This is a genomic window from Scandinavium sp. UTDF21-P1B (assembly GCF_040750395.1).
GTDB lineage: Bacteria > Pseudomonadota > Gammaproteobacteria > Enterobacterales > Enterobacteriaceae > Scandinavium.
Window position 1 is genome coordinate 115,344 of sequence record NZ_JBFLVD010000011.1, and the last position, 57,671, is coordinate 173,014.

At 54.7% G+C, this 57,671-nt stretch carries 45 protein-coding genes and 1 CRISPR repeat array (2 of these 46 cut by a window edge); of the genes, 34 read left to right on the forward strand and 11 right to left on the reverse strand.

Annotated features, from left to right (window positions below; all coding sequences use genetic code 11):
* From cas3f to AB1287_RS07140, 6 genes are all read left to right on the forward strand, one after another.
* Positions 1-700, forward strand: the 3' end of a protein-coding gene (gene cas3f / locus AB1287_RS07115) for a type I-F CRISPR-associated helicase Cas3f (RefSeq protein WP_435617360.1). It extends 2,543 nt beyond the left edge of the window; the window shows 700 of its 3,243 coding nt (coding positions 2,544-3,243); its start codon lies beyond the left edge, outside the window; it ends in the stop codon at positions 698-700.
* A gap of 181 nt (positions 701-881) precedes the next feature.
* Entirely contained in the window at positions 882-2,195 is a 1,314-nt protein-coding gene (csy1, locus tag AB1287_RS07120) for a type I-F CRISPR-associated protein Csy1 (RefSeq protein ID WP_435617361.1), read from the forward strand.
* Positions 2,192-3,130: a type I-F CRISPR-associated protein Csy2 gene (gene csy2, locus AB1287_RS07125; protein ID WP_435617362.1), complete on the forward strand. Its 939-nt coding sequence runs from the start codon at positions 2,192-2,194 to the stop codon at positions 3,128-3,130. Before csy1 ends, csy2 begins: the two co-directional genes overlap by 4 nt.
* A gap of 11 nt (positions 3,131-3,141) precedes the next feature.
* The gene (gene csy3, locus AB1287_RS07130; RefSeq protein WP_435617363.1) at positions 3,142-4,143 is read left to right on the forward strand and encodes a type I-F CRISPR-associated protein Csy3; all 1,002 of its coding nucleotides are present in this window, start codon (positions 3,142-3,144) and stop codon (positions 4,141-4,143) included.
* A 9-nt stretch (positions 4,144-4,152) separates the two neighbouring features.
* Positions 4,153-4,707, forward strand: a complete 555-nt coding sequence (gene cas6f, locus AB1287_RS07135; protein ID WP_435617364.1) for a type I-F CRISPR-associated endoribonuclease Cas6/Csy4 — start codon at positions 4,153-4,155, stop codon at positions 4,705-4,707.
* Between the two features lie 199 nt (positions 4,708-4,906).
* Positions 4,907-5,474: a CRISPR direct-repeat array (repeat unit 28 nt; unit sequence GTGCACTGCCGCACAGGCAGCTTAGAAA).
* A gap of 219 nt (positions 5,475-5,693) precedes the next feature.
* Positions 5,694-6,854, forward strand: coding sequence for a low temperature requirement protein A (locus AB1287_RS07140; protein ID WP_435617365.1), 1,161 nt, complete (start codon positions 5,694-5,696; stop codon positions 6,852-6,854).
* Between the two features lie 64 nt (positions 6,855-6,918).
* Here the strand turns inward: AB1287_RS07140 and infA are convergent, their stop codons facing one another.
* The 5 genes from infA to trxB all read right to left on the reverse strand — a co-directional run bounded on the left by infA (position 6,919) and on the right by trxB (position 12,730).
* On the reverse strand, positions 6,919-7,137 hold the full coding sequence (gene infA, locus AB1287_RS07145; protein ID WP_001040187.1) for a translation initiation factor IF-1: 219 nt from the start codon (positions 7,135-7,137) through the stop codon (positions 6,919-6,921).
* A 275-nt stretch (positions 7,138-7,412) separates the two neighbouring features.
* A complete protein-coding gene (gene aat, locus AB1287_RS07150) occupies positions 7,413-8,117 on the reverse strand; it encodes a leucyl/phenylalanyl-tRNA--protein transferase (RefSeq protein WP_312628291.1) in 705 nt (234 codons plus the stop codon).
* A 39-nt stretch (positions 8,118-8,156) separates the two neighbouring features.
* Entirely contained in the window at positions 8,157-9,878 is a 1,722-nt protein-coding gene (locus AB1287_RS07155) for a heme ABC transporter ATP-binding protein/permease CydC (RefSeq protein ID WP_435617366.1), read from the reverse strand.
* Positions 9,879-11,645 carry a heme ABC transporter permease/ATP-binding protein CydD gene (cydD, locus tag AB1287_RS07160; protein ID WP_312628293.1) on the reverse strand — a complete coding sequence of 589 codons (1,767 nt, stop codon included), beginning with the start codon at positions 11,643-11,645 and terminating at the stop codon, positions 9,879-9,881.
* 116 nt (positions 11,646-11,761) lie between these two features.
* Positions 11,762-12,730 carry a thioredoxin-disulfide reductase gene (trxB, locus tag AB1287_RS07165; RefSeq protein WP_312628295.1) on the reverse strand — a complete coding sequence of 323 codons (969 nt, stop codon included), beginning with the start codon at positions 12,728-12,730 and terminating at the stop codon, positions 11,762-11,764.
* A gap of 548 nt (positions 12,731-13,278) precedes the next feature.
* Here trxB and lrp point away from each other — a divergent pair.
* The 10 genes from lrp (at position 13,279) to AB1287_RS07215 (ending at position 27,759) form a co-directional block, all read left to right on the forward strand.
* Positions 13,279-13,773: a leucine-responsive transcriptional regulator Lrp gene (gene lrp, locus AB1287_RS07170; protein WP_002439523.1), complete on the forward strand. Its 495-nt coding sequence runs from the start codon at positions 13,279-13,281 to the stop codon at positions 13,771-13,773.
* A 120-nt stretch (positions 13,774-13,893) separates the two neighbouring features.
* On the forward strand, positions 13,894-17,739 hold the full coding sequence (locus AB1287_RS07175; RefSeq protein WP_435617367.1) for a DNA translocase FtsK 4TM domain-containing protein: 3,846 nt from the start codon (positions 13,894-13,896) through the stop codon (positions 17,737-17,739).
* 129 nt (positions 17,740-17,868) lie between these two features.
* A complete protein-coding gene (lolA, locus tag AB1287_RS07180) occupies positions 17,869-18,480 on the forward strand; it encodes an outer membrane lipoprotein chaperone LolA (protein WP_312628299.1) in 612 nt (203 codons plus the stop codon).
* A 9-nt stretch (positions 18,481-18,489) separates the two neighbouring features.
* Positions 18,490-19,833: a replication-associated recombination protein RarA gene (gene rarA / locus AB1287_RS07185; protein ID WP_435617368.1), complete on the forward strand. Its 1,344-nt coding sequence runs from the start codon at positions 18,490-18,492 to the stop codon at positions 19,831-19,833.
* Positions 19,834-19,925: 92 nt separating this feature from the next.
* Positions 19,926-21,218, forward strand: coding sequence for a serine--tRNA ligase (gene serS, locus AB1287_RS07190; RefSeq protein WP_312628301.1), 1,293 nt, complete (start codon positions 19,926-19,928; stop codon positions 21,216-21,218).
* A 199-nt stretch (positions 21,219-21,417) separates the two neighbouring features.
* Positions 21,418-23,862 (forward strand): dimethylsulfoxide reductase subunit A, encoded by a 2,445-nt coding sequence (gene dmsA, locus AB1287_RS07195; protein WP_435617369.1) that lies wholly within the window; start codon positions 21,418-21,420, stop codon positions 23,860-23,862.
* Positions 23,863-23,872: 10 nt separating this feature from the next.
* Positions 23,873-24,490: a DMSO/selenate family reductase complex B subunit gene (locus AB1287_RS07200; RefSeq protein ID WP_312628305.1), complete on the forward strand. Its 618-nt coding sequence runs from the start codon at positions 23,873-23,875 to the stop codon at positions 24,488-24,490.
* 1 nt (position 24,491) lies between these two features.
* A complete protein-coding gene (locus tag AB1287_RS07205; RefSeq protein WP_435617370.1) occupies positions 24,492-25,355 on the forward strand; it encodes a dimethyl sulfoxide reductase anchor subunit family protein in 864 nt (287 codons plus the stop codon).
* Between the two features lie 275 nt (positions 25,356-25,630).
* Complete coding sequence (locus AB1287_RS07210) at positions 25,631-26,779, forward strand: MFS transporter (RefSeq protein ID WP_312628309.1); 1,149 nt, start codon at positions 25,631-25,633, stop codon at positions 26,777-26,779.
* 83 nt (positions 26,780-26,862) lie between these two features.
* Positions 26,863-27,759, forward strand: coding sequence for a LysR family transcriptional regulator (locus AB1287_RS07215; protein ID WP_435617371.1), 897 nt, complete (start codon positions 26,863-26,865; stop codon positions 27,757-27,759).
* Between the two features lie 99 nt (positions 27,760-27,858).
* Here the strand turns inward: AB1287_RS07215 and pflA are convergent, their stop codons facing one another.
* From pflA to ycaO, 4 genes are all read right to left on the reverse strand, one after another.
* On the reverse strand, positions 27,859-28,599 hold the full coding sequence (gene pflA, locus AB1287_RS07220; RefSeq protein ID WP_312628312.1) for a pyruvate formate lyase 1-activating protein: 741 nt from the start codon (positions 28,597-28,599) through the stop codon (positions 27,859-27,861).
* 218 nt (positions 28,600-28,817) lie between these two features.
* Positions 28,818-31,100 carry a formate C-acetyltransferase gene (pflB, locus tag AB1287_RS07225; RefSeq protein WP_435617372.1) on the reverse strand — a complete coding sequence of 761 codons (2,283 nt, stop codon included), beginning with the start codon at positions 31,098-31,100 and terminating at the stop codon, positions 28,818-28,820.
* Between the two features lie 51 nt (positions 31,101-31,151).
* Entirely contained in the window at positions 31,152-32,009 is an 858-nt protein-coding gene (gene focA / locus AB1287_RS07230) for a formate transporter FocA (protein ID WP_312628314.1), read from the reverse strand.
* Positions 32,010-32,408: 399 nt separating this feature from the next.
* Positions 32,409-34,175, reverse strand: coding sequence for a 30S ribosomal protein S12 methylthiotransferase accessory factor YcaO (gene ycaO / locus AB1287_RS07235; RefSeq protein ID WP_435617373.1), 1,767 nt, complete (start codon positions 34,173-34,175; stop codon positions 32,409-32,411).
* 137 nt (positions 34,176-34,312) lie between these two features.
* Here ycaO and AB1287_RS07240 point away from each other — a divergent pair, with 137 nt between their 5' ends.
* The 6 genes from AB1287_RS07240 to ihfB all read left to right on the forward strand — a co-directional run bounded on the left by AB1287_RS07240 (position 34,313) and on the right by ihfB (position 40,710).
* Positions 34,313-35,005 carry a DUF421 domain-containing protein gene (locus AB1287_RS07240; RefSeq protein ID WP_312628318.1) on the forward strand — a complete coding sequence of 231 codons (693 nt, stop codon included), beginning with the start codon at positions 34,313-34,315 and terminating at the stop codon, positions 35,003-35,005.
* Between the two features lie 178 nt (positions 35,006-35,183).
* The gene (gene serC, locus AB1287_RS07245; protein WP_435617374.1) at positions 35,184-36,272 is read left to right on the forward strand and encodes a 3-phosphoserine/phosphohydroxythreonine transaminase; all 1,089 of its coding nucleotides are present in this window, start codon (positions 35,184-35,186) and stop codon (positions 36,270-36,272) included.
* A gap of 68 nt (positions 36,273-36,340) precedes the next feature.
* Positions 36,341-37,624 (forward strand): 3-phosphoshikimate 1-carboxyvinyltransferase, encoded by a 1,284-nt coding sequence (aroA, locus tag AB1287_RS07250; protein ID WP_435617375.1) that lies wholly within the window; start codon positions 36,341-36,343, stop codon positions 37,622-37,624.
* Between the two features lie 186 nt (positions 37,625-37,810).
* Positions 37,811-38,494 carry a (d)CMP kinase gene (cmk, locus tag AB1287_RS07255; protein ID WP_312628322.1) on the forward strand — a complete coding sequence of 228 codons (684 nt, stop codon included), beginning with the start codon at positions 37,811-37,813 and terminating at the stop codon, positions 38,492-38,494.
* 125 nt (positions 38,495-38,619) lie between these two features.
* Positions 38,620-40,293: a 30S ribosomal protein S1 gene (gene rpsA / locus AB1287_RS07260; protein WP_312628324.1), complete on the forward strand. Its 1,674-nt coding sequence runs from the start codon at positions 38,620-38,622 to the stop codon at positions 40,291-40,293.
* A gap of 129 nt (positions 40,294-40,422) precedes the next feature.
* Positions 40,423-40,710: an integration host factor subunit beta gene (gene ihfB, locus AB1287_RS07265; protein WP_097163563.1), complete on the forward strand. Its 288-nt coding sequence runs from the start codon at positions 40,423-40,425 to the stop codon at positions 40,708-40,710.
* Here the strand turns inward: ihfB and AB1287_RS07270 are convergent.
* Positions 40,698-41,081, reverse strand: coding sequence for a hypothetical protein (locus AB1287_RS07270; RefSeq protein ID WP_435617508.1), 384 nt, complete (start codon positions 41,079-41,081; stop codon positions 40,698-40,700). The genes ihfB and AB1287_RS07270 overlap by 13 nt on opposite strands.
* On the opposite strand from AB1287_RS07270, the gene AB1287_RS07275 reads away from it, so the two are divergent.
* The 7 genes from AB1287_RS07275 (at position 40,984) to AB1287_RS07305 (ending at position 49,242) form a co-directional block, all read left to right on the forward strand.
* Positions 40,984-43,194 carry a ComEC family protein gene (locus AB1287_RS07275; protein WP_435617505.1) on the forward strand — a complete coding sequence of 737 codons (2,211 nt, stop codon included), beginning with the start codon at positions 40,984-40,986 and terminating at the stop codon, positions 43,192-43,194. The two genes, AB1287_RS07270 and AB1287_RS07275, sit on opposite strands and share 98 nt — an antisense overlap.
* 36 nt (positions 43,195-43,230) lie before the next feature.
* Complete coding sequence (gene msbA / locus AB1287_RS07280) at positions 43,231-44,979, forward strand: lipid A ABC transporter ATP-binding protein/permease MsbA (RefSeq protein WP_312628329.1); 1,749 nt, start codon at positions 43,231-43,233, stop codon at positions 44,977-44,979.
* Positions 44,976-45,956, forward strand: coding sequence for a tetraacyldisaccharide 4'-kinase (lpxK, locus tag AB1287_RS07285; RefSeq protein WP_435617376.1), 981 nt, complete (start codon positions 44,976-44,978; stop codon positions 45,954-45,956). Before msbA ends, lpxK begins: the two co-directional genes overlap by 4 nt.
* A gap of 40 nt (positions 45,957-45,996) precedes the next feature.
* Positions 45,997-47,226: a winged helix-turn-helix domain-containing protein gene (locus tag AB1287_RS07290; RefSeq protein WP_435617377.1), complete on the forward strand. Its 1,230-nt coding sequence runs from the start codon at positions 45,997-45,999 to the stop codon at positions 47,224-47,226.
* Positions 47,227-47,281: 55 nt separating this feature from the next.
* Positions 47,282-47,464 (forward strand): protein YcaR, encoded by a 183-nt coding sequence (gene ycaR, locus AB1287_RS07295; protein ID WP_312628333.1) that lies wholly within the window; start codon positions 47,282-47,284, stop codon positions 47,462-47,464.
* Positions 47,461-48,207: a 3-deoxy-manno-octulosonate cytidylyltransferase gene (kdsB, locus tag AB1287_RS07300; RefSeq protein WP_312628334.1), complete on the forward strand. Its 747-nt coding sequence runs from the start codon at positions 47,461-47,463 to the stop codon at positions 48,205-48,207. Before ycaR ends, kdsB begins: the two co-directional genes overlap by 4 nt.
* A 141-nt stretch (positions 48,208-48,348) precedes the next feature.
* A complete protein-coding gene (locus AB1287_RS07305) occupies positions 48,349-49,242 on the forward strand; it encodes a YcbJ family phosphotransferase (RefSeq protein WP_312628335.1) in 894 nt (297 codons plus the stop codon).
* Here AB1287_RS07305 and elyC read toward each other — a convergent pair.
* Positions 49,219-49,995 (reverse strand): envelope biogenesis factor ElyC, encoded by a 777-nt coding sequence (gene elyC, locus AB1287_RS07310; protein ID WP_312628336.1) that lies wholly within the window; start codon positions 49,993-49,995, stop codon positions 49,219-49,221. The genes AB1287_RS07305 and elyC overlap by 24 nt on opposite strands.
* A 122-nt stretch (positions 49,996-50,117) precedes the next feature.
* On the opposite strand from elyC, the gene cmoM reads away from it, so the two are divergent.
* The 5 genes from cmoM to ldtD all read left to right on the forward strand — a co-directional run.
* Positions 50,118-50,912 (forward strand): tRNA uridine 5-oxyacetic acid(34) methyltransferase CmoM, encoded by a 795-nt coding sequence (gene cmoM, locus AB1287_RS07315; RefSeq protein WP_312628338.1) that lies wholly within the window; start codon positions 50,118-50,120, stop codon positions 50,910-50,912.
* Positions 50,905-52,227 (forward strand): chromosome partition protein MukF, encoded by a 1,323-nt coding sequence (mukF, locus tag AB1287_RS07320; protein WP_435617378.1) that lies wholly within the window; start codon positions 50,905-50,907, stop codon positions 52,225-52,227. The genes cmoM and mukF overlap by 8 nt, the downstream gene beginning before the upstream one ends.
* The gene (gene mukE / locus AB1287_RS07325) at positions 52,208-52,915 is read left to right on the forward strand and encodes a chromosome partition protein MukE (RefSeq protein ID WP_435617379.1); all 708 of its coding nucleotides are present in this window, start codon (positions 52,208-52,210) and stop codon (positions 52,913-52,915) included. The genes mukF and mukE overlap by 20 nt, the downstream gene beginning before the upstream one ends.
* Positions 52,915-57,363 carry a chromosome partition protein MukB gene (mukB, locus tag AB1287_RS07330; protein ID WP_435617380.1) on the forward strand — a complete coding sequence of 1,483 codons (4,449 nt, stop codon included), beginning with the start codon at positions 52,915-52,917 and terminating at the stop codon, positions 57,361-57,363. Before mukE ends, mukB begins: the two co-directional genes overlap by 1 nt.
* 181 nt (positions 57,364-57,544) lie before the next feature.
* Positions 57,545-57,671: the start of a L,D-transpeptidase gene (gene ldtD / locus AB1287_RS07335; protein WP_435617381.1), read on the forward strand. Its footprint extends 1,676 nt past the window's final position; only the first 127 of its 1,803 coding nucleotides appear in the window; it begins with the start codon at positions 57,545-57,547; its stop codon lies beyond the right edge, outside the window.

Consider the following 57,671-nt stretch of genomic DNA (forward strand, 5'->3'; position numbering starts at 1 on the left):
CTCAATAATCCAGTTTGCCGGGCGCATTCAGCGTCATCGCCGCCTGAAGCCAAAGCACGAAAACCTGGTAATTCTCAGTCACAATATCAAAGGGCTATGCCAGAAATATCCTGCGTTCGAAAAGCCGGGGTTCGAAACGAAAGACCATCTTCTGCCTGAACATGATATGGCGCATCTTCTGACCCGGAGAGATTATGAAAACATCACCGCGTTGTCGCGCATCGCTCCCTCATTCAGCCCAGATAACCTCCTTGCTGCACTGGAGCATCAGCGGCTGAAAGCTGAACTGATGAGCAAAAAGACAAGAAAGCCCGTTGCAGCTGATTTCTGGCGTCAGTCGATGAACTGGAATGCTCATATGCAGAATCTGAAGCCATTTCGACAGACCCGGCCCGAAGCTGTTTTATTTCTGCATATGGTGGATGAAGATTCGGATCCCGTGTTCGCTTTTTATGCAGCAGACGGCAGCATCAAAGAGAGTGAACAGATTAAGCCACTCGATATTGTAATGGCGCCAGGCGTGAGCGTATGGGGCTGCGTTGATCCCCGGATCGTATTGCTGGAACAGGCCGAAAAACTGGAGGTGCCTGTGGAAAACGCAGGACCGCTTTTGGGCGAAATTCGACTACCGGCTGATAAGGACGGTGCGATATCAGACTGGCTTTATCACCCATGGTTGGGCGTATTTCGCGCCCTCTGATGAGGGCGCGAGCTGCTTGTACAGCAGTGAACAATTAAACGCGTATTTATATTTCTAACAGTTTGTTTTCAGGGAAGAGCATAAGTCTGAATAATTATTTCTTTTTTTCCCCGGATTCGAATCTTGTAGGGGCAATTGTCACTTTCCCCCTAAAAATTCATTAACAAAGGGTGTGATTGCAATGGAATCAGTAGAGCTTACTGGCTTTATCACCGACTATATCGCTGCCCGAAGGCAGGCGAAGCTCGACAAGTTTGAAAAGGAAGCGGCAAAACGCTCTGCGGAAGATGATGCTGCTATTACGTTAGCCGCACAGCGACAGGCTCTCGAAGAGCAGTATAGACCGCAAAACTGGCTGACCGATGCCGCCAGGCGCGCCGGGCAAATTAGTCTCGTGACCCATGCGGCAAAGTTTACCCACGGTGATTCGAAAAGCAGCAGCATTTACCTCGAAGTTCAAGGAGACTCGCGCTATCTCAGCAGCTCGTCGTTATCGGAGCTGACGGCCGATGCCGTTGGGAATGCTGCTGCGCTGGACGTGGCGAAGCTGCTGCAAACCGTTGTGGCAGGTGATTCCCTGCTGGCCTGTCTGAAGCGGGGGGATTATCAACCGCTGCGTGCGCTGGCCGATAATGATGCGCAGCTGGCGCTTTGGGTTGAAGGATTTAGCCGCGCGTTAGTTCCCAATGAACCTGCTTCACATAAGCTCGCCAAACAAATCTGGTTTCCAGTTGATGGTGGCTATCATCTTTTGTCCCCTCTCTTCGCAACGTCCTTTGTGCAGGCGATGCACGAGAAAATGGTCACGATCCGATTTAGCGATGAAGCAAAAGCCATTCGTGACGCGCATAAGAACAGGCAGTGGCATCCTCAGCCGCTGGTCAGGTTCCGCAATCTGGCGGTAATGAATTTCGGTGGTACCAAACCGCAAAACATTTCAGCGCTGAACAGCTCCCGGGGTGGCAGAGTCTGGCTACTCTCTGCGCAGCCGCCCGTCTGGAAACAGATAGATAAGCCGCCGACGTCCCTTCGCTCAATATTTGCTGTACGAGGGCGTTTTTCATTCGAAGCAAAAATGCTGGTATCCCGAATTATTCAGCTACACATTGGCACGGGAGAAGTTAAGAATCGTCATATCCGTTCTGCTCGGGATGGCTATGTCGATGAGCTTATCGATCTGCTGTTTATGCATGTTTCCGCCTTGCAGCAGGAAAAATGGCAAGGGTGGACGCAAAACTGTCCCGAACTGCCGCGGCATCAGCAACTTTGGCTCGATCCGTGGCGCGGTAAAGGTGATGAAAGTTTTCGTCTGGAGCGCCAGCAGCATGACTGGCAGACGCTGGTTGCGAACGATTTTGCCCGCCGGCTGAATCATAATCTGCGTCAGAAATTACCTGATATGGCGTGGGCAGAGCACCGTCACTGGCAAACCCGCCCGTTATTTCGTCAGCGAATGCGGGAGATGGAAACGGTGATTGAAGAGGTGCTGAAATGAGCTATTTACTGCTGTTACCTCACATTCGTGTTGAAAACGCGAACGCGGTGGCTGGCCTGACCTGGGGCTATCCGGCGATCACCCACTTTTTAGGCTATGTTCACGCTCTTTCCCGTAAAATCAGTCAAACCTATTCTTTGACACTTTCTGGCTGTGCAGTTATCAGCCATGAACATCAGACGCACGCCTACGCATCAGGCCGCGAGTATCAGTTTGCGCTAACCCGAAACCCGCTGACTAAAGAAGGCAAAACGGCCTCCTTTAATGAAGAAGGGCGAATGCATCTTACCGTCTCTTTGCTGGTTGAGTGTGAAGGTGAGATCCCTAACGGTGAGCATGGCATGGCGGAGCTATGTGAGCGCCTGCGTCAGCTTTGTCCTGCGCAAAAGTTGGCTGGCGGAAGCATAGTGGGTATGCGCGATCCCATCCTGTTTTATACCCCTACAGAGCATTCGCAGTGGCGCAAAATCCTATGGCGGCTGATGCCGGGTTTTGCGCTTTGTGACCGAACTGACTGGCTGAAAGAACATCATAACCGATTGCAGCAGACCCACCCCGACAGCACGATGATGGACGCCTGGCTGGATTTCACCACGCAAAAATTTAAAGCCGCGGAAGATGTGCCGGACGGAGAACAGGTTCCCTGGCATTACCAGCCTAAACCGATGCCTGGCTATCTGGTGCCGCTTATGTGTGGTTATCAGCGAGTTTCCCGGCTTTATGGCGCTGGTGAAGTGGCAAATGCCCGCGATAGCGTTTCACCATTTGCGTTTGCCGAGGCTGTTTATGGTGTAGGGGAATGGCGAGGGCTACACAGAATTGCAGATATGCAGGCGCTTTTTTGGCGCTATCAGAACACTGAAACTGGCTACTACTGTTTAGCACAGCCGGTTCCGGATGACATTTTAGTCAATGACGATGATGATTCAGAATAAGGATACCACTTATGGCAAAGGCACCAACAAAGGTAAAAACCGCATCCGTTCTGGCTTTCGAGCGCAAACTGGCAACCTCTGATGCGCTGATGTATGCCGGTAACTGGCAGGGTAAGGAGTGGCAACCCATCCGCATCCAGGAGAAAGCCGTTCGCGGAACCATCTCCAACCGGCTGAAAAATGCAGCCTCAACGGACCAGGCGAAACTGGATGCTGAGATCCAGAAGGCTAATCTGCAACGTGTGGATACAGCAGCCCTTTCAGCGGACACTGACACTCTTAAATTGGTGTTTACCCTTCGCGTGCTGGGGGATTTGGCAATACCATCGGTCTGTAATGATATGGCCTATCAGGATGAATTGCAGCAGGTGATCAATGGCTATATCCATGAGCAAGGGTTTGCTGAACTGGCACATCGGTATGCCAGCAATCTGGCAAATGGCCGTTTCCTCTGGCGTAACCGGATTGGTGCCGAAAAAATCAGCGTCGCCGTCAGCGCAGGCGAGAAACAGTGGACATTCAATAGCCACGAATATTCTCTGCGCGAGTTTTCACATAAGGAAAAGGGGCTGAACGAACTGGCTGAGCTGATCGCGCAAGGCCTGCATGGCAAGTCCTGGGTGATGCTGACGGTGGAGGCGCAAGTCCTGCTTGGGGCCGGACAGGAAGTGTTCCCGTCTCAGGAACTGGTGCTGGACAGTAACAGCAGTAAAAGCCGGGTGTTGTATCAGGTTGCAGATGTTGCGGGAATTCATTCTCAAAAAGTGGGCAACGCCGTGCGTACCATCGATACCTGGCATCCGAAAGTGAATGAGCTGGGAGCCATTGCGGTTGAACCCTATGGTTCGGTGACTAACCGTGGCGTAGCGTGTCGCCAGCCAAAAGATAAAATGGATTTCTATACATTACTGGATAACTGGGTGACGAAAGGGCTAAAACCGGATCCGGAACAGCAGCACTACGTTATGGCGGTGCTAATCCGCGGTGGCGTCTTCGGTGAGAAAGCAGAATAAGGGGTTGGTATGGAGAGTTACCTCGAAATACGGGTCTTATCCGATCCTGAATTTGGTGAAGAGATGCTGATGGCCGCGCTGATGGCAAAATTGCATCGCGCGCTTGGGGCGAGAGGCAAGGGGGATATTGGCGTCAGTTTCCCTCAGGTCAATATCAAGCCCGGAGACCGTCTTCGTGTGCACGGTACTGCTGTCGGATTACAGGAGCTTGAGGCGACAAACTGGCGTAAAGGGTTAAATGATTACGTGATATGCAGCGGCATACAAAATGTCCCGATCAATGCACTTTGGCGGACGGTTAGCCGTGTTCAGCCGAAAGGTAATCCAGAACGTTTGATGCGGCGTTCGGTACGAAAAGGATGGATGACGCAGGAAGAGGCCGAACGCCGACTGCAAACCATGTCGCCGTCCACGCTGACATTGCCTTTTCTGCAAATGAAAAGTCTGTCGAACAACAATCCCTTCCGACTCTTTATTCGCCATGGCGAGATAACCGAACACCAGGTCACTGGAGAGTTTAGTAGTTACGGCCTCAGTGCGGTTGCCACCATCCCTTGGTTCTGAAAAACGCTTCTCCGGGAAAAACGGAGAAGCTTATTAACAATTCTTTTATCCGGAACCCAGGTAAAGTGAACCCTAATTTCTGCGGTCATTATAACTCGTTGATTTTTATGCGAGCTATAGCAAGCCATAAAAAAGGGTACTATGGACATAATTCAAGTTAATTTGTATATAAACAATAGGTTACATATAAATGTCTTAAGTGCACTGCCGCACAGGCAGCTTAGAAAATTTGCCTGAGCGCCGCCTTTCATGGATGCACGTGCACTGCCGCACAGGCAGCTTAGAAAAGAAAACGCATAGTGACTTCGGATGTACGCTTGTGCACTGCCGCACAGGCAGCTTAGAAATAGCAAAGCAGGATTAGTTACGGTGCCAATACGTGCACTGCCGCACAGGCAGCTTAGAAACTCCCTTTCCTGTCACCTTGGGCCATGTTCTTGTGCACTGCCGCACAGGCAGCTTAGAAATGGTTAAGACCTAGCTGCGTTCTTTTGCTTTTGTGCACTGCCGCACAGGCAGCTTAGAAAAGACTGCTTTCACTTCTCTGGCGAAGGCGCTCGTGCACTGCCGCACAGGCAGCTTAGAAAGCGTGCTGCACCAAATGACGATGCTTTGGGGGGTGCACTGCCGCACAGGCAGCTTAGAAAGTACAATCTCAAAGATATTGAAGAGTGGTACGGTGCACTGCCGCACAGGCAGTTTAGAAAATAAACACGTTTGTGAAATCCTGGGGGATTTTGTGCACTGCTGTACAGGCAGCTTAAAAATGGACGGGCAGTAATGTTGTGCTGTTATTGGGTGCATTGTCGCGCAGGTGGCCTAATACTTAATAAAGCAGGGTTTTGAATAAATAATAAGTTAACTGCCGTTAAGGCAGTCAATCCGTATTTAGTGATTAACCCGTTAGTTTTTCGTTCCTGTTTTCGTATTTTTTAGGTGATCTTGCTGCTACTTTTTTTACATTCAGCACAGGGCATTAAGCGGATATGGCAAACTTTCAAATACGCGACAAGCACAATGCGACAGTCTCCTTTCCGGAGCTGTTCTTCGATCTGATTTATGTCTTTGCGGTGACGCAAATCTCCCATTATATGCTGCATCATTTAACGCTTAATGGGGCGCTTCAGGCGCTGGAGTTATGGTTTGCAACCTGGCTGGTGTGGCAATACACCGCATGGGTCACGAACTGGTTTGAGCCGGATACGCGCAAATTCAGGCTCATGCTTTTCGCAATGATGCTGGTAGGTCTGTTTTACTCTGCAGCGCTGCCTGGTGCGTTTGCCGGACGTGGCCTTGTCTTTGCCCTGCTGTATGTGGTGATGCAGGTCGGACGGGCGTTTACGGTGATGAAGTTCGCCGAAGCCGGGCTGCCATTGACGAAGAATCTGCGGCGCATTTTCATCTGGCTCTGTATTTCTGCGCTGTTCTGGATGGGTGGCGGGCTGGCTGAAGGGAATATGCGGATGCTGTTGTGGGGGATCGCAATTCTCTGCGAATACGGCTCCCCGATGCTCGGTTTCTGGCTGCCCGTGCTTGGGCGTTCGGACAGCCTGACGGAGTGGAGCATCTCAGGGCATCATCTGGCCGAACGCTGCCAGCTGTTTGTCATCGTGGCGCTGGGGGAAATCATCGTGATGACGGGCTCTGCGTTGTACGATATCGAGCCGTGGTCTGCCCCGGTCATTATCAGCGCCCTGGTGGCATTTGCCTCCTGCCTGACGATGTGGTGGATTTACTTCGACGCCAGCAGCGGCAAAGCCAGCCATATTATCAGCCAGACGAACGATCCCGGAAAACTCGGGGCAAAGTTTCACTATATCCACGTCCTGCTGGTAGGTGCGCTGATTGTGACGGCAGTAGGGATTGAACTGACCATTGCCCATCCTGATGCGCGAATCGAAATGACGGCTGCGCTGGTTCTGTTCGGCGGACCTGTCGGTTATCTGGCGGCAAACGGGCTATTTCGCAAAACGCTTCATGGACGCTTTCCACGCTCTCACGCTATTGGATTGCTGCTGCTTATTCTTCTGCTGGCGGTCAGTGGGGTAACGGACAGGCTGATGATTAGCGGGTTAATTGCCGCTGTATTGATTGCGGTGGCGGTATGGGAAAGTTATTGCGTTTCGGAAGATGAGAAAATTGCGTAAATGAAAAAGGTCGGGGGAAACCCGACCTTTCTGCATTCAGCAACCTGAAAGGGGCTGACAGCGATTAGCGACTACGGAAGACAATGCGGCCTTTGCTCAGGTCGTACGGGGTCAGCTCAACAGTCACTTTGTCGCCCGTCAAAATGCGGATGTAGTTTTTACGCATTTTACCGGAGATATGCGCCGTTACCACGTGACCGTTTTCCAGTTCTACGCGGAACATAGTGTTTGGCAACGTTTCGAGAACGGTACCCTGCATTTCAATATTGTCTTCTTTGGCCATCTAGTCCTCGAGGGGTATCACTACCATAGTTTTGAACCGGCAAGATAATGCCGAAATTCAGCCATTAAGTAAAGATTTACCCGCCACCTTTCGGCCCGAAGCCGCTGGCGGGATAAAATAAGCTCGTTTTTGCGCATTGCCCGTCTGTCACAAACGAACACCGTGTGACGAGCGCAAACGTATAAGGGGGGATTCCTGAAACGATGGCGGGGCAACAGGCAGAAACGACTTCCGGCACAATTATATCACCCTGACAAAAAATGTGCCGAAAACATTTACACTGCGGGTGAAAAGAGCGTTCGGGGCACCCAGAAATGGCCTGGCAGTGGCTCCGCACGCAGTAGAGCCAGATATTCGAGATAATCGCGGCGAGGAATTTCAATGGCACCAAGCGATGCGGTGTGGCTGTTCAGCACCTGACAGTCCAGCAGCTTGCCGCCTGCGCCAGCAAAAGACTGTGTAAACACCAGCAGAGCACTTTTTGAAGCGTTATCCGCCCGACTAAACATCGACTCACCGCAAAAGAGCGCCCCCTGCGCCACGCCGTACATTCCACCCACCAGTTCATTGCCCAGCCACACCTCAATGGAATGCGCATGGCCGAGTTCATGCAGGCGGTGATAGGCCTGAACAATACTTTGCGTAATCCAGGTGCCTTCGTCACGATTGCTGGCACAGCCTGCAATCACCTGGCTAAAGGCATGGTTGAGCGTGATTCTGTAAGGGGATGCTTTATGGAAGCGCTTCATGCTGCGGCTGATGTGAAACCTGTCCGGCCACAGAACAGCCCGGGGATCGGGCGACCACCAAAGAATAGGGTCGCCTGGCGAAAACCAGGGAAAAATGCCGCGCTGATAGGCCATCAGCAGCCTTGCCGGGCTAAGGTCGCCCCCCAGCGCGAGCAAACCATTAGGCTCGCGCAGGGCACCTTCCGGCGACGGAAAGGTAATGGTATGACGTGACAACTGGACCAGCCGCATGCTTCACAACTCCACGCCTGTTAATAGAGAAAGAGTAGCTCACAGACGCTGTCTGAACTGGTAATAACGCCCTTGTTGGACCAGCAATTCTGCGTGATTACCTTGCTCAATAATCTGGCCGTTGTCCATCACAATTATTTGATTAAATCGGGCCAGGCCGCGCAGGCGGTGGGTCACCATCAGGACGGTTTTTTCGCGCATGACTTCCGCCAGCAAATCAAGGATTTGTGCTTCTGTGGTGGCGTCTAACCCTTCGGTAGGCTCATCGAGCAGCATCAGCGGAGCATCATGCAGTAAGGCGCGGGCAATAGCCAGACGGCGCAGCTCACCACCGGACAGTTGACGGCCGCCTTCGCCAAGCCAGCTGTTAAGGCCGCCGTCCTCGAGCAGCTTCTCAAGGCCAGTACGCATGAGCACGTCTGCAAGCGCTTCATCTGTTGCCTGGGGCGCGGCCAGCAGGAGATTGTCCCGAAGCGTTGCGCTGAAAAGGTGTACGCGCTGCGGAACCATGCTCATGCTGCGGCGTAGCGTCATCTCATCGAAAGAAGGAAGCGGCTGCTGGTTCAGTAAAAGTTCTCCGTGCTGCGGATCCCATGCGCGGGTCAGCAGCTGCAGGAGCGTTGATTTTCCGCAACCGGTACGACCCAGAATAGCCACATGTTCGCCCGCGTTAACCTGGAGCGTCACGTGTTCCAGGGCTGGCTGCGACTGTTGCGGGTAAGTAAAGCTGATGTCGCTGAGCGTCAGGCTGATGCGGTCCGGAGAGGTCGAAACGGCAGAAGGGAAGGTCACTTCTGGCTGCTGGCTTGTCAGATCGGTAATACGCGAGGCGGAGGCCATCACTTTCCCAAGATGCTGGAACGCGGTGGTTACCGGCGCGAGAGCTTCAAAGGCGGCCAGGGCGCAGAAGACAAACAGCGCAATAAGTGGGCCAGGCTGCATGTTATCACCCACGCCGCCCGCGGCCATCCACAGCATCACAATTACCGCCGTCGCGCCGATAAGCAGCATCAGCGCCTGCGAGAGGGCGGTCAGTTCTGACTGGCGGCGCTGGGCGTCATGCCAGTTCATTTCTGTCTGCTCCATCTGCTCGCGGTAGCGCGTACTGGCGCCAAAAATGGTCAATTCGGCCTGTCCGTGCAGCCAGGATGTTAGCTGCTGACGATATTCTCCACGCAGCCGGGTCAGATTTTCCCCGGTTGGCTTCCCGGTGCGATAAAACAGCGGAGGGAGTGCAACGAGCGTCAGCAGCATAATGCCGCCGAGCGTGAGCGCTAAAGTCGCATCGAGGAAGCTGAGGCCAAACGTCACCACCAGAATCACGACCAGGGCGCCGATCAACGGCGAAATCACCCGCAGGTAGAGGTGGTCGAGCGTGTCGACATCCGCAACTACGCGATTCAGTAGTTCACCCTGGCGAAAACGTGCAAGCCCGCCAGGTGAGAGCGGCAGAAGCTTGCTGAAGGTAAACACGCGTAGGTGCTGCAGCACGCGAAATGTTGCATCGTGACTGACGAGGCGCTCGAAATAGCGTCCTGCGGTGCGGATGATGGCTGCGCCACGGACGCCCGCGGCGGGCAGCATATAGTTGAAGCTGTAGGCACCGGCAAAACCCACGGCGGCGGAGGCTGAGAGGAACCAGCCAGAAAGCGTGATCAGGCCAATACTGGCAAGCAGCGTCACAATGGCCAGGATAATGCCCAGAGACAGCAGCCACTTATGCCGTTTGTACAGCGCCAGATAGGGGGCTAAAACGCGCATTTAAATCTCCTCCTGGCGATGAGCGAGCAGGCTGGCGAAATGCCCCTTCGCTTCAGCAAGTTCGTGGTATGCACCCTGTTCCACAATCTGGCCCTGATGCATCACCCAGACGGCATCCCAGTCGGCAAGATTTTCCAACTGATGGGTGACCATAACGGTAGTCTGATTGGTCGACGCTTCGGTTAATGCCTGCATAACGCGTTGTTCGCTGTGCGCATCAAGGCTTGCCGCGGGCTCGTCGAGCAGCAATAACCGGCACGGAGAGAGCAGGGCGCGGGCCACCGCCACACGTTGTGCCTGACCAACGGACAGCCGCGCGGCCTGATCGCCCACTGGCGTATCAAGCCCTTGCGGAAGCTGTCCGATAAATTCGTTTACCCAGGCTCGCGCCAGCGCGTGGTGAAGCGACTGTTCATTGGCCTGGGGATCTGCCAGCAGCACGTTTTCGCGCAGCGTCAGCGCGGGAAGCTGTGGGTTTTGCCCTACCCAGCTTAGCAACTGCCGCCAGGCGTCGGGATCCAGCTCTTTTAGCTCGGTACCGTTGACGGTCAGAGAACCCTCGTACGGCAGAAAACCGGCCAGCGTATTCAGCAGTGAGCTTTTTCCGGAACCACTCTGACCGACTAACACAATGCGCTCTCCTGCTGCCATTCGGAAATTAAGCGGTCCGGCAAGCGTTTTGCCTTCCGGTGATAAAATCACCAGCTCGCGCGCTTCAAGGCTCACGTTCTGGTTCGTCTCCGGTACAACGCTTCCACGCTGTGGCTGGGCCAGCGGCGCTTCCAGGAAGGTTTTCAGACTATCTGCTGCGCCTACGGCCTGCGCTTTAGCGTGATAAAAAGTGCCGAGGTCGCGCAGCGGCTGGAAAAACTCGGGAGCCAGAATCAGGGCCAGAAAGCCCGCCAGTAGCGTGACAGGCGTGCCGTAGCTGCCAAAATGAAGTTCGCCAAGATAGGAGAAACCAAAGTATACGGCGACAACGGCGATCGAAAGTGACGTGAAAAATTCCAGCACGCCGGAAGAAAGGAAGGCGAGGCGCAGAACTTCCATTGTGCGCTGACGGAAGTTTTCAGAAGCCTGACGAATGTTGTCCGTTTCTGCTTCTCCACGGCCAAAAAGACGCAGCGTATCCATTCCTCGCAGGCGATCGAGGAAGTGGCCGCTCAGTCGAGCCAGCGCAAGGAAGTTGCGGCGGTTAGCGTCTGCGGCACCCATGCCAACCAGCGCCATGAACAGTGGTATCAGCGGTGCGGTGCACAACAAAATGAGGGCGGCAGCCCAGTTCATCGGAAAAATCGCCAGCACGATCAGCAGCGGAACAGACGCAGCCAGCGCCATCTGCGGCAAATAGCGTGCGTAGTAATCATGCATATCCTCAATTTGTTCGAGGATCAATGTCGCCCAACTGCCAGCGGGTTTACCCTGAATCCACGCAGGCCCTGCCTGTTGAAGCCTGTCGAGCACCATTTTACGGATCTCCAGACGAATGTGCTGCCCGGCATGAAACCCGACGCGCTCACGTAGCCAGACAACCCATGCACGTAGCACGAACACCATAATCAACAGGATGAAGGGGAACAGCAGCGCCTCACGGGGAATATTCTCCATAATCATATGGTGCAGAATACGGGCCATAAACCAGGCCTGGGCGACGATCAGCACCCCGCTCGCCACGCCAAGCAGACGCGAAAGCATCAGCCAGCGGCGGGAAAGGACGCTTTGCTGTTTTAACCAGCGGGTAAGCTCTTGTTGACGGGTTTTATTCATTGGCGTGCTTAGCAGGTGTCTTATAGGAAATTATCAGGCGCGCCAATGTTACAACGAGGATAAAAGAAAGGCGACTTATCGTCGCCTTATTTACCTTTGTTACTGACTTGTAAAGATTATTTGGCCTGATCGGCCAGACCGTCGAGATAACGCTCAGCGTCCAGGGCTGCCATACAGCCCGTGCCCGCGGAGGTGATCGCCTGGCGGTAAATATGGTCCATGACGTCGCCTGCGGCAAAGACGCCAGGGATGCTGGTCTGGGTTGCATTGCCGTGGATACCGGACTGCACCTTGATGTAGCCGTTTTCCAGTTCCAGCTGACCGTCGAAGATGCCGGTGTTTGGGCTGTGGCCGATAGCCACAAACAGGCCCGCCACGTCCAGAGACTCAATATTGTCGTTGTTCAGCGTGTCACGCAGACGCAGGCCGCTGACGCCCATCTGATCGCCGGTCACTTCTTCGAGCGTGCGGTGGGTATGCAGAACGATGTTGCCATTTTCCACTTTATCCATCAGGCGCTTAATAAGGATTTTTTCTGCGCGGAAGGTATCGCGGCGGTGAATCAGGTGGACTTCAGAGGCAATATTCGCCAGATAGAGTGCTTCTTCAACGGCCGTATTCCCGCCACCGATGACCGCGACCTTCTGGTTGCGATAGAAGAAACCATCACAGGTGGCGCATGCGGACACGCCGCGGCCTTTAAAGGCTTCCTCTGAAGGCAGACCGAGATAACGGGCAGATGCGCCAGTAGCGATAATCAGCGCATCACAGGTATATTCGCCGCTGTCGCCGATTAAACGGAAAGGACGGTTCTGCAAATCGACTTTATTGATGTGGTCGAACAGAATTTCAGTTTCAAACTTCGTCGCGTGTTCATGCATGCGTTCCATCAGCAGCGGGCCGGTCAGATCGTTCGGGTCGCCTGGCCAGTTTTCCACTTCGGTAGTGGTGGTCAGCTGACCGCCTTTTTCCATGCCGGTGATCAGCACCGGGTGCAGGTTAGCGCGTGCCGCATAGACCGCGGCGGTATAGCCCGCAGGTCCAGAACCAAGAATAAGCAGTTTACTGTGTTTGGCCGTGCCCATGAGATCCCCATAAATGTTGGCAGACAATGGGCGGGATTGTAGGGAATTTGCGGAACTAATAAAAGAGTGCAGAAATTTTGTTAACGATATGTGTAATAGATGCGGTCAATCGATTGATGATTTTATCAGCGTCAGTGATAACAAATTCTACTGCTATCGGGATGATTATAAGGAGATAACATGAGGATCAAGCCGGAGCGATAATGAATATCTGGCATGTTGTACTAAAAATCGATGTTTTGCTTTGACAATCCCCTGTGCTTTTGCGAAAACAATGAAATGAGAAAAAACAGCGTTTGCCGTGTGGTGAATTTTCATGCACGCAAATGCCATGTTTAACCGGGTCAGCATTATCGACGCATGGCGTGGACAGACGCCATACGAGATAACGGTGGCTGCCGACAGGCAACGGCTTCTCAATACGTACCCTTGGGTTATGCGTGCATCTGGTAACAGGTTTTCCACGCAGGCGATGGGCACAGGCTCTGAACAGTGAAGTGCACAGGGTCCAGACGGGAGTAGGGAAGGAATACAGAGAGACAATAATAATGGTAGATAGCAAGAAGCGCCCAGGCAAAGATCTCGACCGCATCGATCGTAACATTTTGAACGAATTGCAAAAGGATGGGCGAATTTCCAACGTCGAGCTTTCTAAACGAGTGGGACTTTCTCCGACACCTTGCCTTGAGCGCGTACGTCGGCTGGAAAGACAAGGGTTTATTCAGGGCTATACCGCGCTGCTGAACCCACATTATCTGGATGCATCGCTGCTGGTCTTTGTTGAGATAACTCTGAATCGTGGCGCGCCGGATGTGTTTGAACAATTTAACTCCGCTGTGCAAAAACTTGAAGAAATTCAAGAGTGTCACTTGGTTTCCGGTGATTTCGACTACCTGTTGAAAACCCGCGTGCCGGACATGTCAGCGTACCGCAAGTTGTTAGGTGAAACCCTGCTGCGCCTGCCAGGCGTGAATGACACGCGTACTTACGTGGTCATGGAAGAAGTGAAGCAGAGTAATCGTCTGGTTATTAAGACGCGCTAACACGGAACAGGTGCAAAATCAGCGTAAGTTGATTACACTCCTGTTAATCCATACAGCAACAGTGCCGGGGAGACCCGGCGCTGTTGTCCGTTTTAGCATCAAGGACCTGGAGAGCCTTTCTTGAGCCAGGAATACACTGAAGAAAAAGAAGTCACCATTAACAGATTAAGCAGCGGGCGCCGTCTTCTGGAAGCGCTTCTGATTCTCTGTTCCCTTTTTGCCATCTGGCTGATGGCCGCATTACTCAGCTTTAATCCCTCCGATCCCAGCTGGTCTCAGACCGCCTGGCATGAGCCGATCCATAATCTTGGTGGTGTGCCAGGGGCGTGGCTCGCGGATACGCTGTTTTTCATTTTCGGCGTAATGGCCTATACGTTGCCGGTAATCATCATTGGCGGCTGCTGGTTTGCTTACCGCCATCGGGCGACGGATGAATACGTCGACTACTTCGCCGTCGCGCTGAGGTTGATTGGTGTCCTCGCCATTATCCTGACCTCCTGTGGGCTTGCGGCGATCAATGCCGATGATATCTGGTATTTCGCTTCCGGCGGCGTCATTGGCAGCTTACTCAGCACTGCGCTGCAACCGATGCTGCACAGCAGCGGCGGAACGCTGGCGCTGCTGTGTATCTGGGCGGCGGGTCTGACGCTGTTTACCGGCTGGTCCTGGGTCAGCATTGCTGAGAAAATTGGCAACTGGATCCTGAACATCCTTACCTTCGCCAGTAATCGCACGCGCCGGGATGATACCTGGGTGGACGACGAAGAGTACGAAGACGAAGAAGACGATCATGCAGAGGCCCCGCGTAATGAAGGGCGTCGTGCCCGAATTCTGCGCGGAGCCCTGGCGCGCCGTCAGCGTATCGCCGACAAATTCAGCAATCCGATGGGCCGCAAAACGGATGAGGCGCTGTTTTCCGGTAAGCGGATGGATGAGTCTGAAGAAGATATTCAGTACAGCGCACGCGGCCAGGCGGCCGACGCCGATGATGTTTTATTCTCCGGCAGCAGCGCGCTTCGTCAGCCAAACGCTGATGATGTGCTGTTCTCCGGGAACAGCGCAGCACGTCCTCAGGCGTGGGATGAACAAGATCCATTAATGAACGGACATGCTGTTAACGAGCCTTTAGCTGCCGCTGCGGCAGCAACCGCCACGACTCAAGCCTGGGCAGAACCTGCCGCACCAGCAATGACTGCGCCGGTAGTATCTGCCGCTGAAATGGTCCCTCCTCAAGTTGAGTGGCAGCCCGTGCCAGCGCTGCATATGCCTGAACCGGTGATTGCGCCTTCTCCGGACAACTGGCCGCCGCAGGCGCCGATTGCCAAACCAGAGTATGTGCAGCCTGAAGCATTCCGCCAGCAGCCCACTATTGAGGAACTGTGGCCGGAGCCAGAGCAGGCGTATGTCCCGCCGGAATCAGCGTGGCAGCCTGAGCCGCAGTATTCACCGGAAACGCAATACAACGCCCAACCGCAGTATCAGCCTGTGCCAGAGCCAATGGCGCAGCCAGCGGCAGAAATGCCACCTGTTCAGAATGTGGAACCGGAAGAGGAAATCAAGCCTCAGCGTCCACCGCTTTACTATTTTGAAGAAGTGGAAGAGAAGCGCGCGCGCGAACGCGAGCAGCTTGCCGCGTGGTATCAGCCAACGCCGGAACCCGCGACGGTCATGCCAACTATGCCCGCATCGTCCATTCCAGCACCTTCCGCACCTGCGTCTGAGCCTCTGGCCGCCGTTGCGCCAGTAGCGGCAAGCGTTCATCAGGCTACCGGGGCGGCAACCACTATCGCCGCCGCCGCTTCAGCGACTCAGCTGTTCAGCCCGGCGGATTCTCCTCGCGCGCAGGTGAAAGAGGGCATTGGCCCACAGCTGCCGCGTCCGAACCGTGTACGGGTGCCGACGCGCCGTGAGTTGGCCTCCGCTTCGTTTGGCATTAAGTTGCCTTCTCAGCGTATGGCCGAAGAACGTGCTCGTGAACAGGAACGCCAGCAGCACTATTCCGATGAGCCGATGGGCGATGAAGAAGCGGATGAGCTGCACCAGGATGAACTGGCGCGCCAGTTTGCTGCAACCCAGCAGCAACGCTATGGCGAGAAGTACGACGACAACAGCTATGATGAGTCGCCGGAAGATGAAGACTCTGTGGCAGAGGCGGAACTGGCGCGCCAGTTTGCTGCAACTCAGCAGCAGCGTTATGCCGGTGAACAGCCGCAGGGTGCGAATCCCTTCTCCCCTGCGGATTACGATTTTTCACCGATGAAGGCGCTGGTTGATGATACGCCGAAAGCGCCGCTGTTTACGCCGGGGGTAATGCCGGAACAGGCTCCGCAGAGCTATCAGCCTCAGCAACAACAGGCGCACCAGCCACAGCAGCCTCAGGCTTATCAGCAGCCAGCTCCGCAACCTGAGCCGCAGCCGCAGGAAAGCCTGATTCACCCGCTTCTGATGCGCAACGGCGATGACCGGCCGCTGCAAAAACCGACCACGCCGCTGCCGTCACTGGATCTTCTGACCCAGCCGCCGAGCGAAGTTGAGCCGGTTGATACCTTTGCCCTGGAGCAAACTGCGCGTCTGGTGGAAACCCGTCTGGCTGACTTCCGCATCAAAGCTGACGTGGTGAACTATTCACCTGGCCCAGTCATCACCCGTTTCGAACTGAATCTGGCGCCCGGTGTGAAAGCGGCGCGTATTTCTAACCTGTCACGCGATTTGGCCCGTTCATTGTCGACCGTAGCGGTGCGCGTTGTGGAAGTTATTCCTGGCAAACCGTATGTAGGCCTGGAGTTGCCGAACAAGAAACGACAGACCGTCTACCTGCGTGAAGTGCTCGACTGCGCCAAGTTCCGTGAAAGTCCGTCGCCGTTGACTGTGGTGCTGGGCAAAGATATTGCTGGCGATCCGGTAATTGCCGACCTTGCGAAAATGCCTCATCTGCTGGTTGCTGGTACCACCGGTTCCGGGAAATCGGTGGGTGTGAACGCCATGATCCTCAGCATGCTGTACAAGGCGACGCCGGATGACGTTCGCTTCATCATGATTGACCCGAAAATGCTGGAGCTGTCGGTCTATGAAGGCATTCCGCACCTGTTGACGGAAGTGGTCACGGACATGAAGGATGCCGCCAACGCGCTGCGCTGGAGCGTCAATGAAATGGAGCGTCGCTATAAGCTGATGTCAGCCCTTGGCGTACGTAACCTGGCCGGATACAACGAAAAAATCGCGCAGGCTGCACAGATGGGCCGCCCGATTCCGGATCCGTACTGGAAGCCAGGCGACAGCATGGCAACAGAACATCCGACGCTTGAAAAACTGCCGTACATTGTGGTGCTGGTGGATGAATTTGCCGACCTGATGATGACCGTGGGCAAAAAAGTGGAAGAGCTGATTGCTCGTCTGGCGCAGAAAGCACGTGCGGCGGGGATCCACCTTGTGCTGGCGACCCAGCGTCCATCAGTGGATGTCATCACCGGCTTGATCAAGGCGAACATCCCGACCCGCATCGCGTTTACCGTATCCAGCAAAATTGACTCCCGTACCATTCTCGATCAGGGCGGCGCGGAATCCCTGCTGGGTATGGGCGATATGCTTTATGCCGGACCAAACTCCAGCGCGGCGCCAACCCGTGTTCACGGCGCGTTCGTTCGCGATCAGGAAGTACACGCAGTGGTTCAGGACTGGAAAGCGCGCGGTCGTCCGCAGTACGTAGACGGTATTACCTCTGACAGCGAAAGCGAAGGCGGAGCAGCGGGCCTGGATAACGGTGAAGAGCTGGATCCGTTATTCGACCAGGCGGTCAATTTCGTAACGGAAAAACGCAAAGCCTCCATCTCGGGCGTTCAGCGTCAGTTCCGCATTGGTTATAACCGCGCGGCGCGTATCATCGAACAGATGGAAGCTCAGGGGATCGTCAGCGAAGCGGGTCATAACGGCAACCGTGAAGTGCTTGCCCCGCCGCCATTCGATTGATTGTTCGTTTGAAAAGTTGCGTAAATAGCCAAAATTTAAGTATTTTCTCCTGTCCACACCGCAGGTGCTGAGCCTACAGTGTGGACAAAGAGACTCCCGCGTCGGGAGTGACGCATTTAAGGAATGAAGATGAAAAAATTTGCCATCACCTGTGCCTTACTGACCAGCGTCGTAGCAAGTCAGGTTTGGGCTGATGCCGCAGGCGATTTGAAAAGCCGTCTGGATAAGGTCAGCAGCTTCCATGCGAGCTTCACGCAGAAAGTGACCGACGGCAGCGGGAATGCAGTTCAGGACGGGCAGGGCGATTTGTCGGTTAAGCGTCCAAACTTGTTTAACTGGCACATGACGCAGCCGGACGAAAGCATTCTGGTGTCCGATGGGAAAACGCTCTGGTTCTACAATCCGTTTGTTGAGCAGGCTACTGCTACCTGGCTGAAAGATGCGACCAGCAACACGCCGTTTATGCTGATTGCCCGCAACCAGTCCAGCGACTGGCAGCAGTACAACATTAAGCAGAGCGGTGACGACTTCGTCCTGACGCCAAAAGGCAGCAACGGAAACCTGAAAGAGTTCACCATTAACGTCAGCCGTGACGGCACCATCCATCAATTCAGCGCCATCGAACAGGACGATCAGCGTAGCAGCTACCAGCTGAAGTCCCAGCAGAACGGCGCGGTGGATGCGTCTAAATTCACCTTTACGCCACCGAAAGGCGTTACGGTAGACGATCAGCGTAAATAAGAGGCGTGCGTGAGCAATCTGTCGCTCGATTTTTCCGATAATGCGTTTCAACCTCTGGCCGCCCGCATGCGGCCAGAAAATTTAGCGCAGTACATTGGTCAGCAACACCTGCTGGCTACCGGTAAGCCGCTGCCGCGGGCCATTGAAGCAGGGCACCTGCATTCGATGATTCTGTGGGGGCCGCCGGGAACCGGAAAAACGACGCTGGCGGAAGTGATTGCCCGCTATGCCAACGCCGACGTGGAGCGCATCTCTGCCGTCACGTCCGGCGTGAAGGAAATTCGTGAAGCCATTGAACGCGCCCGACAAAACCGCAATGCCGGGCGACGTACGATCCTGTTTGTCGATGAGGTCCATCGCTTTAACAAAAGCCAGCAGGACGCATTTCTGCCGCACATCGAAGACGGCACCATCTTTTTCATCGGCGCGACAACGGAAAACCCCTCATTCGAACTCAATTCAGCGCTGTTGTCCCGGGCGCGTGTTTACCTGCTGAAATCGCTCACCGTTGAGGATATTGAGCAGGTGCTGACTCAGGCAATGACGGACAGCGCCCGTGGCTACGGCGGTCAGGATATCGTTCTGCCGGACGAGACACGCAAGGCAATCGCCGAACTGGTCAACGGCGATGCACGCCGGGCTCTGAACACGCTGGAAATGATGGCGGATATGGCGGAGCTTGATGCTTCCGGCAAGCGGGTTTTAAAGCCAGAACTGCTGACCGAAATTGCCGGCGAGCGCAGTGCCCGTTTCGATAACAAAGGCGACCGTTTCTACGATTTAATCTCCGCCTTCCACAAGTCCGTTCGCGGCAGCGCGCCGGATGCCGCGCTTTACTGGTATGCGCGTATCATCACCGCCGGAGGCGATCCGCTTTATGTCGCCCGCCGTTGCCTGGCGATAGCCTCTGAAGATGTCGGCAATGCCGATCCGCGCGCAATGCAGGTCGCTATTTCTGCCTGGGACTGTTTTACCCGCGTCGGGCCTGCGGAAGGTGAACGTGCCATAGCGCAGGCTATTGTTTATCTTGCCTGTGCGCCGAAGAGTAACGCCGTTTATACCGCGTTCAAAGCGGCGATGGCGGATGCCCGTGAACGTCCGGACTATGACGTGCCGGTGCACCTGCGCAACGCGCCAACAAAACTGATGAAAGAGATGGGCTACGGGCAGGAGTATCGCTATGCTCACGATGAGCCTAATGCGTACGCGGCGGGAGAAGCCTATTTCCCGCCGGAAATGTCGCCAACGCGCTATTACCATCCCACATCTCGCGGTCTGGAAGGCAAGATTGGTGAAAAGCTCGCCTGGCTTGCCGAACAGGATCAAAATAGCCCCATAAAACGCTACCGCTAAACAGGGCGTTGCGGTAAGGTTATCACTGTATCCCTAAAGACCGCAGGCTGCGGTCTTTTTCCTCATTTTAATTCGATAAGCACAGGATAAGCATGCTCGATCCCAATCTGCTGCGTACCGAGCCAGACGCAGTCGCAGAAAAACTGGCACGCCGGGGCTTTAAGCTGGATGTAGATAAGCTGCGCGCTCTTGAAGAGCGTCGTAAAGTTCTGCAGGTAAACACCGAAAATCTGCAGGCAGAGCGCAATTCGCGATCGAAATCCATCGGCCAGGCAAAAGCGCGCGGGGAAGACATCGAGCCATTACGCCTGGAAGTGAACAAGCTGGGTGAAGATCTGGATGCTGCGAAGGCTGAGCTGGAAACGCTGCTCGCAGAAATTCGTGATATCGCACTGACTCTGCCAAACATTCCTGATGACTGCGTTCCGCTGGGCAAAGACGACAGCGAAAACGTGGAGGTCAGTCGCTGGGGCGAGCCGCGTAAGTTCGATTTTGAAGTTCGCGATCACGTGACGCTGGGTGAAATGGCGAAGGGCCTCGATTTCGCTGCCGCCGTTAAGCTGACCGGTTCCCGCTTTGTTGTGATGCAGGGGCAAATCGCGCGTATGCATCGTGCCCTGAGCCAGTTCATGCTGGATCTGCACACCGAGCAGCACGGTTACATGGAAAACTATGTGCCGTACCTGGTGAACCAGGACACGCTGTACGGTACAGGCCAGCTGCCTAAGTTTGGCGGCGATCTGTTCCACACCCGCCCGCTGGAAGAAGAAGCCGACAGCAGCAACTATGCTCTGATCCCGACCGCTGAAGTCCCGCTGACCAACCTGGTACGCGACGAAATCATCGACGAAGACAGCCTGCCGATCAAAATGACCGCGCATACCCCATGCTTCCGCTCCGAAGCGGGTTCCTACGGGCGTGATACACGCGGCCTGATCCGTATGCACCAGTTCGATAAGGTTGAGATGGTGCAGATCGTTCGTCCGGAAGAGTCGATGGATGCGCTGGAAGAGATGACTGGCCATGCTGAGAAAGTGCTGCAGCTGCTGGGTCTGCCTTACCGTAAAGTTCTGCTGTGCAGCGGCGATATCGGCTTCGGTGCGCGCAAAACCTACGACCTCGAAGTCTGGTTGCCGGCGCAGGACACCTATCGTGAGATCTCCTCCATTTCTAACTGCTGGGATTTCCAGGCGCGCCGCATGCAGGCTCGTTGCCGCAGTAAAGCAGACAAGAAAACCCGTCTGGTGCATACGCTGAATGGTTCTGGCCTGGCTGTGGGTCGTACGCTGGTTGCCGTGCTGGAAAACTATCAGCAGGCAGATGGTCGTATTGCGGTGCCAGAAGTGTTGCGTCCTTATATGAACGGTCTTGAGTTTATCGGCTGAGTCCGACATTTCTGATGAAAAAGCGCCTGAGGGCGCTTTTTTTGTGCCTGTCTTGATGCTGAGCAATAACCCTTCGGTTGAAAGCGTAGATACTCCCTTAGAATTATAAGCAGCATAAAATTCTAAAAAAGACTGATTTCGTTATATGCATAACTATATAGCGAATAGATCATTTCAATGAGCAATGAAGTGAGTATCCATGAAAATTAAAGCCCCCGATGCTTTGCTGAGCGCAGAAGTCAGTCGCCGAGGTTTGATGAAAACCTCGGCGATTGGCGGACTGGCGATCGCCAGTAGCGCGTTCACCTTACCGTTCACCCGTATCGCTAATGCAGCGGAAGCCATCGCGCCTGGCAGCGCTGACGGCAAAGTTGTCTGGAGCGCCTGTACGGTCAACTGCGGCAGCCGCTGCCCATTGCGTATGCATGTGGTGGACGGTGAAATCAAATATGTCGAAACGGATAATACCGGTGATGACAACTATGATGGCCTTCACCAGGTGCGCGCCTGCCTGCGTGGCCGCTCCATGCGTCGTCGCGTCTATAACCCGGATCGTCTGAAATACCCGATGAAACGCGTTGGCAAGCGCGGTGAAGGAAAATTTGAGCGCATCAGCTGGGAAGAGGCGTATGACACCATCGCCAGCAACATGCAGCGCCTGATCAAAGACTACGGCAACGAATCCATCTACCTGAACTACGGCACCGGTACGCTGGGGGGCACCATGACCCGTTCCTGGCCGCCGGGGAATACGCTGATTGCCCGCCTGATGAACTGCTGCGGCGGTTATCTGAACCACTATGGTGATTATTCAACCGCGCAGATTGCGATGGGCCTGAACTACACGTACGGCGGCTGGGCCGACGGCAACAGCCCCTCAGATATCGAAAACAGCGAGCTGGTTGTGTTGTTTGGTAACAACCCGGGCGAAACACGCATGAGCGGCGGCGGCGTGACGTACTACCTCGAGCAGGCTCGTCAAAAGTCCAATGCCCGCATGATCATTGTCGATCCACGCTACACCGATACCGGTGCCGGACGTGAAGATGAATGGATCCCCATTCGTCCGGGAACCGATGCGGCGCTGATCTCTGCGCTGGCGTGGGTGATGATCAAAGAGAACCTGGTCGATCAGCCATTCCTGGATAAGTATTGCGTGGGTTATGACGAGAAAACCATGCCCGCGGGTGCGCCAGCGAATGGTCACTACAAGGCCTATATTCTCGGTCAGGGTAATGACGCTACGGCGAAAACGCCGGAATGGGCTTCAGCGATCACCGGTATTCCGGCCGAACGCATCGTCAAGCTCGCCCGTGAAATCGGCAACGCAAAACGCGCTTTTATCAGCCAGGGCTGGGGCCCGCAGCGTCATGCTAATGGCGAACTGGTTTCCCGTGCAATTGCGATGCTGGCGATCCTCACCGGTAACGTCGGCATTAATGGTGGCAATACAGGGGCGCGTGAAGGTTCTTACGATCTGCCGTTTGTCCGCATGCCGACGCTGGATAACCCGATACAGACCAGCATTTCGATGTTTATGTGGACCGATGCCATTGAGCGTGGAGCGGAAATGACCGCCCTTCGCGACGGCGTGCAGGGGAAAGATAAGCTCGACGTGCCTGTTAAAATGGTCTGGAACTATGCCGGCAACTGCATCATTAACCAGCACTCAGACATCAACCGCACGCATGACATCCTGCAGGATGACAAGAAGTGTGAGCTGATTGTGGTGGTGGATTGCCACATGACTTCTTCGGCGAAATACGCAGATATTCTGCTGCCGGACTGCACCGCATCAGAACAGATGGACTTCGCGCTGGATGCTTCCTGCGGCAACATGTCCTACGTGATTTTTGCTGACCAGGCGATCAAGCCGCGTTTTGAGTGCAAAACCATCTATGAGATGACCACGCAGCTGGCGAAACGCATGGGCGTTGAGCAGAAGTTCACCGAAGGTCGCTCCCAGGAAGAGTGGTTGCGTCATCTGTATGAGCAATCTCGTCAGGCGATCCCTGAGCTGCCTTCCTTCGATGAATTCCGCAAACAGGGCATGTTCAAACAGCGCGACCCGGAAGGGCATCACGTGGCATACAAAGCGTTCCGTGAAGATCCGGTTGCCAATCCTTTGACGACGCCATCGGGCAAAATTGAAATCTACTCTGCGGAGCTGGCAAAAATCGCCGCAACGTGGGAGCTGGTACCGGGCGACGTTATCGACCCGCTGCCAATTTACGATCCGGGCTTTGAGAACTACAACGACCCACTGAGCAAACAGTATCCGCTCCAGCTGACCGGTTTCCACTATAAAGCGCGAGCACACTCCACCTACGGCAACGTTGAAGTGCTGAAAGCCGCCTGCCGTCAGGAAATGTGGATTAACCCCATGGATGCGCAGAAGCGCGGCATCAGCAATGGCGATCGGGTGAAGATTTTCAACGGCCGCGGTGAAGTACACATTGAGGCGAAGGTCACTCCGCGCATGATGCCGGGTGTGGTGGCGTTAGGTGAGGGTGCATGGTACGCCCCGGATGCGAAAGGGGTGGACCAGGCGGGCTGCATTAACGTGCTGACCACCCAGCGTCCATCGCCGCTGGCGAAGGGTAACCCGTCGCACACTAACCTCGTTCAGGTCGAAAAAGCGTAAGGAGTAACCGATGACCACTCAGTATGGATTTTTTATTGATTCCAGTCGCTGCACCGGTTGCAAAACCTGCGAACTGGCTTGTAAAGACTACAAAGATCTTACTCCGGACGTCAGCTTCCGCCGTATTTATGAATACGCGGGCGGCGACTGGCAGGAAGATAACGGCACCTGGCATCAGAACGTTTTTGCCTATTACCTGTCGATTGCCTGTAACCACTGCGAAGACCCGGCCTGTACCAAGGTCTGTCCGAGCGGGGCGATGCACAAGCGTGAAGATGGTTTTGTGGTGGTCAATGAAGATGTCTGCATCGGCTGTAAATACTGCCACATGGCATGCCCGTATGGCGCGCCGCAGTACAACGAAGCCAAAGGCCATATGACCAAGTGCGACGGCTGCCATTCCCGCGTTGCGGACGGCAAAAAACCGATCTGTGTTGAATCCTGCCCGCTGCGCGCGCTGGACTTTGGGCCGATTGAAGAGCTGCGTAAGAAACACGGTCAGCTGGCTGCGGTTGCACCGTTGCCGTCTGCGCACTTCACAAAGCCGAGCATTGTTATCAAACCTAACGCCAACAGCCGTCCGACGGGTGACACCACCGGCTATCTGGCAAACCCGAAGGAGGTTTAAGATGGGAAGTGGATGGCATGAATGGCCGCTGATGATCTTCACGGTGCTCGGGCAGGGCGTGGCGGGCGGTTTTATCGTTCTGGCGCTGGCGCTGATGAAAGGCGAACTTTCCCGTGAACAGCAGCGCCTGGTGGTGCTGAGCATGTTTGTCCTGTGGGTGCTGATGGGCATTGGCTTCATCGCTTCTGTTCTGCATCTGGGCTCGCCACTGCGTGCATTTAACTCGCTGAACCGCATTGGTGGATCCTCGCTGAGTAACGAAATTGCCAGCGGCTCCGTGTTCTTTGCGGTGGGTGGCATTGGCTGGCTGTTAGCTGTGCTGAACAAACTGCCTCAGGCGCTGCGTAGCCTGTGGTTAGTTCTGACGATGGTGCTGGGCGTAGTGTTTGTCTGGATGATGGTGCGCGTCTATAACACCATTGATACCGTACCAACCTGGTACAGCGTCTGGACGCCGATGAGTTTCTTCCTGACGATGTTTATCGGCGGGCCGCTGCTCGGTTACCTTCTGCTGCGTGCGGCGGGTGTGGACGGCTGGGCAATGCGCCTTTTGCCTGCGGTATCACTGTTGGCACTGGTGGTCAGCGCTATCGTCGTCATGATGCAGGGCAGTGAGCTTGCAACGATCCACAGCTCTATCCAGCAGGCATCTGCGCTGGTTCCGGCTTATGGCGAGCTGATGGCCTGGCGTCTGGTTGCGCTGGCGTTAGCGCTGATGTGCTGGATTGCACCACAGCTGAAAGGACGTCAGCCAGCGGTGCCGCTGCTGAGCGTGGCTTTTGTACTTGTCGTTGTTGGCGAACTGATCGGTCGCGGTGTTTTCTACGGTCTGCATATGACCGTCGGCATGGCGATCGCCAGCTAAGTTGCTATTTGCGCCGGGCCTTCATGGCCTGGCGCTGCAAAAAATGCCTGTCTTCCATGAAATTTTTCTTCTGAAAATAAGCCGCTGTTTTTCTAATTCCTTAATTAAAACAATGGAATAATTTATTAATAAATTCCGTTACCGTTCCGTTGGATTAAAAAATTCTATTGTTCCTCTGAAAACCGCGTCAGCGCTGGCCTGAGGGGAATTGACATTGCGCGTGGCGGTGTCATGATGCGCACGAATTTTGAACTTCCTCACGGTTTTTTTAATCCATGTCCACGTATTCCCGCCCGGTGCTGTTTCTGCTCTGCGGCCTACTTTTGTTGACGCTGGCGATCGCAGTGCTGAACACGCTCGTCCCGCTTTGGCTCGCTCATGAGCATTTGCCAACCTGGCAGGTGGGGATGGTGGGCTCATCTTATTTCACCGGCAATCTGGTGGGCACGCTGCTCTGCGGGCGGTTGATTAAGTACTTTGGCTTCAACCGCAGCTACTATCTTGCGTCGCTGATTTTTGCCGTGAGCTGTGTAGGCTTAGGGCTGAATGTGGGCTTCTGGAGCTGGCTGAGCTGGCGATTCCTTGCGGGCGTTGGCTGCGCGATGATTTGGGTCGTCGTGGAAAGCGCACTGATGTGCAGCGGCACCTCGCGTAACCGCGGTCGCCTGCTGGCCGCCTATATGATGGTGTATTACGTGGGCACTGTCCTTGGCCAACTGATGGTCAGCAAGCTGCCGACAGACCTGATGAGCGTCCTGCCATGGGTGACCGGCATGGTGCTCGCGGCCATACTGCCGTTGCTGTTTGCCCGTATCGTTAATCACTCCCAGGAAGAGCATGCGCCGACGCAGGTCTGGCCTATGCTGAAGCTCCGTCAGGCGCGTCTGGGCGTGAATGGCTGCATTATTTCGGGTATTGTGCTGGGTTCACTGTATGGCCTGATGCCGCTGTTTCTGAACCACCAGGGCGTTAGCGATGCCGGTATCGGCTTCTGGATGGCGGTGATGGTCAGCGCGGGTATTATCGGCCAGTGGCCAATTGGGCGCCTTGCTGACCGCTATGGCCGCTTACTGGTCCTGCGCGTTCAGGTTTTTGTGGTTATTCTCGGCTGTCTGGCAATGCTCAGCGGTGCAGCGATGGCGCCAACGCTGTTTATTCTTGGGGCGGCAGGCTTCACGCTTTACCCTGTCGCGATGGCGTGGGCATGTGAGAAAGTGCAACATCATCAGCTGGTCGCCATGAATCAGGCGCTGCTGCTGAGTTACACCATCGGTAGCCTGCTTGGCCCGACGTTCACCTCTATGCTGATGCAGAACTACTCGGATAACCTGTTGTTCGTGATGATTGCCTGCGTTTCGTTTATTTACCTGCTGATGCTGCTGCGTAAAGCCGGACATCACCCGACGCCAGTGGCGCACGCCTGAAGAAAAAAGCCTGTCGAATGACAGGCTTTTTTCTTTGCCCGCTCTTCGGTAAGGTGTCGTTTCCCCGCAAAAAAGGACGCCTGATGGAACTGCTACGCTTTACGCTTGCTCAGATTGAAGCCTTCGCCTGCGTGTGTGAGAGCGGAACGCTCACCCAGGCCGCAAGGAAGCTGAAAAAAGACCGGACGACGGTGAGCGAGTTACTGGATTACCTGGAAGTTGATCTTGGGTACACGCTGTTCGATCGCTCGACACGTCCGTTAACCCTGACGCCACAGGGGCAGCTTCTTTACCGCCAGGCCCGGCTGTTTTTGCATGAGGCTGAAGCGTTCTCCCGCATTGCCAGACAGATTCCCGACAGCATCGAGACGCATCTTACGCTGTGCTATGACCTGTTTACTCCTCGTGCGCTGTTGCTTCAGCTTGCAGAGCAGCTACGTGCCCGGCATATCCAGCTGGACATGATTGCCTGCGAGCGCGTGCAGGCTGAACAGTGGCTGGACGAGGGGAGCGTTGACCTGGCGCTGTTTCAGGCGATGAACCGTTCCGTCAACGACCATCTGCACTGGCGGGCGGTTGGCAGCGTTTCACTCGCCGTTTACGCCCGTGAAGGCTACTTCTCTAAGCAGCCCGTCTCGCTCCTGCATCTGGCCTCCAGGCCTCAACTGATGCCATTTCGCGATCTCCCGCCTTCGCTGGCTGGACGGTTGCAAATTGCCGACAATTTAATTCACGTTAATGAGATCTCGCTGCTGGAAGGCCTGTTGCAATCCGGTACAGGTTGGGCATTTCTGCCGGATCATTTCTCAGCTGAGCGGCTTAAAGGTGTGATGCGGGTGGAAACGGCAATGGGTGATAACGGGTTGACGCATCCCTTAGTGGCGTTGTGGAAACCTGGCGTGATTAACGCGTCAGTGCTGAGCCAGGTCCTGAGCATCATGGAGAAAGAGCTTTTGTCAGGTGGTGCTGCGCTTACCTGACCAACGGAATGCGTGCATTGGGAAGGCGGATGCAGGCCGGGTAAGCGTTAGCGCCACCCGGCGATGCCCGGCAAACAGAGAGTCGCCGGGCAAAAAGATTCAGTACATGACCTTGTGACCATACTGCTCGAGGATCCCCTTGACGCGTTCCATGGTCTCTTTCTTCGGCGGGTGAACGCCATCAAGCTTGTACTCTTCGCCCATTGCCACCCACTTATGTTTCCCCAGCTCGTGGTAGGGCAGCAGCTCGATTTTTTCGACGTTGCCCATATCACGGGTGAATTCACCGAGACGATGGGCGGAGTCGTCATCGTCGGACCAGCCGGGAACCACGACGTAGCGGATCCAGACGTTGATATTCTTGTTCGCCAGATAGCGGCAAAATTCCAGCGTGCGGTGGTTTGAGACGCCAACCAGGTTCTGGTGGATCTCGTCGTTCATCTGCTTGAGGTCGAGCATCACCAGGTCGGTGACCTCCAGCAGTTCGTCGATCACCGGATCGTAGCGACGGACAAAGCCGTTGGTGTCGAGACAGGTATGAATGCCTTCTTTGCGGCAGGCGCGGAACCAGTCACGCACAAACTCAGCCTGCAAAATGGCTTCGCCGCCGGAGGCCGTAACGCCGCCGCCGGACGCATTCATAAAGTGGCGATAGGTCACCACTTCTTTCATAAGCTCTTCGACCGTGATTTCTTTGCCGCCGTGGGTATCCCAGGTATCGCGGTTGTGGCAGTACAGGCAGCGCATCAGGCAGCCCTGGAAGAAGGTGATAAAGCGGATCCCCGGGCCATCGACGGTGCCACAGGATTCAAAGGAGTGAATGCGACCAATTACTGACATTGCGGTGTTTTCTCCAGATACGGCCCATCCGGGGCCAGTGTATGCACAGCTCAAAACCGGCTGTGTTAAGTCTGTTTTGGCAGAGATCCATACCCGATAGTGAAAGTATAGATGGCTGGCAAAGCAGGCTGGGGCAGGAGAGGAGTTGTTAAAAAGGCCCCACGGGTGTGGAGCCTTTATTGTACGCCGATTACTGCGTAATTTCAGTCAAAATCCAATTACATGGTCTGAGTGAAGGTACGGGTAATAACGTCCTGCTGCTGTTCTTTGGTCAGGGAGTTGAAGCGTACCGCATAACCAGAAACACGGATGGTCAGCTGAGGATATTTCTCAGGATGTTCCATCGCATCGAGCAGCATTTCACGGTTCATGACGTTCACGTTCAGGTGCTGACCACCTTCGATGGACGCTTCGTGATGGAAGTAACCGTCCATCAGGCCTGCCAGGTTAGTCTTACGTACTTCGTCGTCTTTACCCAGTGCGTTTGGCACGATAGAGAAGGTGTAAGAGATACCATCTTTCGCGTAAGCAAACGGCAGTTTAGCAACGGAAGTCAGAGAGGCGACAGCACCTTTCTGGTCACGACCGTGCATTGGGTTAGCACCTGGGCCGAATGGCGCGCCAGCACGACGACCGTCTGGGGTGTTACCGGTTTTCTTACCATAAACCACGTTAGAGGTGATGGTCAGAACAGACTGAGTCGGAATAGCGTTACGGTAGGTAGTGAGTTTCTGAATTTTCTTCATGAAACGTTCTACCAGATCAACCGCCATGTCATCAACGCGGGAGTCGTTGTTACCAAACTGCGGGTATTCGCCTTCGATTTCGAAGTCGATAGCCAGACCGTCTTCGTCACGAATTGGTTTAACTTTTGCGTATTTGATAGCAGACAGGGAGTCAGCCGCAACGGACAGACCTGCGATACCACATGCCATGGTGCGAACCACGTCACGGTCGTGCAGCGCCATCAGAGAGGCTTCATAGCTGTACTTGTCGTGCATGTAGTGAATCACGTTCAGCGCAGTGACGTACTGTTTAGCCAGCCAGTCCATGAAGTGATCCATACGGTCCATGACTTCGTCGAAGTTCAGAACGTCGCCTTTGATTGGTTCAGATTTAGGACCAACCTGCATTTTTAGTTTTTCATCAACGCCGCCGTTGATTGCGTACAGCATGGTTTTCGCGAGGTTAGCGCGAGCACCGAAGAACTGCATTTGCTTACCAACAACCATTGGGCTTACGCAGCATGCGATAGCGTAGTCGTCGTTGTTGAAGTCCGGACGCATCAGGTCATCGTTCTCATACTGCAGAGAAGAGGTATCGATGGACACTTTCGCGGCGAATTTCTTGAAGTTCAGAGGCAGTTTTTCAGACCACAGAACGGTGATGTTTGGCTCCGGAGAAGGACCCATGGTGTACAGGGTATTCAGGAAGCGGAAGCTGTTTTTGGAGACCAGAGTACGGCCATCAACGCCCATACCACCGATAGATTCAGTTGCCCAGATTGGGTCACCGGAGAACAGCTCATCGTATTCTGGGGTACGCAGGAAGCGAACCATACGCAGCTTCATGACCAGGTGGTCAATCATTTCCTGAGCGTCTTGCTCGGTGATTTTGCCTGCTTTCAGGTCACGTTCGATGTAAGCATCCAGGAAGGTGGATACGCGACCGAAGGACATTGCAGCGCCGTTCTGAGATTTAACTGCGGCCAGGTAGCCGAAGTAGGTCCACTGAATGGCTTCCTGAGCGTTGGTTGCAGGACCAGAGATGTCGCAGCCGTATTTTGCTGCCATTTCTTTGATCTGACCCAGCGCACGGTGCTGCTCAGAGATTTCTTCGCGCAGACGGATAGTGGCTTCCAGGTTTACGCCGTTTTCCAGGTCAGACTGCAGGGACAGGAACTGTGCGTATTTGTCTTTCAGCAGGAAGTCGATACCGTACAGCGCAACGCGACGGTAGTCACCGATGATACGGCCACGGCCGTAGGCATCTGGCAGACCGGTCAGAACGCCGGATTTACGGCAGTTCAGAATGTCTTTGGTGTAGACATCGAAAACGCCCTGGTTGTGGGTTTTACGATAGTCAGTGAAGATTTTTTTCAGCATCGGGTCCAGTTCGCGATCGTACGCTTTGCAGGAACCTTCAACCATTTTAATACCACCGAACGGGATAATCGCACGTTTCAGTGGCGCTTCAGTTTGCAGGCCAACGATCTTCTCAAGGGCTTTGTTAATGTAGCCCGCGTCGTGAGAAGTGATGGTGGACGCTACGGAGGTGTCGAAATCAACTGGAGCATGGGTGCTGTTTTCCAGTTTGATGCCTTCCATTACGCTATCCCACAGGGCGGTGGTCGCTTCGGTAGCGCCAGCCAGGAAGGATTCGTCACCTTCATATGGGGTGTAGTTTTTCTGGATGAAGTCACGTACGTTGACTTCTTTCTGCCAGTCACCTTTGGCAAAACCTTCCCAGGCTGTGGCTAACTTTTCATTAAGTTCGGACATGTAACACCTACCTTCTTATGTGGATTTTTTATTTACTGCCTGAAACAACCGTTAGTGCTGGTCGTTGCCACGCAGGTAAATGACCCAGTACGTCAACCCGACTAACAAACCACCGCCGATAATGTTACCGATTGTCACCGGAATCAGGTTATCAGTGATGAAGTTCATGACAGTCAAGTGTGAGAAATTGTCCGGAGTCGAACCGATGGCGGTCCAGAATTCCGGGCTGGCGAAGTTCTTAACGACGATACCCATAGGGATCATAAACATGTTTGCGATGCTGTGCTCAAAGCCGCTGGCGACAAACATCGCAACTGGCAGCACCATAATCATCGCTTTGTCCATCAGGCTGCGGCCGGAGTAGCTCATCCATACGGCCAGACACACCATCAGGTTTGCCAGAATACCGAGGCAGACAGCCTCAATAAAAGTATGATGCATTTTGTGGTCAGCGGTTTGCAGGACGTTCAGGCCCCATCCGCCGTTGGCGGTCATATATTCGCCAGAAAGCCACATTAGCAGAACAAACAGCAGGCAGCCAATCAGGTTACCAACATAGACGTTGAACCAGTTCTTAGCCAGTTGACCCCAGGTAATTTTGCCGCTGGCCTTCGCGACGACAATCAGCACCGTGGAAGTGAAGAGATCGGCCCCGCAGATAACACAAAGGATAAGTCCAAGTGAGAAGCAGATGCCGCCAATCAGCTTGGCAATACCAAACGGCATTCCTGCCGTGCCAGTCGTGGACGTAATGTAGAAAACGAAGGCAATGGAGATGAAGACACCCGCAGTAATCGCCAGGAAAAAGGTTTTAAGCGGTTGCTTCGTTGCTTTATAGACACCCGCTTCCTCGGCCACTTTGGCCATCTCAGCTGGGAGTAAAAGATCAAAAGGGTTGTCAGCTTTCACACTAACTCTCTCTTTATTAAGTCGGCGACGAGATACTAACAAAGCATTATAGAAGAGAAATTGATGTAGATCATATCTCGCCTGGCTTATAGGCCCGCAGAACGCGTGGTTTTTCAACGAATGCGGAGTAACTTTTTGATTATCAAAATAAAAATAAATTTTAAAATTTGCAAAATGAGTTGAATTTTCTTGCTTAACCTCCTTTAATTCAGTTAATTAAAATGGAGTAATATGCATTAAAATTAACATCCCTCGTAAGCTACTAATAATAGTGTTTACGCATAATTAACTTAATTATTACAAATTAAATAATGGGCCGTAGAAAATAAAAAAGGGCCACGCTTTGTGGCCCCGTAATATAGCGCAGGCGAATAATTTCGCCATACATTATTTGTGGTTTTACTGCTGGTCTGCCCAGAAGCTGGCTTTTGCGCGCTGCAGTTTTTCATAGGCTTTTAACAGTGACTGATGCGCCGGGAAGGCGGCCAGATCGCTGTCGACCGGCTGCAGACCGTAGAAGGCCGCTTCGCCGCTCAGGGCTGCGCTTGCCGCTTCAACTGCATCTGCGCCGTACATCCGCACGAAGGCATTCAGATACTGCAGCGGCTGGCGTTCTTCTTCCTGGGAGAGCAGAAGCAGCGTTTGCAGGCAGCGGTAATAATTGGCGCGTTCAGCGCTGAAAATAGAGGCGTTGAATTCCATGGTCCACTCAGTCCAGATCAGCGCCTGTTCCAGATCGCCGCCCGCCAGCGCCAGCATAGCTTTTAGCTCGCCGATGCGCAGAGTGTACCAGCCGTTGTCTTTTCCGGTTGCCATACCCAGCAGTTCACGAACACGGGTAAAGTCATCAAGACCCTCGTCGTCCATCTGCTCGATCAGCGCCAGATAATCTTCTTTATTCCATTCGCTGTTCGGCAGCGACAGGATAGTCTCGCGCAGGTGGCTGCCCATATTGTTATTTGCCAGCCACAGATCTTCTGCCGGATAAATATCAGACATGCCCGGCACGATAATACGGCAGGCGTATACGCTCAGGTGTTCATAGTCAGCGATATACACTTCTTTATCTTCCGCCTGGAAAATCGCCATCAGCGTGGCGAACTCTTCTTCGGTGGTGCCGGAGAAATTCCAGTCCACAAACGGATAGTCCGCATCCTGCTTAAACATATCCCAGGAGATCAGACCGCTGGAGTCAATGAAGTGCGTCTCAAGATTTGCGTGCTCAGCCACTTCTTCATCATCGAAGGTCGGTGGTGTAAACACGTCGAGATCTTTAAGACCACGACCCTGCAGCAGCTCGGTCACAGTACGCTCCAGCGCCACGCCAAAATCAGGGTGTGCGCCGAAGGAGGCGAAGCAGGTGCCGTTGGCCGGGTTAAACAGCACGACGCAAATTACCGGGTATTTACCGCCCAGGGAGCCGTCGTAGGCGAAGATTGGGAAGCCTTCAGCTTCGAGTTTGGCGATGGATTCCACCACGCCCGGGTAGCGCGCCAGCACGTCCGCAGGAATTTCCGGCAGGCTGATGCTTTCGGCGATGATGCGGTTTTTGATGTGGCGCTCGAACACTTCAGACAGGCCCTGAACGCGTGCTTCGTTAGCCGTGTTGCCAGCCGACATGCCGTTGGAGACATACAGGTTGCCAACGATGTTCATCGGAATGTAGACCGTCTCTCCGTCTGACTGACGGGTGAATGGCAATCCACATACGCCACGATCGTCATTCCCTGATTGCAGATCGACCAGCCCGCTGGCGGTGAGCTGATCGTCCGGATCGTAAAACGCGCGCAGGCGCGCATCGAGCAGGCCTTTTGGTACGTCATCATCCTCGGGCAGCGGGAACCATTTCTCATTCGGATAGTGAACGAATGGGGCATTGGCAAGGGTTTCACCCAGCCAGAAATCTGCGAAGAAATAGTTGGTGGACAGACGCTCGAAGTATTCACCGAGCGCAGAGGCCAGGGCTGCTTTTTTTGTTGCACCTTTGCCGTTGGTAAAGCACAGCGCGCACTCTTTATCACGAATATGCACGGACCACACGTTCGGCACCGGGTTCAGCCAGGAGGCTTCTTCAATATTGAAACCGAGGTCCGTCAGTTTTTGCTGGAAGCGGGCGATGGAGTCTTCCAGTGCGGCGTCTTTGCCGGGAATAAAGGTTTGGGTCATGGCAGTCACTTTTGTCGTACGGAAAGCGCGCAATGATACGGGTTTTGCGTGTCAGGCGCTATCGTCCCGGCGTCGTCGGCGAAAATAAAAGAGTCAGCTACGCTTAAAGGCAGTAACCTCCTGTTCAGGCAGAAAAAATGCAAGCGTTCGATCTTCACCGTATGGCTTTTGACAAGGTACCCGTGGATTTTCTTGCGGAAGTGGCGCTGCGCAGTCTCTATACCTTCGTGCTGGTGTTTCTGTTTCTAAAAATAACCGGTCGGCGCGGCGTCCGACAAATGTCATTGTTTGAAGTACTGATTATCCTGACGCTGGGCTCGGCGGCGGGCGATGTTGCGTTTTACGATGACGTTCCTATGTTACCCGTGCTGATCGTATTCGTTACGCTGGGGATACTGTACCGGCTGGTGATGTGGCTGATGTCACACAGTGAAAAGCTGGAAGATCTGCTGGAGGGAAAACCGGTGATCGTTGTTTCTGATGGCGAACTGGCCTGGGAAAAACTGCGCGCGGAAAACCTGACGGAGTTTGAGTTTTTCATGGAGCTACGCCTGAACGGTATCGAACATCTCGGGCAGGTAAAGCGGGCGATTATGGAAACCAACGGCCAGATCAGCGTCTATTACTTCAGTGATGAGGACGTGAAACCCGGTTTGCCGATTTTGCCCGGAAAGTGTGTTGAACGCTTCACTGTATTGCCGGAAGAGAACGACTATGCCTGTACCAGATGCAGCGCGATTTTTCATCTCCATGCCGGAGATCGGCAATTATGCGCCCGCTGTGCCAATCCGGAATGGGCGAAGGCCAGCAGGGCCAAACGGATCACCTGACAGCAAGAATGTCGGTAATGTGACGTCAAGCTGGCAGATTCTGTTGTGTGAGCGCCGCCGCATTTTTCGGCGTGCGAGGATTTGCCATTGCGGCCTGTGTCACTGAATGGTAAAACCGATAGCCACAGGAAACACTTATGCCTGCGGGCAGATAACTTGTATAGCGTGGTGAGGGGAAATGACTCAGGTCTTCAATTTTAGTTCTGGTCCGGCAATGCTTCCGGCGGATGTTCTTAAACTGGCGCAACAGGAGCTGTGCAACTGGCAGGGGCTTGGCACCTCGGTGATGGAAATCAGCCATCGCGGCAAAGAGTTCATCCAGGTGGCCGAAGAGGCGGAAAAAGACTTCCGTGACCTGCTCAATATCCCTTCCAACTATAAAGTGCTGTTTTGCCACGGCGGCGGGCGCGGTCAGTTCGCTGGCGTACCGCTGAATCTGCTGGGTGAGAAAACCACTGCCGATTACGTCGACGCAGGCTACTGGGCAGCAAGCGCAGTGAAGGAAGCGAAAAAATACTGCGCGCCAAACGTGATCGATGCCAAAGTCACCGTGGATGGTTTGCGCGCCGTGAAACCGATGCGTGACTGGCAGCTTTCCGATAACGCGGCTTATCTGCACTACTGCCCGAATGAAACCATCGACGGCATCGCCATTGATGAAGCCCCGAACTTTGGCAGGGATGTTATCGTTGCTGCAGACTTCTCTTCTACTATTCTGTCCAGCCCGATAGACGTTAGCCGCTATGGCGTGATTTATGCCGGTGCGCAGAAAAATATCGGCCCGGCTGGTTTGACGCTGGTCATCGTCCGTGAAGACCTGCTTGGCAAAGCGCACATCGCTTGTCCGTCAATTCTTGATTACACCGTGCTGAACGACAATGATTCAATGTTCAATACCCCGCCGACCTTCGCCTGGTATCTGGCAGGCCTGGTTTTCAAATGGCTGAAAGAGCAGGGCGGCGTGGCGGCGATGGATCGCGTTAATCAGCAGAAAGCGGATCTGCTTTACAGCACCATCGACAACAGCGATTTCTACCGTAATGACGTAGCTACGGCTAACCGTTCCCGCATGAACGTGCCATTCCAGCTGGCGGACAGCGCGCTGGACAAGCTGTTCCTGGAAGAGTCCTTTGCTGCCGGTCTGCATGCGCTGAAAGGCCACCGCGTCGTAGGCGGTATGCGTGCCTCCATCTATAACGCAATGCCGCTGGCAGGCGTTGAAGCGTTAACCGACTTTATGAAAGCGTTCGAACGTCGCCACGGTTAATGCCCTTGTTTTCATCCCCGTAGCCCATCTGCGGGGTTTTTATTTTCTGCTTTTGAGAGTTAAGTTTCATGGAATCCCTGACGTTACAACCCATCGCGCGCGTAGATGGCACCATCAATTTACCCGGTTCAAAAAGTGTCTCTAACCGCGCTCTTTTGCTGGCGGCATTAGCCCGTGGCACCACCGTGCTGACCAACCTGCTGGACAGCGACGACGTGCGCCACATGCTTAATGCGCTGACTGCGTTAGGCGTTCAGTACACGCTCTCTGCCGATCGTACCCGCTGCGAAGTGACCGGCAACGGCGGCCCGCTTCAGGCGGGAACAGCGCTTGAGCTGTTCCTCGGTAACGCAGGGACGGCGATGCGCCCATTGGCGGCAGCGCTGTGCCTTGGCAGCAACGATATCGTGCTGACCGGTGAGCCGCGCATGAAAGAGCGCCCGATTGGTCATTTGGTTGATGCTTTGCGTCAGGGCGGCGCAGAGATTGAGTATCTGGAGCAGGAAAACTATCCACCGCTGCGTCTGAAGGGCGGTTTTACAGGTGGCGAAGTTGCGGTAGACGGTAGCGTGTCCAGCCAGTTCCTGACGGCATTGCTGATGACGGCACCACTGGCTCCGCAGGACACGGTCATCACCATTAAAGGTGAACTGGTGTCAAAACCGTATATCGATATCACTCTGCACATGATGAACACTTTCGGCGTGCAGGTTGAGAATCAGAACTATCAACGCTTTGTCGTAAAAGGCGGGCAGGATTACCACTCTCCTGGTGCATACCTGGTGGAAGGCGATGCTTCTTCAGCGTCCTATTTCCTCGCAGCGGGTGCCATCAAAGGTGGCACGGTCAAAGTGACCGGCATTGGTCGCAATAGCGTGCAGGGCGACATCCGCTTTGCGGACGTTCTGGAAAAAATGGGCGCAACCGTTACCTGGGGTGACGATTTCATCGCCTGTACGCGCGGTGAACTGAACGCTATCGATATGGACATGAACCATATTCCGGATGCTGCGATGACTATCGCAACTGCGGCCCTGTTCGCGAAAGGCACGACTACGCTTCGCAACATTTATAACTGGCGCGTGAAAGAAACGGATCGTCTGTTTGCGATGGCAACCGAGCTGCGCAAAGTCGGGGCTGAAGTGGAAGAGGGCGAAGACTACATTCGCGTGACGCCACCGGCACAGCTGACATTTGCAGAAATCGGTACCTATGACGATCACCGCATGGCGATGTGCTTCTCGCTGGTGGCGCTGTCGGACACGCCGGTCACGATTCTCGATCCGAAATGTACGTCAAAAACCTTCCCGGATTACTTTGAACAGCTCGCACGTATCAGCACGCTGGCCTGATGTTCTCCCTGCGCTGCGCCTTCAGGCGTAGCGCAGCATGACGTTTCCTGACATTCCCTCTGCGCATTTCTTCTACACTCACCTTCAAACTGTCTGTTATTTGCAACCAGTATTACCGGTTACGGGTAATGGCGCGTATAATGCGCGGCGTTTAAGTAACTGACGCCTTGAATGAAGGAGAAAACGATGACGGCAATTGCCCCGGTAATCACCATTGATGGGCCAAGCGGTGCAGGAAAAGGCACCTTGTGCAAGGCAATGGCGGAAGCGTTGCAGTGGCATCTGCTGGATTCAGGTGCGATCTACCGCGTACTGGCTCTGGCGGCATTACATCATCATGTTGACGTGACTTCGGAAGAGGCGCTGGTGCCGCTGGCTGCACACCTTGACGTGCGCTTTGTCTCCACCGACGGCAATCTTGAAGTGATCCTCGAAGGTGAAGACGTCAGCGGTGAAATCCGTACTCAGGAAGTGGCTAATGCGGCGTCCCAGGTGGCGGCATTTCCACGCGTACGTGAAGCCCTTCTGCGCCGTCAGCGCGCGTTTCGTGAAGCGCCAGGCTTGATTGCAGATGGACGGGATATGGGAACCGTGGTCTTCACCGATGCGCCCGTTAAAATTTTCCTTGACGCTTCGCCGGAAGAACGTGCTCAGCGCCGTATGCTTCAGTTGCAGGAAAAGGGCTTTAGTGTTAACTTTGATCGCCTTTTGGCAGAGATCAAGGAACGCGACGATCGTGACCGCAACCGTGCGGTGGCGCCGCTGGTTCCCGCTGCTGATGCTTTAGTCCTCGATTCAACGCGATTAAGCATTGAGCAAGTGATTGAAAAAGCGCTACAATACGCGCGCCAAAAACTGGCTGCTGCCTGATTTAAAGGCAGGTAAGCCTCCGAATTCGTAGTACCCCCGCTGCAACGGAGTGTGAGCGGGTATGTAAAACAACCCCATCCGGCATGAGGCCAGATGGACGTTAATCTAACTTTTGAAGATTAAACATGACTGAATCTTTTGCTCAACTGTTTGAAGAATCCCTGAAAGAAATCGAAACCCGTCCGGGTTCCATCGTTCGTGGCGTTGTTGTTTCTATCGACAAAGACGTCGTTCTGGTTGATGCGGGCCTGAAATCTGAATCTGCAATCCCTGCAGAGCAGTTCAAAAACGCAGCCGGCGAACTGGAAATCCAGGTTGGTGACGAAGTTGACGTTGCGCTGGACGCAGTAGAAGACGGCTTCGGCGAAACCCTGCTGTCCCGTGAGAAAGCTAAGCGTCACGAAGCCTGGATCACGCTGGAAAAAGCATACGAAGACGCTGAAACTGTTGTTGGTGTTATCAACGGCAAAGTTAAAGGTGGCTTCACTGTTGAGCTGAACGGTATTCGTGCGTTCCTGCCAGGTTCTCTGGTAGACGTACGTCCAGTTCGCGATACGCTGCACCTGGAAGGCAAAGAGCTTGAGTTCAAAGTTATCAAGCTGGACCAGAAGCGTAACAACGTTGTTGTATCCCGTCGTGCCGTTATCGAATCCGAAAACAGCGCAGAACGCGATCAGCTGCTGGAAAACCTGCAGGAAGGCATGGAAGTCAAAGGTATCGTTAAGAACCTCACTGACTACGGAGCATTCGTTGACCTGGGCGGCGTTGATGGCCTGCTGCACATCACCGACATGGCGTGGAAACGCGTTAAGCACCCAAGCGAAATCGTGAACGTGGGCGACGAAATCACTGTTAAAGTGCTGAAGTTCGACCGCGAGCGTACTCGTGTATCCCTCGGCCTGAAACAGCTGGGCGAAGATCCATGGGTAGCTATCGCTAAGCGTTACCCAGAAGGCACTAAACTGACTGGTCGCGTGACTAACCTGACTGACTACGGCTGCTTCGTTGAAATCGAAGAAGGCGTTGAAGGCCTGGTACACGTTTCCGAAATGGACTGGACCAACAAAAACATCCACCCATCCAAAGTTGTTAACGTTGGTGACGTAGTGGAAGTGATGGTTCTGGATATCGACGAAGAACGTCGTCGTATCTCCCTGGGCCTGAAACAGTGCAAAAACAACCCATGGCAGCAGTTTGCGGAAACCCACAACAAGGGTGACCGTGTTGAAGGTAAAATCAAGTCTATCACTGACTTCGGTATCTTCATCGGCCTGGACGGCGGTATCGATGGCCTGGTTCACCTGTCTGACATCTCCTGGAACGTTGCAGGCGAAGAAGCAGTTCGTGAATACAAAAAAGGCGACGAAATCGCTGCAGTTGTTCTGCAGGTTGACGCAGAGCGTGAGCGTATCTCCCTGGGCGTTAAGCAGCTCGCAGAAGATCCGTTCAACAACTGGGTTGCACTGAACAAGAAAGGCGCAATCGTAAACGGTAAAGTGACTGCAGTTGACGCGAAAGGCGCAACCGTAGAGCTGGCTGACGGCGTTGAAGGTTACCTGCGCGCTTCTGAAGCATCCCGTGACCGCGTTGAAGATGCAACTCTGGTTCTGAGCGTAGGCGACGACGTTGAAGCTAAATTCACCGGCGTTGACCGTAAGAACCGTGCAATCAGCCTGTCTGTTCGTGCTAAAGACGAAGCTGACGAGAAAGATGCAATCGCTTCTGTTAACAACAAACAGGAAGAAGGCAACTTCTCTAACGCTATGGCTGAAGCATTCAAAGCAGCTAAAGGCGAGTAATCAAGTCACTCTTTACGAGTAACTTGACAGATTGCAGGATTCGTCCTGTAATCAACAACAAAGGGCGGCTATGGCCGCCCTTGTTCAAGCTGTCAGCTTAACCTTTCCTGAAAGGAAACCGGAGGAATCATGACCAAGTCAGAGCTCATTGAAAGACTTGCAAGCCAGCAATCTCACATCCCTGCGAAAGCGGTAGAAGATGCTGTGAAAGAGATGCTGGAACATATGGCCTCTACGCTGGCCCAGGGCGAGCGCATTGAAATCCGCGGTTTCGGCAGTTTCTCTTTGCACTACCGTGCCCCACGCGTTGGGCGCAACCCAAAAACCGGCGATAAAGTTGAGCTGGAAGGTAAATACGTTCCTCACTTTAAGCCAGGTAAAGAATTGCGCGATCGCGCCAATATTTACGGCGATTGAGTTCCCGGAACGCTCCGGAACTTGAACGTGAAGAAAGCACCTGTGGGTGCTTTTTTTGTTTTATTGCTGTCGCTGCTGACGGTGATCATTTCTGAAGCCTCCTCGCAATTTCTCTTGTGCGTGCTGCAACAACGCAAACTCCCCGGAAACCCCCTCGTAAAATTCCTTTTTAACTGACGACAAGCCTGCCTGACTTCGCAACACTGCCTGTGACAAGGAGGCGTCATGCGGTTACCGACATTAGCTACCTGCGCCATCGCCGGCATTTGCCCGCTGCTTTGGTTACCCGAGCTGCCCTCAGCGATCGTTACCGGCGGAATAACGCTGTTGGCCGCATCGCTTTGCTTTTCAGCCAGCCTATTGAGAATCATTGGATTAACTCTCCTTTTTTTCTGTTGGGGAATTTTTGCAGCTCACGATGTTGTGATTCCTGCGAATACCCTGTCAGGAAAAACAGTGCAGGCTGAGGTGGAGATAGTTGCCTCTGACGGGGAAGAGAAGCACTACGCGAAGCTACTGAGTATCAATGGGCTGCGGCAGTTTCCGGCGCCAGGGATTGTGCTTTATGGGCAGCGTTTGCCAGGTACCGTTTGCGCAGGGCAGCTATGGAAAATGACTCTGCGTACCAGAGCGGTACATGGCCTGCTGAATGAGGGTATGTTTGACAGCCAGCGATATGCATTTTCGCTACACCGTCCGCTAACAGGCCGATTTACTCATGCAACGGTTTTGCAGCAAAGCTGCAGCCTGCGCGCCCGGTTTGTCACATCACTCTTTAAGAGCGTTGAACGCTATCCCTGGCATCAAGTGATGCTTGCGTTGGCCGTTGGAGAGCGTGTTGCTGTCTCCGCGGAGATAAAAATGCTACTGCAGCAGACCGCAACTTCACACCTTATGGCTATTTCAGGCCTGCATATTTCACTGGTGGCGATGCTGGGCTGGCTTGTCGTCAGGGGTATACAAATCGTTATGCCCTGTAAGTGGATTGGCTGGAGAATACCTGTGTGTGCCACCTTTTTGGTGGGCGCCTTTTATGCGTGGCTAAGCGGCATGGAGCCACCGGCGCTGCGCACCGTCGTTGCAACCGGTATCTGGCTTCTGTTGCGAATGAGAGGTAATAAATGGACATCGTGGGAGGTATGGCTATGCTGCGTGGCGGCCATTCTGGTCCTGGATCCTTTGGCGATATTGTCACAAAGCCTGTGGCTTTCTGCTTTCGCCGTTGCAACGCTTATCTTCTGGTATCAATGGGTACCGTGCCGCCGAATCAGACGCTCTGCGCTGCTGAATGCCGTCTGGAGTCTGCTGCATCTGCAGTCCGGACTGATGTTTCTGCTGCTCCCGCTTCAGGTTTTCATTTTCAACGGGATCTCCTGGACATCCTTGCCCGCAAACTTTGTTGCCGTGCCGCTGGTTACCCTGTGTGAGATCCCACTGCTGTTAGCCGGGATGGTGCTCCATTTGACCGGCCCGGAGGTTATCGAGCAAGGCGTCTGGTTGATGGCGGACAGGTTGCTTGCTGGCCTGTTCTGGTTTTTACGTTCTCTGCCGGAAGGCTGGCGAGAGGTGGATTATCGCTGGCAAAGTCTCACGCTGTTGCCATGGCTTGCCGTTGTACTCTGGCGTCTTGATGGCTGGATAAAATGGCCCGGGATATCCCTGACGAGCTGCGTTCTGCTGGCTTCGCCATTGTGGCGCCCGCTATCGCAGGGCTGGTCCGTGACGATGCTGGATGTCGGGCAGGGGCTGTCCATGGTCATCGAGCGCAACGGCAAAGCGATTCTGTATGACACCGGTCTTGCATGGCCGGGAGGAGACAGTGCACGGCAGCTGATTGTTCCCTGGCTGCGCTGGCATCACATAACACCGGAAGGCATTATTCTCAGCCACGAGCATCTCGATCATCGCGGCGGGCTGAATACGTTACTCAAAACCTGGCCTGATGTCTGGGTACGGAGTTCTTTGTCATGGCCAAACCACCGGCCCTGTCAAAGAGGAGAGAACTGGCGCTGGCAGGGGCTGACGTTCAAAGCACTGTGGCCTTTGCCTGAAAACAGAACCGAAGGGAATAATCGTTCCTGTGTCGTTCGGGTCGATGACGGGCGAAATAGTTTCCTGATGACGGGAGATATTGAAATACCGGCGGAAATGTCGATGCTGAGCCGCTATTGGCAACATCTTGCGTCTACACTTGTTCAGGTGCCGCATCACGGTAGTAGTACCTCCTCATCGCCGGCGCTGCTGCAGGCAGTCGGTGGGCGGGCGGCGCTGTCATCTGCTGCACGGTATAACGCATGGCATTTTCCGTCCGCGAAGGTTAAGGCGCGCTATACGCAAAGGGATTACCAGTGGTTCGATACGGCCCGTCAGGGGCAGATAACGGTCAATTTTTCGCCGGAAGGTTGGCAAATCCAGAGCTTACGCGATCAAATATCCCCCCGCTGGTATCATCAGTGGTTTGGCGATGCCCGTGATAACGGGTAGAATGTGCGGCTATCTCAACATAAGCTGGTTTTTTGAATGCAGAACGACAAAGATCTCTCGACGTGGCAGACTTTCCGCCGACTCTGGCCAACGATTGCGCCTTTCAAAGCGGGCCTGATCGTCTCTGCGGTCGCGTTAATTCTTAACGCTGCCAGCGACACCTTTATGCTGTCGCTTCTCAAGCCGTTACTGGATGACGGTTTTGGTAAAACGGATCGCTCTGTGCTGCTATGGATGCCGTTGGTGGTGATTGGTTTGATGGTCCTGCGTGGTATCACCAGCTATATCTCAAGCTACTGTATTTCATGGGTTTCTGGCAAGGTCGTGATGACTATGCGCCGCCGTCTTTTCGGCCATATGATGGGCATGCCGGTCGCCTTCTTTGACAAGCAGTCTACGGGGACATTGCTGTCCCGAATCACCTATGACTCTGAGCAGGTCGCGTCATCTTCTTCCAGCGCGTTGATCACCGTTGTGCGTGAAGGGGCCTCGATCATTGGCCTGTTCGTGATGATGTTCTGGTACAGCTGGCAGCTGTCGGTGATCCTCATCGTGCTGGCGCCAATTGTTTCCTTTGCGATCCGCCTGGTTTCAAAGCGCTTCCGCAGCATCAGTAAAAATATGCAGAACACGATGGGGCAGGTGACCACCAGCGCGGAGCAGATGCTAAAAGGGCATAAAGAAGTGCTGATGTTCGGCGGCCAGGAAGTGGAAACCAAACGCTTTGATAAAGTCAGTAATAAGATGCGTACTCAGGGTATGAAGATGGTCTCTGCCTCTTCTATCTCCGATCCGATCATTCAGCTGATTGCTTCTCTGGCGCTGGCGTTTGTTCTGTATGCGGCAAGCTTTCCGAGCGTAATGGATACCCTGACTGCCGGTACAATCACCGTTGTCTTCTCCTCCATGATTGCTCTGATGCGTCCGTTGAAATCTCTGACCAACGTCAACGCCCAGTTCCAGCGCGGTATGGCGGCCTGTCAGACCCTGTTCGCTATCCTCGACAGCGAGCAGGAGAAAGACGAAGGCACTCGCGTTGTTGAGCGTGCAAAGGGTAACGTCGAATTCCGCGATGTCACCTTCACTTATCCGGGTCGTGAAGTACCTGCGCTGCGTGATATCAACCTGAACATTCCGGAAGGTAAAACCGTTGCGCTGGTTGGGCGTTCGGGTTCCGGTAAATCAACGATGGCGAGCCTGATTACCCGTTTCTACGATGTGGACAAGGGTAACATCATCCTGGACGGGCATGATATTCGTGAATATACGCTGGCATCCTTACGCGATCAGGTCGCGCTGGTGTCTCAGAACGTTCACCTGTTTAACGATACGGTAGCTAACAACATTGCGTATGCCCGCACCGACATCTACAGCCGCGAAGACATCGAGAAAGCCGCGAAAATGGCCTACGCCATGGATTTCATCAATAAGATGGATAACGGTCTGGACACGGTGATCGGCGAAAACGGCGTGCTGCTTTCCGGCGGGCAGCGCCAGCGTATTGCCATTGCGCGTGCTCTGCTGCGAGACAGCCCAATCCTGATTCTGGATGAAGCGACCTCCGCGCTGGATACAGAATCCGAACGTGCTATTCAGGCCGCTCTCGATGAGCTACAGAAAAACCGCACTTCTCTGGTGATTGCTCACCGCCTGTCGACTATCGAAAAAGCCGATGAAATCGTGGTGGTGGAAGACGGTCGCATCGTCGAGCGTGGCAGCCATCAGGACCTGATCGAACACCGTGGCGTGTACGCACAGCTGCATAAAATGCAGTTTGGGCAATGATCGCACGCATCTGGTCTGGCGAATCGCTTCTCTGGCTGCTGTTGCTGCCGCTTTCCTGGCTGTATGGCCTGGTGAGCGGCGCTATTCGCCTGAGCTACCGCCTTGGCCTTAAAAAAGCCTGGCGCGCGCCAGTGCCGGTGGTGGTGGTGGGAAATCTGACTGCGGGTGGTAATGGGAAAACGCCTGTGGCGATCTGGCTGGTGGAGCAACTTCAGCAGCAGGGTATTAAAGTGGGTGTTGTTTCCCGCGGTTACGGTGGCAAAGCGGCACGCTATCCGCTGGTGCTGACGCCCCGGACGCTCCCTTCAGAAGCAGGTGACGAACCCGTACTGATTTATCAGCGCACGGGCGCACCCGTTGCCGTTTCCCCCAGCCGCAGCGAAGCCGTTCAGGCATTACTGGCGGGTCAAGATCTGCAGATTATCATTACTGACGATGGTCTTCAGCATTACCGCCTTGCCCGTGATGTTGAAATTGTGGTGATTGATGGCGTTCGTCGCTTCGGCAACGGCTGGTGGTTACCGGCAGGGCCAATGCGCGAACGGGCCTCTCGCCTGAAGAGCGTGGATGCCGCTATCGTCAATGGTGGCGTGCCGCGCCAGGGTGAGATTCCCATGCAGCTGCACCCGGGCCTCGCGGTTAACCTGAGAACCGGTGAAAAACGTAGCGTATCTTCACTTACTGATGTAGTTGCTATGGCCGGAATTGGTCACCCACCACGCTTTTTTGCCACCCTCGAGCAGTGTGGCGTTCAGCCAGTCAAAACTGTTGCGTTGAACGATCATCAGGTATTAGCAGCCGAAGACCTTCAGGCTCTGGCAACGGAAGGGCAAACGCTCATTATGACGGAAAAAGACGCCGTAAAATGCCGTCAATTTGCACAGGATAACTGGTGGTATTTACCGGTAGACGCTGTTTTCGATGACGAAAGCGCGCCGCGGTTGATTCAGAAACTGGTCGGCCTCGTCCGGCGTTAGCATTCCGCGCGCGGGCAGGCAAAGCTGACGAGGGCATTGAATGTCAGAAGTAACGCTTTCACTTACCGCCGCGCGCCACCTTCATCTGGCCGCTCAGGGCCTGCTAAAAAAAAACCGCCGCCGTCCTCAGCCTGAAGATATTCTCGCTACCATTCAGCGCATGTCTCTGCTGCAAATCGATACCATCAATGTGGTTGCCCGAAGCCCTTATCTGGTGTTATTCAGCCGCCTCGGCGCTTACCCGCAGCACTGGCTGGATGAATCGCTCGGTCGGGGGGATCTGATGGAATACTGGGCTCATGAGGCCTGTTTTCTGCCGAGAAGTGACTTTCCCCTGATACGCCACAGAATGCTTTCCCCGGATAAAATGGGCTGGAAGTACCGGCACGAGTGGATGACGGAGCACGCCGCAGACATTCAGGCATTAATCAATCATATTCAGCACAATGGCCCGGTTCGTTCGGCTGATTTTGAACACCCCCGAAAAGGTGCCAGCGGCTGGTGGGAGTGGAAGCCTCATAAGCGCCATCTGGAGGGATTATTTACCGCGGGTAAGGTCATGGTGATTGGTCGACATAATTTTCAACGAATCTATGATCTGACCACCCGGGTAATGCCCCACTGGGACGACGAACGTGACCTGCTGACGCAGGAAGAAGCCGAAGAACTGATGCTGCAGAATAGTGCCCGAAGCCTGGGCATTTTTCGCGGGCAGTGGCTGGCCGACTATTATCGCTTACGCCAGCCAGCGTTGCCCTCTTTGTTGGCGCGCTGGCAGGAAGAAGGGCGCATTATTCCGCTGGAAGTGGAAAAGCTCGGCCCGATGTGGCTGCACACCGATTATCTGCCACAGCTGGAAGAGGCGCTGGCTGGCAAGCTGACTGCCACCCATAGCGCCGTGCTCTCGCCTTTCGATCCGGTTGTCTGGGATCGCAAACGCGCTGAGCAGCTGTTTGATTTTACCTATCGCCTGGAGTGCTACACGCCTTCTCACAAGCGTCAGTATGGCTATTTTGTTCTGCCGTTGCTTCACCATGGAAAGCTGGTTGGGCGAATGGACAGCAAAATGCATCGCAAAACCGGCGTGCTGGAAATTTTTGCCCTCTATCTGGAAGAGGGCGTACGGATTACGTCTTCGCTGGAGAAAGGGCTGAAACAGGCCATTACCGATTTTGCGCGCTGGCAAGGAGCGAGTCGTATTCAGCTTAATCAGCCTCCTGGCGAACTTTTCAGCGCTCAGCCGTCAGGTTGGGAAATTGCCGCCGCATAAACGGCCTCTGTGCTATGCTGCGCCAGATACTTATTCGGTCCGCTCTGGAGGAACCATGGATCATCGCTTACTTGAAATCATCGCTTGCCCGGTTTGCAACGGTAAGCTCTATTACAGTCAGGATAAGCAAGAGCTTATCTGCAAGCTCGACAGCTTGTCCTTCCCGCTGCGCGACGGCATCCCCGTCCTGCTGGAAAACGAAGCCCGTCCATTGAGCGCAGAAGAGAGCCATCCATGAGTTTTGTCGTTATTATTCCCGCTCGCTACGCTTCAACCCGCTTGCCGGGCAAGCCATTGCAGGATATCAACGGCAAGCCGATGATCGTGCACGTGCTGGAGCGCGCCCGCGAATCAGGTGCGGAACGTATTATCGTTGCCACCGATCATGAAGAAGTGGCCCGTGCGGTTGAAGCAGCAGGTGGTGAAGTCTGCATGACCCGTGCCGATCATCAGTCCGGTACCGAGCGTCTGGCTGAGGTTGTGGAAAAATGCGGCTTCAGTGATGACACGCTGATCGTCAACGTCCAGGGCGACGAGCCGATGATCCCACCGGTAATCATTCGCCAGGTTGCGGATAATCTCGCTGCCAGTCAGTCCGGCATGGCGACGCTGGCCGTGCCTATTCACGATGCGGAAGAAGCCTTTAACCCCAATGCGGTGAAAGTGGTGATGGATGCGCAAGGCTATGCGCTCTATTTCTCCCGCGCCACCATTCCATGGGACAGAGACCGCTTTGCGCAAAGTCGCGACGTAATTGGCGACACGCTGCTGCGCCATATTGGTATTTACGGCTATCGCGCCGGATTTATTCGCCGCTATGTAACCTGGGCTCCGAGCCCGCTCGAGCAGATTGAGATGCTCGAACAGCTTCGCGTGCTGTGGTACGGCGAAAAAATTCATGTTGCCGTGGCGAAAGAAGTGCCGGGCACTGGCGTAGATACACCTGAGGATCTCGCCCGCGTTCGCGCAGAATTACGCTAATTTTTCGCTCCCCTCGGCCCTGAGGGGAGCTTTTCCTGCTTCGTTTCCCCGCGTTTTTATCCCGTTTTTGATCTTATCCGGTGACATCTCCGGCGTCGGCGCTCATTATAAAAACAGTAGTCTTCACAGGGGTAATCAGATATGGAACAACTGCGTGCCGAACTGAGCCATCTGCTGGGCGAAAAGCTGAGCCGGGTGGAGTGCGTGAGTGAGAAAACGGATTCGTCGCTGTGGTCGCTGTACGATGCGCAGGGTCACCCGATGCCGCTGATGGCCAGAAGCTTTACCACACCGGGACTTGCCCGACAGCTGGCGTGGAAGATTTCCACTCTGGCCCGTAGCGGAACGGTGAGAATGCCGGTGGTTTATGGCGTGATGACTCATGAAGAACACCCGGGGCCAGATGTGCTGCTGCTGGAGCGTCTGCGTGGCGTACCTGTTGAAGCGCCAGCCAGGACGCCCGATCGCTGGGAGCAGCTTAAAGATCAGATTGTTGAAGGTCTGCTGGCCTGGCACCGTCAGGACAGCGGGGGATGTGTTGGCACGGTCGACAGCACGCAGGAGAATCTCTGGCCGCTGTGGTATCGCCAACGGCTGGAAGTCCTGTGGGGAACGCTGAATCTTTATGACAACACCGGGCTGACGATGCAGGATAAACGCATTTTGTTCCGCACCCGCGAATGTCTGCCCGCATTGTTTGAGGGGTTTAATGACAACTGCGTGCTGGTGCACGGCAACTTTACGCTGCGCAGCATGCTGAAAGATTCGCGCAGCGATCAGCTACTGGCGATGGTGGGGCCGGGCGTGATGCTCTGGGCGCCGCGAGAATATGAGCTGTTCCGGCTTGCGGACAGCGGGCTGGCTGAAGGATTGCTGTGGCACTACCTTCAGCGCGCACCGGTGGCTGAAGCCTTTCTCTGGCGGCGTTGGCTGTATCTGCTGTGGGATGAGGTCGCCCAGCTGGTAAACACCGGGCGGTTCAACCGGGCGAATTTCGACCTGGCGGCGAAATCACTGATTCCCTGGCTCGCCTGATCCTTTCAGCCACTGCCAGATACGCCCCAGCGTTTCGTAGCCCACGCGATCGCTGTGCATCAGCCAGACGGGCGAAGGGATGATGCGTTCCCACGGGTTCAGCGGTGAGTCAATTGCCAGCTGATTTGCAGGTGCTGGTAACGGGTGCAGCCCCGCACCGCGGAAGAAAATCATCGCGCGTGGCAAATGAGAAGCTGACGTCACCAGCAGGAAGGGCGCATCGCCGATGGCGGCTTTGACAGCCGCGGCTTCCTCTTCAGTATCTTTCGGTTTATCCAGAATGATAATATCGCTGCGCGGCACGCCGAGGCTTTCTGCCACGCGAGCGCCAGCTTCGCCGGTACTCACCGGATTGGTTTTTGCCGCAGCGCCGGTAAAAATCATCTTCGCGCCAGGGTTTTGTTGCCACAAGCGGATGCCTTCCGTCAGGCGCGGTAGGCTATTGTTGATCAGGTTAGAACTGGGTGCCCATTGCGAATTCCACGTGTAGCCGCCGCCCAGCACCACCACGTACTCCACTCGCTCAGTTCCTTGCCATGTCGGATAGCTATTTTCGATGGGTTTTAACAGTCCGTCGGCAACGGGCTGCAGGCTCAGGAGCAGCAATGCAATCCAGCCGAGACTAAGACAAATCTTACCTGTTCGCTGAAAACGACTAAACCAAAGTAGCGCCAGGCCGAGTGCCATCAGCAATAAGAGAAACGGCAGCGGCAGGATCAACGCGCCAATAAATTTTTTTAGCGTAAAAAGCATCCGTGTTGGTTCCTTTTTTGACCATCCGACAGGAGACTGGCAGGGATATTACACCAGATAGCTTCCCTCTCGCTGTGGGTATGACAAAATAGCGTCTTTGTGGCAGTGAGTGGAGTCAGATCGTGCAGGATCGCAATTTCGACGGGATCGCAGAGCGCTTTTCGCGCAACATTTATGGCACAACCAAGGGCCAGCTGCGTCAGGCGATCCTGTGGCAGGATCTGGATATCTTGCTCGACAGCTATGGCGATAAACCATTACGCATTCTGGACGGCGGCGGTGGTGCCGGGCAAACCGCAATTCGGATGGCAGAGCGCGGGCATCATGTTACCCTATGCGACCTGTCAGCTGAAATGATCGCCCTTGCGAAAGAGGCCGCCGCTGAGAAAGGTGTGAGCCACAACATGCATTTTGTACAATGCCCGGTTCAGGACATTGCGCAGCATTTGGAAAGCCCGGTTGATCTGATATTGTGCCATGCAGTGCTCGAATGGGTGGGGAATCCCCAGGCCGTGCTGACGGCGTTGTGGTCGGTTCTGCGCCCGGGCGGTGTGCTGTCGTTAATGTTCTACAATGCTAACGGTCTGCTGATGCATAACATGGTTGTGACCAATTTTGATTACGTCGAAGCGGGTATGCCAAAGACGCGCAAGCGTAAGCTGTCGCCGGATTATCCACGCGACCCGCAGCAGGTTTACGGCTGGCTCACGGATCTCGGCTTACAGATCGTCGGGAAAACCGGCGTACGGGTCTTTCATGATTATCTGCGTGAAAAGCACAAGCAGCACGAGCGCTACGAGCAGCTGCTGGCACTGGAAACCCGCTATTGCCGCGAAGAACCCTGGGTTAGCCTGGGCCGCTACATTCATGTCACCGCGCGAAAACCGCAGGTAGATACAAGGACAAACGATGAGTGATTTTTCCCAGACAGTCCCCGAACTGGTTGCCTGGGCCAGAAAAAATGATTTTTCGATCACGTTGCCGGTCGACAGGCTGTCGTTCCTGATGGCCGTGGCGACGCTGAACGGCGAACGGCTGGAAGGCGAGCTTACCGAAGGTGAGCTGATTGACGCTTTCCGCCACGTCAGTGATGTGTTTGAGCAAACCAGCGAAACCATCAGCGTTCGTGCGAACAACGCGATCAACGATATGGTGCGTCAACGTCTGCTGAACCGCTTTACCAGCGAGTTAACCGAAGGCAACGCGATCTACCGCCTGACGCCGCTCGGCATCGGCATTACGGATTACTACATTCGCCAGCGTGAGTTTTCCACGCTGCGTCTCTCTATGCAGCTCTCAATCGTTGGCGGCGAGCTGAAGCGCGCGGCAGATGCAGCGGAAGAGGGCGGAGATGAGTTTCACTGGCATCGTAACGTTTACGCGCCGCTGAAATACTCCGTGGCGGAAATCTTCGACAGCATCGATTTGACCCAGCGCCTGATGGACGAACAGCAGCAGTCGGTCAAAGACGACATCGCCCAGCTGTTGAACAAAGACTGGCGTGCGGCAATTTCCAGCTGTGAAATGCTGCTGTCAGAAACCTCCGGCACGCTGCGTGAACTGCAGGATACGCTGGAAGCGGCGGGTGACAAGCTGCAGGCCAACCTGTTGCGCATTCAGGATTCGACCATGGCGCACGACGATTTGCACTTCGTCGACCGCCTGGTGTTTGACCTGCAAAGCAAACTCGACCGCATCGTCAGCTGGGGCCAGCAGGCTATCGATCTGTGGATCGGCTACGATCGCCACGTGCACAAATTCATCCGTACTGCCATCGACATGGATAAAAATCGCGTCTTTGCTCAGCGTCTTCGCGTGTCGGTGCAGAACTACTTCGATGCGCCATGGGCGCTGACGTATGCTAACGCCGACCGTCTCTTCGATATGCGCGACGAAGAGATGATGCTGCGCGATGAAGAGGTCACCGGCGAGCTTCCGCCGGACCTGGAATATGAAGAGTTTAACGAAATCCGTGAACAGCTGGCGGCGCTGATTGAAGCGCAGCTGGTTATCTACAAAGAAAAAGGACTGCCTCTGGATCTGGGTCTGGTGGTGCGCGAATATCTGGCGCAGTACCCACGCGCTCGCCACTTCGATGTGGCGCGTATCGTGGTCGATCAGGCCGTCCGTCTGGGCGTAGCACAAGCAGATTTCACCGGACTGCCGCCGAAGTGGCAGCCGATTAATGATTACGGAGCCAAGGTACAGGCACATGTCATCGACAAATATTGAACACGTGATGCCAGTTAAGCTGGCGCAGGCCCTGGCCAATCCGTTATTTCCGGCGCTGGACAGCGCCCTGCGTTCAGGCCGCCACATTGGCCTGGACGAACTGGACAACCACGCCTTTTTGATGGACTTCCAGGAGTACCTGGAAGAGTTTTACACCCGCTACAACGTGGAGCTGATTCGCGCGCCGGAAGGATTCTTCTATTTGCGCCCGCGCTCCACGACGCTGATTCCGCGTTCGGTGCTTTCCGAACTCGACATGATGGTCGGGAAAATTCTCTGCTATCTCTATCTCAGCCCGGAGCGCCTGGCGAACGAGGGGATTTTCAGCCAGCAGGAGCTGTATGACGAACTGTTGAGCCTGGCTGATGAAAGTAAACTGCTGAAGCTGGTGAACAACCGTTCCACTGGATCGGACTTGGACCGCCAAAAATTGCAGGAGAAGGTGCGTTCTTCACTGAACCGCCTGCGTCGCCTGGGTATGGTGTGGTTTATGGGCCATGACAGCAGCAAATTCCGCATCACGGAATCGGTGTTTCGCTTCGGTGCAGACGTCCGCTCCGGGGATGACGCCCGCGAAGCGCAGCTGCGCATGATCCGCGATGGCGAAGCGATGGCGATTGAAAACCATCTGCAGCTCAATGATGAGAACGACGATGCGCCGGATACGGATAGCGGGGAGGAAGAATAATGATTGAACGCGGTAAATTCCGTTCACTGACCCTGATTAACTGGAACGGCTTCTTCGCCCGAACCTTTGATCTTGATGAACTGGTCACCACGCTTTCGGGCGGCAACGGGGCCGGTAAGTCAACGACGATGGCGGCTTTTGTCACGGCGCTGATCCCCGATCTGACGCTGCTGCATTTCCGCAACACCACCGAAGCCGGTGCGACCAGCGGTTCCCGCGACAAAGGTCTGCACGGCAAGCTGAAAGCCGGCGTCTGTTATTCGATGCTCGACGTGATGAACTCACGTCATCAGCGCGTGCTGGTGGGCGTTCGCTTGCAGCAGGTTGCCGGACGCGACCGCAAGGTGGACATCAAGCCGTTTGCTATTCAGGGCCTGCCGATGTCATTCCAGCCAACGCAGCTGGTGACGGAAACTCTTAACGACCGCCAGGCTCGCGTGCTGACGCTTCAGGAGCTGAAAGAGAAGGTCGAAGGCATTGAAGGCGTTCAGTTCAAGCAGTTCAACTCCATTACCGACTATCACTCGCTGATGTTCGATTTGGGCGTAGTGGCGCGTCGTCTGCGCTCTGCCTCAGATCGTAGTAAATATTATCGCCTGATTGAAGCCTCGCTGTACGGCGGGATTTCCAGCGCCATTACCCGCTCGCTGCGTGACTACCTGCTGCCGGAAAACAGCGGCGTGCGTAAAGCATTCCAGGATATGGAAGCGGCGCTGCGGGAGAACCGCATGACGCTGGAAGCGATCCGCGTCACTCAGTCCGATCGTGACCTGTTCAAACACCTGATTTCCGAAGCGACCGATTACGTGGCGGCGGACTACATGCGGCACGCCAACGAGCGCCGGGTGCATCTGGATAAAGCGCTGGAGTTTCGTCGTGAGCTGCTGACGTCCCGCCAGCAGCTGGCAGCGGAACAGTACAAGCACGTCGATATGGCGCGCGAGCTACAGGAACACAACGGGGCGGAAGGCGACCTTGAGGCGGATTATCAGGCGGCGAGCGACCACCTGAACCTCGTGCAGACCGCGCTGCGCCAGCAGGAAAAAATTGAGCGTTACGAAGCCGATCTCGACGAGCTGCAAATTCGCCTTGAAGAGCAAAATGAAGTTGTCGCCGAAGCTGCTGAACAGCAGGAAGAAAACGAAGCCCGCGCCGAAGCCGCTGAGCTGGAAGTGGATGAGCTGAAAAGCCAGCTCGCGGACTACCAGCAGGCGCTGGACGTCCAGCAGACGCGCGCCATTCAGTACACTCAGGCGCTTCAGGCGCTACAGCGTGCGAAAGAACTTTGTCATCTGCCGGATCTGAACCCGGACAGCGCGGACGAGTGGCTCGACACTTTCCAGGCGAAAGAGCAGGAAGCGACGGAAAAACTGCTGTCGCTCGAACAGAAAATGAGCGTGGCGCAAACCGCGCACAGCCAGTTTGAGCAGGCGTATCAGCTGGTGGTTGCCATCAACGGACCGCTGGGGCGTGATGAAGCCTGGAACGTGGCGCGTGATTTGCTGCGTGAAGGCGTGAATCAGCGCCACCTTGCTGAGCAATCCCATGCTCTGCGCGGTCGCCTGAACGAGCTTGAACAGCGTCTGCGCGAGCAGCAGGATGCCGAGCGTCTGCTGGCAGAATTCTGCAAGCGTCAGGGCCGTCATATTGAGATTGACGAGCTGGAAGCGCTGCACCAGGAGCTGGAGGAGCGGATTTCCATGCTCTCCGACAGCGTAACCTCCGCCAGCGAGCAACGCATGACGCTGCGTCAGGAGCTGGAGCAGCTTCAGGGCCGCATTCAGACGCTGTTACAGCGCGCGCCCGTCTGGCTTGCGGCGCAAAGCAGCCTGACGCAGCTTTGTGAGCAGAGCGGGCAAGAGTTCGAATCCAGCCAGGATGTCACCGAGTTCCTGCAACAGCTGCTGGAACGCGAGCGTGAAGCGATTGTTGAACGTGACGAAGTCGGCGCGCGCAAACGTGCCGTCGACGATGAAATCGAACGTTTAAGTCAGCCTGGCGGTTCCGAAGATCAGCGCCTTAATACGCTGGCGGAGCGCTTTGGCGGCGTGCTGTTGTCGGAAATCTACGACGACGTGAGCCTCGAAGATGCACCGTACTTCTCCGCGCTTTACGGCCCGTCGCGCCATGCGATCGTGGTGCCGGATCTGTCTCAGATCGCCGAGCAGCTGGAAGGCCTGGAAGATTGTCCGGAAGATCTTTACCTCATTGAAGGGGATTCGCAGTCCTTTGATGACAGCGTATTCAGCGTCGATGAGCTCGAAAAAGCGGTTGTGGTGAAGGTCGCCGATCGCCAGTGGCGCTACTCGCGCTTCCCGTCGCTGCCGTTGTTCGGCCGCGCTGCGCGTGAAAGCCGCATCGAAGCGCTCCACGCCGAACGCGAAACGCTGTCCGAGCGCTTCGCCACGCTGTCGTTTGACGTACAAAAAACGCAGCGTCTGCATCAGGCCTTCAGCCGCTTTATCGGCAGCCATCTGGCCGTTGCGTTTGAAGCCGATCCGGAAGCGGAAATTCGTAAACTGAACACTCGTCGCGGTGAGCTTGAGCGTGCGCTCAGCAACCACGAAAACGACAACCAGCAGAGCCGTGCGCAGTTCGAACAGGCAAAAGAGGGCGTGGCTCAGCTGAACCGCCTGCTGCCGCGGCTGAATCTGCTGGCCGACGAAACCCTCGCCGACCGCGTGGATGAAATTCAGGAGCGCCTGGATGAAGCCCAGGAAGCCGCACGCTTTATCCAGCAGCACGGCAATCAGCTTGCAAAACTGGAACCTGTTGTTTCGGTATTGCAGAGTGACCCGGAGCAGTTCGAGCAGCTGAAAGAAGACTACGCGTACTCTCAGCAGGTTCAGCGCGAAGCGCGTCAGCAGGCGTTTGCCCTGACGGAAGTGGTTCAGCGTCGTGCGCACTTCGGCTATTCCGACTCAGCAGAAATGCTGGATGGCAATACCGATCTCAACGAGAAGCTGCGCCAGCGTCTTGAGCAGGCCGAAGCTGAACGTGCGCGGGCGCGTGAAGCGTTACGTACTCATGCCGCTCAGCTTAGCCAGTACAGTCAGGTCATGGCCTCGCTGAAAAGCTCCTTCGACACCAAGAAAGAGCTGCTGACCGATTTACACCGTGAGCTGCAGGACATTGGCGTTCGCGCCGACAGTGGGGCAGAAGAGCGCGCGCGTTCTCGCCGCGATGAGTTGCACACTCAGCTTTCTAATAACCGCAATCGCCGCAGCCAGCTTGAAAAAGGCCTGACCTTCTGCGAAGCAGAGATGGATAACCTGACCCGCAAACTGCGCGGTCTGGAACGTAATTACCTCGAAATGCGCGAGCAGGTGGTAAGCGCGAAGGCGGGGTGGTGCGCGGTTATGCGCCTGGTGAAAGATAACAACGTTGAGCGTCGTCTGCATCGTCGCGAACTGGCGTACCTCTCTGCCGACGATCTGCGTTCAATGTCGGATAAGGCGCTTGGCGCACTGCGTCTGGCTGTTGCGGATAACGAACACCTGCGCGATGTTCTGCGCATGTCAGAAGATCCGAAGCGCCCTGAGCGCAAGATTCAGTTCTTCGTGGCGGTGTATCAGCACCTGCGTGAACGTATTCGTCAGGACATTATCCGTACCGACGATCCGGTGGAGGCCATCGAACAGATGGAAATCGAGCTGGGTCGCCTGACGGAAGAGTTGACCGCCCGTGAGCAGAAGCTGGCAATCAGCTCCCGCAGCGTGGCGAACATCATTCGCAAGACGATCCAGCGCGAACAGAACCGTATCCGCATGCTCAACCAGGGCCTGCAGAGTGTCTCCTTTGGCCAGGTAAACAGCGTGCGCCTGAACGTGAACGTCCGGGAAACCCACTCTCAGCTTCTGGAAGTGCTTTCCGAACAGCATGAGCAGCATCAGGACCTGTTTAACAGCAACCGCCTGACCTTCTCGGAAGCGCTGGCGAAGCTCTATCAGCGTCTGAATCCGCAGATCGATATGGGGCAGCGTACGCCACAGACCATCGGTGAAGAGCTGCTGGACTACCGTAACTACCTTGAAATGGATGTCGAAGTTAACCGTGGTTCCGATGGCTGGCTGCGTGCGGAATCCGGCGCGCTTTCTACCGGGGAAGCGATCGGTACCGGGATGTCGATTCTGGTGATGGTTGTGCAGAGCTGGGAAGAGGAATCCCGTCGTCTGCGTGGCAAAGATATTTCGCCTTGCCGCCTGCTGTTCCTCGATGAAGCGGCACGTCTGGATGCCCGCTCCATTGCCACGCTGTTTGAGCTGTGCGACCGTCTGGAAATGCAGCTTATCATTGCGGCCCCGGAAAATATCAGTCCGGAAAAAGGCACTACCTATAAGCTGGTACGTAAGGTCTTCCACAACACCGAACACGTGCATGTGGTCGGGCTGCGTGGCTTTGCGGCTCAGCTGCCTGAGACGCTACCAGGCACGGCGGATGCTTCGTAGCAGTAAAAGTGTTAAGCAAGGGCGGCAGTGATGTCGCCCTTTTTGTTATCACTTTTTGTCATGTGAGGGAGTATTATCTTTAATCTTCTTTACATTTGGTCAGGCAAAAGTATTTTTGTCTTCATATACTGAGAGTAAGCCCCGGTTGGTGTGGGCAGTAATAAGAGACAGGGGGCAAGGGATGTCACTGGGAAAATCAAATGGTCGTCGGTTGTCAGCGCTAAGTTTATGCCTGGCGCTGGCTTTTGCTCCACTGTTTAGCGTGCAGGCTGACGAGCCTGAACTCGTGCCGACGGACGGTTCTGCTA

Excerpts from the sequence above, each read along its gene's own strand:
- csy1 (WP_435617361.1), top strand. The coding sequence starts at position 882 with ATGGAATCAGTAGAGCTTACTGGCTTTATCACCGACTATATCGCTGCC.
- csy2 (WP_435617362.1), top strand. The coding sequence starts at position 2,192 with ATGAGCTATTTACTGCTGTTACCTCACATTCGTGTTGAAAACGCGAAC.
- csy3 (WP_435617363.1), top strand. The coding sequence starts at position 3,142 with ATGGCAAAGGCACCAACAAAGGTAAAAACCGCATCCGTTCTGGCTTTC.
- cas6f (WP_435617364.1), top strand. The coding sequence starts at position 4,153 with ATGGAGAGTTACCTCGAAATACGGGTCTTATCCGATCCTGAATTTGGT.
- AB1287_RS07140 (WP_435617365.1), top strand. The coding sequence starts at position 5,694 with ATGGCAAACTTTCAAATACGCGACAAGCACAATGCGACAGTCTCCTTT.
- infA (WP_001040187.1), bottom strand. The coding sequence starts at position 7,137 with ATGGCCAAAGAAGACAATATTGAAATGCAGGGTACCGTTCTCGAAACG.
- aat (WP_312628291.1), bottom strand. The coding sequence starts at position 8,117 with ATGCGGCTGGTCCAGTTGTCACGTCATACCATTACCTTTCCGTCGCCG.
- AB1287_RS07155 (WP_435617366.1), bottom strand. The coding sequence starts at position 9,878 with ATGCGCGTTTTAGCCCCCTATCTGGCGCTGTACAAACGGCATAAGTGG.
- cydD (WP_312628293.1), bottom strand. The coding sequence starts at position 11,645 with ATGAATAAAACCCGTCAACAAGAGCTTACCCGCTGGTTAAAACAGCAA.
- trxB (WP_312628295.1), bottom strand. The coding sequence starts at position 12,730 with ATGGGCACGGCCAAACACAGTAAACTGCTTATTCTTGGTTCTGGACCT.
- lrp (WP_002439523.1), top strand. The coding sequence starts at position 13,279 with ATGGTAGATAGCAAGAAGCGCCCAGGCAAAGATCTCGACCGCATCGAT.
- lolA (WP_312628299.1), top strand. The coding sequence starts at position 17,869 with ATGAAAAAATTTGCCATCACCTGTGCCTTACTGACCAGCGTCGTAGCA.
- serS (WP_312628301.1), top strand. The coding sequence starts at position 19,926 with ATGCTCGATCCCAATCTGCTGCGTACCGAGCCAGACGCAGTCGCAGAA.
- dmsA (WP_435617369.1), top strand. The coding sequence starts at position 21,418 with ATGAAAATTAAAGCCCCCGATGCTTTGCTGAGCGCAGAAGTCAGTCGC.
- AB1287_RS07200 (WP_312628305.1), top strand. The coding sequence starts at position 23,873 with ATGACCACTCAGTATGGATTTTTTATTGATTCCAGTCGCTGCACCGGT.
- AB1287_RS07205 (WP_435617370.1), top strand. The coding sequence starts at position 24,492 with ATGGGAAGTGGATGGCATGAATGGCCGCTGATGATCTTCACGGTGCTC.
- AB1287_RS07210 (WP_312628309.1), top strand. The coding sequence starts at position 25,631 with ATGTCCACGTATTCCCGCCCGGTGCTGTTTCTGCTCTGCGGCCTACTT.
- AB1287_RS07215 (WP_435617371.1), top strand. The coding sequence starts at position 26,863 with ATGGAACTGCTACGCTTTACGCTTGCTCAGATTGAAGCCTTCGCCTGC.
- pflA (WP_312628312.1), bottom strand. The coding sequence starts at position 28,599 with ATGTCAGTAATTGGTCGCATTCACTCCTTTGAATCCTGTGGCACCGTC.
- pflB (WP_435617372.1), bottom strand. The coding sequence starts at position 31,100 with ATGTCCGAACTTAATGAAAAGTTAGCCACAGCCTGGGAAGGTTTTGCC.
- ycaO (WP_435617373.1), bottom strand. The coding sequence starts at position 34,175 with ATGACCCAAACCTTTATTCCCGGCAAAGACGCCGCACTGGAAGACTCC.
- AB1287_RS07240 (WP_312628318.1), top strand. The coding sequence starts at position 34,313 with ATGCAAGCGTTCGATCTTCACCGTATGGCTTTTGACAAGGTACCCGTG.
- serC (WP_435617374.1), top strand. The coding sequence starts at position 35,184 with ATGACTCAGGTCTTCAATTTTAGTTCTGGTCCGGCAATGCTTCCGGCG.
- aroA (WP_435617375.1), top strand. The coding sequence starts at position 36,341 with ATGGAATCCCTGACGTTACAACCCATCGCGCGCGTAGATGGCACCATC.
- cmk (WP_312628322.1), top strand. The coding sequence starts at position 37,811 with ATGACGGCAATTGCCCCGGTAATCACCATTGATGGGCCAAGCGGTGCA.
- rpsA (WP_312628324.1), top strand. The coding sequence starts at position 38,620 with ATGACTGAATCTTTTGCTCAACTGTTTGAAGAATCCCTGAAAGAAATC.
- ihfB (WP_097163563.1), top strand. The coding sequence starts at position 40,423 with ATGACCAAGTCAGAGCTCATTGAAAGACTTGCAAGCCAGCAATCTCAC.
- AB1287_RS07270 (WP_435617508.1), bottom strand. The coding sequence starts at position 41,081 with ATGATTCTCAATAGGCTGGCTGAAAAGCAAAGCGATGCGGCCAACAGC.
- msbA (WP_312628329.1), top strand. The coding sequence starts at position 43,231 with ATGCAGAACGACAAAGATCTCTCGACGTGGCAGACTTTCCGCCGACTC.
- lpxK (WP_435617376.1), top strand. The coding sequence starts at position 44,976 with ATGATCGCACGCATCTGGTCTGGCGAATCGCTTCTCTGGCTGCTGTTG.
- AB1287_RS07290 (WP_435617377.1), top strand. The coding sequence starts at position 45,997 with ATGTCAGAAGTAACGCTTTCACTTACCGCCGCGCGCCACCTTCATCTG.
- ycaR (WP_312628333.1), top strand. The coding sequence starts at position 47,282 with ATGGATCATCGCTTACTTGAAATCATCGCTTGCCCGGTTTGCAACGGT.
- kdsB (WP_312628334.1), top strand. The coding sequence starts at position 47,461 with ATGAGTTTTGTCGTTATTATTCCCGCTCGCTACGCTTCAACCCGCTTG.
- AB1287_RS07305 (WP_312628335.1), top strand. The coding sequence starts at position 48,349 with ATGGAACAACTGCGTGCCGAACTGAGCCATCTGCTGGGCGAAAAGCTG.
- elyC (WP_312628336.1), bottom strand. The coding sequence starts at position 49,995 with ATGCTTTTTACGCTAAAAAAATTTATTGGCGCGTTGATCCTGCCGCTG.
- mukF (WP_435617378.1), top strand. The coding sequence starts at position 50,905 with ATGAGTGATTTTTCCCAGACAGTCCCCGAACTGGTTGCCTGGGCCAGA.
- mukE (WP_435617379.1), top strand. The coding sequence starts at position 52,208 with ATGTCATCGACAAATATTGAACACGTGATGCCAGTTAAGCTGGCGCAG.
- mukB (WP_435617380.1), top strand. The coding sequence starts at position 52,915 with ATGATTGAACGCGGTAAATTCCGTTCACTGACCCTGATTAACTGGAAC.